The sequence below is a fragment of the Roseicella sp. DB1501 genome, from assembly GCF_013112485.1.
In the GTDB taxonomy this organism is placed as follows: Bacteria; Pseudomonadota; Alphaproteobacteria; order Acetobacterales; family Acetobacteraceae; genus Paracraurococcus.
Genome location: NZ_JABFHG010000002.1, coordinates 388,627 through 442,867, shown reverse-complemented (window position 1 = coordinate 442,867; position 54,241 = coordinate 388,627). Strand labels below are relative to the sequence as shown.

The 54,241-nt window shown below is 67.5% G+C and carries 57 protein-coding genes and 1 pseudogene (2 of these 58 running past the window's edge); 17 read left to right on the top strand and 41 right to left on the bottom strand.

The window, feature by feature from the left end:
- The 8 genes from HJG45_RS05455 to HJG45_RS05420 all read right to left on the bottom strand — a co-directional run.
- Nucleotides 1-432 carry the 5' portion of a phage head-tail connector protein gene (locus HJG45_RS05455; protein ID WP_171611064.1) on the bottom strand. The gene continues 216 nt to the left of window position 1, outside the view, so 432 of the gene's 648 nt are visible here — the first part of the coding sequence; its start codon is at nucleotides 430-432; the stop codon falls past the left edge of the window.
- A gap of 4 nt (nucleotides 433-436) precedes the next feature.
- Complete coding sequence (locus HJG45_RS05450; RefSeq protein WP_171611063.1) at nucleotides 437-607, bottom strand: hypothetical protein; 171 nt, start codon at nucleotides 605-607, stop codon at nucleotides 437-439.
- A 5-nt stretch (nucleotides 608-612) separates the two neighbouring features.
- Entirely contained in the window at nucleotides 613-1,959 is a 1,347-nt protein-coding gene (locus HJG45_RS05445) for a phage major capsid protein (protein WP_171611062.1), read from the bottom strand.
- 68 nt (nucleotides 1,960-2,027) lie between these two features.
- On the bottom strand, nucleotides 2,028-2,693 hold the full coding sequence (locus tag HJG45_RS05440; RefSeq protein ID WP_171611061.1) for an HK97 family phage prohead protease: 666 nt from the start codon (nucleotides 2,691-2,693) through the stop codon (nucleotides 2,028-2,030).
- Entirely contained in the window at nucleotides 2,690-3,976 is a 1,287-nt protein-coding gene (locus tag HJG45_RS05435; RefSeq protein WP_171611060.1) for a phage portal protein, read from the bottom strand. Before HJG45_RS05435 ends, HJG45_RS05440 begins: the two co-directional genes overlap by 4 nt.
- 20 nt (nucleotides 3,977-3,996) lie before the next feature.
- Nucleotides 3,997-5,691, bottom strand: a complete 1,695-nt coding sequence (locus tag HJG45_RS05430; RefSeq protein WP_171611059.1) for a terminase TerL endonuclease subunit — start codon at nucleotides 5,689-5,691, stop codon at nucleotides 3,997-3,999.
- 268 nt (nucleotides 5,692-5,959) lie between these two features.
- A complete protein-coding gene (locus HJG45_RS05425) occupies nucleotides 5,960-6,406 on the bottom strand; it encodes a phage terminase small subunit P27 family (protein ID WP_171611058.1) in 447 nt (148 codons plus the stop codon).
- 78 nt (nucleotides 6,407-6,484) lie between these two features.
- A complete protein-coding gene (locus tag HJG45_RS05420; protein WP_171611057.1) occupies nucleotides 6,485-6,826 on the bottom strand; it encodes an endodeoxyribonuclease in 342 nt (113 codons plus the stop codon).
- A gap of 45 nt (nucleotides 6,827-6,871) precedes the next feature.
- On the opposite strand from HJG45_RS05420, the gene HJG45_RS05415 reads away from it, so the two are divergent.
- Both HJG45_RS05415 and HJG45_RS05410 read left to right on the top strand, forming a co-directional pair.
- A complete protein-coding gene (locus HJG45_RS05415; RefSeq protein WP_171611056.1) occupies nucleotides 6,872-7,099 on the top strand; it encodes a hypothetical protein in 228 nt (75 codons plus the stop codon).
- Between the two features lie 183 nt (nucleotides 7,100-7,282).
- A complete protein-coding gene (locus HJG45_RS05410) occupies nucleotides 7,283-7,591 on the top strand; it encodes a hypothetical protein (protein ID WP_171611055.1) in 309 nt (102 codons plus the stop codon).
- 44 nt (nucleotides 7,592-7,635) lie between these two features.
- Here the strand turns inward: HJG45_RS05410 and HJG45_RS05405 are convergent, their stop codons facing one another.
- A complete protein-coding gene (locus HJG45_RS05405; protein WP_171611054.1) occupies nucleotides 7,636-8,631 on the bottom strand; it encodes a hypothetical protein in 996 nt (331 codons plus the stop codon).
- A 443-nt stretch (nucleotides 8,632-9,074) separates the two neighbouring features.
- Here HJG45_RS05405 and HJG45_RS05400 point away from each other — a divergent pair, with 443 nt between their 5' ends.
- Nucleotides 9,075-9,731 (top strand): hypothetical protein, encoded by a 657-nt coding sequence (locus HJG45_RS05400; protein ID WP_171611053.1) that lies wholly within the window; start codon nucleotides 9,075-9,077, stop codon nucleotides 9,729-9,731.
- Nucleotides 9,732-10,201: 470 nt separating this feature from the next.
- Here HJG45_RS05400 and HJG45_RS05395 read toward each other — a convergent pair whose 3' ends face one another.
- The 3 genes from HJG45_RS05395 to HJG45_RS05385 are packed head-to-tail and all read right to left on the bottom strand — an operon-like array spanning nucleotide 10,202 to nucleotide 10,984.
- The gene (locus HJG45_RS05395) at nucleotides 10,202-10,384 is read right to left on the bottom strand and encodes a hypothetical protein (protein ID WP_171611052.1); all 183 of its coding nucleotides are present in this window, start codon (nucleotides 10,382-10,384) and stop codon (nucleotides 10,202-10,204) included.
- On the bottom strand, nucleotides 10,381-10,701 hold the full coding sequence (locus HJG45_RS05390) for an HNH endonuclease (RefSeq protein WP_171611255.1): 321 nt from the start codon (nucleotides 10,699-10,701) through the stop codon (nucleotides 10,381-10,383). The genes HJG45_RS05395 and HJG45_RS05390 overlap by 4 nt, the downstream gene beginning before the upstream one ends.
- Nucleotides 10,702-10,744: 43 nt before the next feature.
- Nucleotides 10,745-10,984: a hypothetical protein gene (locus HJG45_RS05385; protein WP_171611051.1), complete on the bottom strand. Its 240-nt coding sequence runs from the start codon at nucleotides 10,982-10,984 to the stop codon at nucleotides 10,745-10,747.
- Nucleotides 10,985-11,231: 247 nt separating this feature from the next.
- On the opposite strand from HJG45_RS05385, the gene HJG45_RS05380 reads away from it, so the two are divergent.
- On the top strand, nucleotides 11,232-11,423 hold the full coding sequence (locus tag HJG45_RS05380) for a hypothetical protein (protein ID WP_171611050.1): 192 nt from the start codon (nucleotides 11,232-11,234) through the stop codon (nucleotides 11,421-11,423).
- On the opposite strand, the gene HJG45_RS05375 is transcribed toward HJG45_RS05380, so the two are convergent.
- The 6 genes from HJG45_RS05375 to HJG45_RS05350 all read right to left on the bottom strand — a co-directional run bounded on the left by HJG45_RS05375 (nucleotide 11,420) and on the right by HJG45_RS05350 (nucleotide 15,456).
- Nucleotides 11,420-11,698, bottom strand: coding sequence for a hypothetical protein (locus HJG45_RS05375; RefSeq protein ID WP_171611049.1), 279 nt, complete (start codon nucleotides 11,696-11,698; stop codon nucleotides 11,420-11,422). The genes HJG45_RS05380 and HJG45_RS05375 overlap by 4 nt on opposite strands.
- A gap of 127 nt (nucleotides 11,699-11,825) precedes the next feature.
- The gene (locus tag HJG45_RS05370; protein WP_171611048.1) at nucleotides 11,826-12,134 is read right to left on the bottom strand and encodes a hypothetical protein; all 309 of its coding nucleotides are present in this window, start codon (nucleotides 12,132-12,134) and stop codon (nucleotides 11,826-11,828) included.
- A gap of 1 nt (nucleotide 12,135) precedes the next feature.
- Entirely contained in the window at nucleotides 12,136-12,414 is a 279-nt protein-coding gene (locus HJG45_RS05365) for a hypothetical protein (protein WP_171611047.1), read from the bottom strand.
- Nucleotides 12,414-12,608, bottom strand: coding sequence for a hypothetical protein (locus tag HJG45_RS05360; RefSeq protein WP_171611046.1), 195 nt, complete (start codon nucleotides 12,606-12,608; stop codon nucleotides 12,414-12,416). The genes HJG45_RS05365 and HJG45_RS05360 overlap by 1 nt, the downstream gene beginning before the upstream one ends.
- A 160-nt stretch (nucleotides 12,609-12,768) precedes the next feature.
- Complete coding sequence (locus HJG45_RS05355) at nucleotides 12,769-13,029, bottom strand: hypothetical protein (protein ID WP_171611045.1); 261 nt, start codon at nucleotides 13,027-13,029, stop codon at nucleotides 12,769-12,771.
- A 258-nt stretch (nucleotides 13,030-13,287) separates the two neighbouring features.
- The gene (locus HJG45_RS05350) at nucleotides 13,288-15,456 is read right to left on the bottom strand and encodes an AAA family ATPase (protein ID WP_171611044.1); all 2,169 of its coding nucleotides are present in this window, start codon (nucleotides 15,454-15,456) and stop codon (nucleotides 13,288-13,290) included.
- Between the two features lie 203 nt (nucleotides 15,457-15,659).
- Between HJG45_RS05350 and HJG45_RS05345 the strand changes: the two genes are divergently transcribed.
- Genes HJG45_RS05345 through HJG45_RS05335 form a run of 3 tightly spaced genes read left to right on the top strand, consistent with a single transcriptional unit; the run spans nucleotide 15,660 to nucleotide 18,365 of the window.
- The gene (locus tag HJG45_RS05345) at nucleotides 15,660-16,280 is read left to right on the top strand and encodes an ssDNA-binding protein (RefSeq protein ID WP_171611043.1); all 621 of its coding nucleotides are present in this window, start codon (nucleotides 15,660-15,662) and stop codon (nucleotides 16,278-16,280) included.
- Nucleotides 16,281-16,314: 34 nt separating this feature from the next.
- Nucleotides 16,315-17,145: a hypothetical protein gene (locus HJG45_RS05340; protein WP_171611042.1), complete on the top strand. Its 831-nt coding sequence runs from the start codon at nucleotides 16,315-16,317 to the stop codon at nucleotides 17,143-17,145.
- Complete coding sequence (locus HJG45_RS05335) at nucleotides 17,142-18,365, top strand: DNA polymerase (protein WP_171611041.1); 1,224 nt, start codon at nucleotides 17,142-17,144, stop codon at nucleotides 18,363-18,365. The genes HJG45_RS05340 and HJG45_RS05335 overlap by 4 nt, the downstream gene beginning before the upstream one ends.
- Before the next feature lie 453 nt (nucleotides 18,366-18,818).
- Here the strand turns inward: HJG45_RS05335 and HJG45_RS05330 are convergent, their stop codons facing one another.
- The 3 genes from HJG45_RS05330 to HJG45_RS05320 all read right to left on the bottom strand — a co-directional run bounded on the left by HJG45_RS05330 (nucleotide 18,819) and on the right by HJG45_RS05320 (nucleotide 23,012).
- Nucleotides 18,819-20,390 carry a DUF3987 domain-containing protein gene (locus HJG45_RS05330; RefSeq protein WP_171611040.1) on the bottom strand — a complete coding sequence of 524 codons (1,572 nt, stop codon included), beginning with the start codon at nucleotides 20,388-20,390 and terminating at the stop codon, nucleotides 18,819-18,821.
- The gene (locus HJG45_RS05325) at nucleotides 20,390-20,872 is read right to left on the bottom strand and encodes a hypothetical protein (RefSeq protein ID WP_171611039.1); all 483 of its coding nucleotides are present in this window, start codon (nucleotides 20,870-20,872) and stop codon (nucleotides 20,390-20,392) included. Before HJG45_RS05325 ends, HJG45_RS05330 begins: the two co-directional genes overlap by 1 nt.
- 385 nt (nucleotides 20,873-21,257) lie before the next feature.
- A complete protein-coding gene (locus HJG45_RS05320; RefSeq protein ID WP_171611038.1) occupies nucleotides 21,258-23,012 on the bottom strand; it encodes a recombinase family protein in 1,755 nt (584 codons plus the stop codon).
- Between the two features lie 38 nt (nucleotides 23,013-23,050).
- Between HJG45_RS05320 and HJG45_RS05315 the strand changes: the two are divergent.
- Nucleotides 23,051-23,752 (top strand): annotated as a pseudogene (locus HJG45_RS05315) (Bug family tripartite tricarboxylate transporter substrate binding protein); the annotation flags it as partial.
- A gap of 217 nt (nucleotides 23,753-23,969) precedes the next feature.
- On the opposite strand, the gene HJG45_RS05310 reads toward HJG45_RS05315, so the two are convergent.
- Together HJG45_RS05310 and HJG45_RS05305 are read right to left on the bottom strand one after the other, a co-directional pair.
- The gene (locus HJG45_RS05310) at nucleotides 23,970-24,605 is read right to left on the bottom strand and encodes a glycine zipper family protein (protein WP_174890388.1); all 636 of its coding nucleotides are present in this window, start codon (nucleotides 24,603-24,605) and stop codon (nucleotides 23,970-23,972) included.
- Between the two features lie 110 nt (nucleotides 24,606-24,715).
- Nucleotides 24,716-25,867 carry a M20/M25/M40 family metallo-hydrolase gene (locus HJG45_RS05305; RefSeq protein ID WP_254452286.1) on the bottom strand — a complete coding sequence of 384 codons (1,152 nt, stop codon included), beginning with the start codon at nucleotides 25,865-25,867 and terminating at the stop codon, nucleotides 24,716-24,718.
- Here HJG45_RS05305 and HJG45_RS05300 point away from each other — a divergent pair.
- The 3 genes from HJG45_RS05300 (at nucleotide 25,866) to HJG45_RS05290 (ending at nucleotide 29,521) form a co-directional block, all read left to right on the top strand.
- Nucleotides 25,866-26,990 carry a pyridoxal-phosphate dependent enzyme gene (locus HJG45_RS05300; RefSeq protein WP_171611037.1) on the top strand — a complete coding sequence of 375 codons (1,125 nt, stop codon included), beginning with the start codon at nucleotides 25,866-25,868 and terminating at the stop codon, nucleotides 26,988-26,990. The two genes, HJG45_RS05305 and HJG45_RS05300, sit on opposite strands and share 2 nt — an antisense overlap.
- The gene (locus HJG45_RS05295) at nucleotides 26,987-28,093 is read left to right on the top strand and encodes an alanine racemase (protein ID WP_171611036.1); all 1,107 of its coding nucleotides are present in this window, start codon (nucleotides 26,987-26,989) and stop codon (nucleotides 28,091-28,093) included. The genes HJG45_RS05300 and HJG45_RS05295 overlap by 4 nt, the downstream gene beginning before the upstream one ends.
- A 120-nt stretch (nucleotides 28,094-28,213) precedes the next feature.
- Complete coding sequence (locus HJG45_RS05290; protein WP_171611035.1) at nucleotides 28,214-29,521, top strand: dicarboxylate/amino acid:cation symporter; 1,308 nt, start codon at nucleotides 28,214-28,216, stop codon at nucleotides 29,519-29,521.
- A gap of 6 nt (nucleotides 29,522-29,527) precedes the next feature.
- On the opposite strand, the gene phoB is transcribed toward HJG45_RS05290, so the two are convergent.
- The 7 genes from phoB to HJG45_RS05255 all read right to left on the bottom strand — a co-directional run bounded on the left by phoB (nucleotide 29,528) and on the right by HJG45_RS05255 (nucleotide 35,956).
- Nucleotides 29,528-30,244: a phosphate regulon transcriptional regulator PhoB gene (gene phoB / locus HJG45_RS05285; protein WP_171611034.1), complete on the bottom strand. Its 717-nt coding sequence runs from the start codon at nucleotides 30,242-30,244 to the stop codon at nucleotides 29,528-29,530.
- Nucleotides 30,245-30,266: 22 nt separating this feature from the next.
- Nucleotides 30,267-30,986 (bottom strand): phosphate signaling complex protein PhoU, encoded by a 720-nt coding sequence (gene phoU, locus HJG45_RS05280; protein ID WP_171611033.1) that lies wholly within the window; start codon nucleotides 30,984-30,986, stop codon nucleotides 30,267-30,269.
- Between the two features lie 14 nt (nucleotides 30,987-31,000).
- Nucleotides 31,001-31,849: a phosphate ABC transporter ATP-binding protein PstB gene (gene pstB, locus HJG45_RS05275; RefSeq protein WP_171611032.1), complete on the bottom strand. Its 849-nt coding sequence runs from the start codon at nucleotides 31,847-31,849 to the stop codon at nucleotides 31,001-31,003.
- 13 nt (nucleotides 31,850-31,862) lie between these two features.
- The gene (gene pstA, locus HJG45_RS05270; RefSeq protein WP_171611031.1) at nucleotides 31,863-32,768 is read right to left on the bottom strand and encodes a phosphate ABC transporter permease PstA; all 906 of its coding nucleotides are present in this window, start codon (nucleotides 32,766-32,768) and stop codon (nucleotides 31,863-31,865) included.
- A 6-nt stretch (nucleotides 32,769-32,774) separates the two neighbouring features.
- Complete coding sequence (pstC, locus tag HJG45_RS05265; protein WP_171611030.1) at nucleotides 32,775-33,740, bottom strand: phosphate ABC transporter permease subunit PstC; 966 nt, start codon at nucleotides 33,738-33,740, stop codon at nucleotides 32,775-32,777.
- A 77-nt stretch (nucleotides 33,741-33,817) separates the two neighbouring features.
- A complete protein-coding gene (pstS, locus tag HJG45_RS05260) occupies nucleotides 33,818-34,873 on the bottom strand; it encodes a phosphate ABC transporter substrate-binding protein PstS (protein ID WP_171611029.1) in 1,056 nt (351 codons plus the stop codon).
- A gap of 288 nt (nucleotides 34,874-35,161) precedes the next feature.
- A complete protein-coding gene (locus tag HJG45_RS05255) occupies nucleotides 35,162-35,956 on the bottom strand; it encodes an enoyl-CoA hydratase-related protein (protein ID WP_171611028.1) in 795 nt (264 codons plus the stop codon).
- A gap of 138 nt (nucleotides 35,957-36,094) precedes the next feature.
- On the opposite strand from HJG45_RS05255, the gene HJG45_RS05250 reads away from it, so the two are divergent.
- Complete coding sequence (locus HJG45_RS05250; RefSeq protein WP_171611027.1) at nucleotides 36,095-37,795, top strand: gamma-glutamyltransferase family protein; 1,701 nt, start codon at nucleotides 36,095-36,097, stop codon at nucleotides 37,793-37,795.
- A 12-nt stretch (nucleotides 37,796-37,807) separates the two neighbouring features.
- On the opposite strand, the gene HJG45_RS05245 is transcribed toward HJG45_RS05250, so the two are convergent.
- Nucleotides 37,808-38,215 carry a hypothetical protein gene (locus HJG45_RS05245; RefSeq protein WP_171611026.1) on the bottom strand — a complete coding sequence of 136 codons (408 nt, stop codon included), beginning with the start codon at nucleotides 38,213-38,215 and terminating at the stop codon, nucleotides 37,808-37,810.
- 126 nt (nucleotides 38,216-38,341) lie between these two features.
- Complete coding sequence (locus HJG45_RS05240; RefSeq protein ID WP_171611025.1) at nucleotides 38,342-39,004, bottom strand: DUF924 family protein; 663 nt, start codon at nucleotides 39,002-39,004, stop codon at nucleotides 38,342-38,344.
- 176 nt (nucleotides 39,005-39,180) lie between these two features.
- On the opposite strand from HJG45_RS05240, the gene HJG45_RS05235 reads away from it, so the two are divergent.
- Nucleotides 39,181-40,899 carry an amidohydrolase family protein gene (locus tag HJG45_RS05235; RefSeq protein WP_171611024.1) on the top strand — a complete coding sequence of 573 codons (1,719 nt, stop codon included), beginning with the start codon at nucleotides 39,181-39,183 and terminating at the stop codon, nucleotides 40,897-40,899.
- A 113-nt stretch (nucleotides 40,900-41,012) separates the two neighbouring features.
- Nucleotides 41,013-41,999, top strand: coding sequence for a tripartite tricarboxylate transporter substrate binding protein (locus HJG45_RS05230; protein WP_171611023.1), 987 nt, complete (start codon nucleotides 41,013-41,015; stop codon nucleotides 41,997-41,999).
- 12 nt (nucleotides 42,000-42,011) lie between these two features.
- On the opposite strand, the gene HJG45_RS05225 is transcribed toward HJG45_RS05230, so the two are convergent.
- The 4 genes from HJG45_RS05225 to HJG45_RS05210 all read right to left on the bottom strand — a co-directional run bounded on the left by HJG45_RS05225 (nucleotide 42,012) and on the right by HJG45_RS05210 (nucleotide 46,217).
- Entirely contained in the window at nucleotides 42,012-42,851 is an 840-nt protein-coding gene (locus tag HJG45_RS05225) for an SDR family NAD(P)-dependent oxidoreductase (protein ID WP_217362826.1), read from the bottom strand.
- Nucleotides 42,852-42,900: 49 nt separating this feature from the next.
- Entirely contained in the window at nucleotides 42,901-43,167 is a 267-nt protein-coding gene (locus HJG45_RS29160) for a YbdD/YjiX family protein (protein ID WP_171611021.1), read from the bottom strand.
- Nucleotides 43,164-45,227 (bottom strand): carbon starvation CstA family protein, encoded by a 2,064-nt coding sequence (locus HJG45_RS05215; protein WP_171611020.1) that lies wholly within the window; start codon nucleotides 45,225-45,227, stop codon nucleotides 43,164-43,166. The genes HJG45_RS29160 and HJG45_RS05215 overlap by 4 nt, the downstream gene beginning before the upstream one ends.
- Nucleotides 45,228-45,413: 186 nt before the next feature.
- Nucleotides 45,414-46,217 (bottom strand): alpha/beta fold hydrolase, encoded by an 804-nt coding sequence (locus HJG45_RS05210; protein ID WP_171611019.1) that lies wholly within the window; start codon nucleotides 46,215-46,217, stop codon nucleotides 45,414-45,416.
- A 121-nt stretch (nucleotides 46,218-46,338) separates the two neighbouring features.
- Here HJG45_RS05210 and HJG45_RS05205 point away from each other — a divergent pair, with 121 nt between their 5' ends.
- Both HJG45_RS05205 and HJG45_RS05200 read left to right on the top strand, forming a co-directional pair.
- Nucleotides 46,339-47,619 carry an ATP phosphoribosyltransferase regulatory subunit gene (locus HJG45_RS05205; protein ID WP_171611018.1) on the top strand — a complete coding sequence of 427 codons (1,281 nt, stop codon included), beginning with the start codon at nucleotides 46,339-46,341 and terminating at the stop codon, nucleotides 47,617-47,619.
- A gap of 4 nt (nucleotides 47,620-47,623) precedes the next feature.
- Complete coding sequence (locus tag HJG45_RS05200) at nucleotides 47,624-48,913, top strand: adenylosuccinate synthase (RefSeq protein WP_171611017.1); 1,290 nt, start codon at nucleotides 47,624-47,626, stop codon at nucleotides 48,911-48,913.
- Nucleotides 48,914-49,227: 314 nt separating this feature from the next.
- On the opposite strand, the gene HJG45_RS05195 is transcribed toward HJG45_RS05200, so the two are convergent.
- A complete protein-coding gene (locus HJG45_RS05195) occupies nucleotides 49,228-50,280 on the bottom strand; it encodes a hypothetical protein (RefSeq protein WP_171611016.1) in 1,053 nt (350 codons plus the stop codon).
- Nucleotides 50,281-50,495: 215 nt separating this feature from the next.
- Here HJG45_RS05195 and HJG45_RS05190 point away from each other — a divergent pair, with 215 nt between their 5' ends.
- Nucleotides 50,496-50,936: a DoxX family protein gene (locus tag HJG45_RS05190; protein ID WP_171611015.1), complete on the top strand. Its 441-nt coding sequence runs from the start codon at nucleotides 50,496-50,498 to the stop codon at nucleotides 50,934-50,936.
- A 51-nt stretch (nucleotides 50,937-50,987) separates the two neighbouring features.
- Here the strand turns inward: HJG45_RS05190 and HJG45_RS05185 are convergent, their stop codons facing one another.
- The 4 genes from HJG45_RS05185 to HJG45_RS05170 form a co-directional block, all read right to left on the bottom strand.
- Complete coding sequence (locus HJG45_RS05185) at nucleotides 50,988-52,598, bottom strand: peptide chain release factor 3 (RefSeq protein WP_171611014.1); 1,611 nt, start codon at nucleotides 52,596-52,598, stop codon at nucleotides 50,988-50,990.
- An 87-nt stretch (nucleotides 52,599-52,685) separates the two neighbouring features.
- On the bottom strand, nucleotides 52,686-53,195 hold the full coding sequence (locus tag HJG45_RS05180; RefSeq protein ID WP_171611013.1) for a VOC family protein: 510 nt from the start codon (nucleotides 53,193-53,195) through the stop codon (nucleotides 52,686-52,688).
- Nucleotides 53,196-53,322: 127 nt separating this feature from the next.
- Nucleotides 53,323-53,919, bottom strand: a complete 597-nt coding sequence (locus HJG45_RS05175) for a glutathione S-transferase C-terminal domain-containing protein (protein WP_171611012.1) — start codon at nucleotides 53,917-53,919, stop codon at nucleotides 53,323-53,325.
- 205 nt (nucleotides 53,920-54,124) lie between these two features.
- Nucleotides 54,125-54,241, bottom strand: partial view of an ATP-binding cassette domain-containing protein gene (locus tag HJG45_RS05170; RefSeq protein ID WP_171611011.1) — the 3' end only. The gene runs 672 nt beyond the window's last position; 117 of the gene's 789 nt are visible here — the last part of the coding sequence; its start codon lies off the right edge, out of view; its stop codon occupies nucleotides 54,125-54,127.

Below are 54,241 nucleotides of genomic sequence, written 5' to 3'. Positions count from 1 at the left end.
CAGGCTGGTGGCCAGCATGACGCGACCAGGTTCCGCCGCTGTGCTGACCAGGTAGTCGGTCCCGGACGTCAAGGTGACCTCGGTACCGTCACGCGGCACATACCTGACGTCAGAGACGCTCTGAAGCGGTGCACGCGGGAGTTCCAGGTAGCGCGATGGCAGCAAGGGCAGGGACCAAAGCGGCAGGATGGGACCCGGTCCCCAAACCATCGGTGTGACGGTCTGGGGATTGTCCGGCGCCAACGTGGCGCAGATGGTTTGCGAGATGAGCGCCCGTCCGCAGATGCTCTCCACCCACTCGGTCGCAGCTTGGCCGTAGATGGCGATGACGTCGTCATCCACTAGGCTGTCGACCCGAAGGTGCGCCCGCAGGGTGTCGATCGAAACCGGCAGGGCCGCGGCAGGAGTAACGGTGCGGAGGGATAGGCTCATCGGCTCACTTCTCGATCGTGCCCTTTGCAGGCTTGGTCTTTTTGACGGCCGGATCGTTCGGGTACTTCAGCACCGCGACGCCGGTCTGCACGAGCAGTTCGCTGACTTCCGCCGGGAAGGAGGCATCCTCCCCGGCGTTGTAGGACTGCCACCCTTTGGTGAAGGTGACGATCACGGCGATCAGTACAGCTTGTAGCTGTCGCAGAGGCCGAGGCAGACGCTCTCCGGATGACGGAGGGCGATGTCGACCTCCTTGATCGCGCGGATAGCCATCTGATCCGTCTGGAACAGGCTGGTGCCATCAACCACAGCCTCAGACGAAGCTTCAATCGAAAGCTGCATCGCGTCGGCTACGATCACGTCGGCGAAGTCGGCGAGGTAGACTTCGCTGCCGGCGGTGCCGCCAGCGCTCGTCAGGTTGTTCGGGATCGCGGTCGTGGTACGAACCGGGAAGCCGAGCAGCGTCCCGGCGTCGAGTTCCTGCTTGAACACGAACGAACCGACGCCATCGCGCTGGCTGGCGATAAACGCCTTGACGTGCGGATTCATGATCCAGCCCGGACGCAACATGCGGGAGTTCGCATTCTGCAACTTCAGCACCATGCCGTTGAGGAACGCGATGACGTTTGCCAGCGTCACGCCAGCAGCCGTCAGCGTGCTGATCCCGCTCTGCACGGACAGGCCGGTCGGCGCATTGCCAGTACCAGGGCCACGCAGGAACGCCAGATCCTCTGTGCGCGCAACCACCTCGATGAGGTCGTCACGCACCACGGTGTCGGCACTCACCGGGCTGCGGCGGATCAGGTCATTCGAAATCGCCACCATTGCGGTTAGCTTCTTAGCCGACAGAACCACGCTGTTGAAGGTCGGGTTCGAGGTGCTGATCGACGCGACTTCAGTACCCCAGCCAGCCGTCGCCGCACCAGCGAGACGCGGCAGCGTCAGGTTGCCCTCGGGCATGTCGATCGACATCGGGTTCGAGGCACGAACGGCGACACGAGCGCGCAGCAGTTCGATAAGGTCCGGCTGAAACTTCACCGGGATGAGGACGCCACCGACCGAAGAACCGCCCGTCTGGGACAGTGCCTTGGCAACGGTCTCATCACGCCAGGTCTGCGACACGAACTGAGCGGCGGCACGGGGACCGGACTTCCGCGCAATAGCGGCACCAATGACGAAGCGAGCCGCCTGCAAGCCCTTCTCGATCTTCTCGGCCGGGTCGGAGGCATAGATGGTGGAGGTCATGGCCTTCATGGCCGTCCGGGGAGCGAAGTCTTCCTCGTCGGCGTCGAACGCATCGACCGTCGCGGCCTTCTCCGCCGCAGCGACGATGTCGGCGCGGGCAGCGGCCTCGGCACGCTTAATGCGGGCCTCTAGGGCGTCGATCTTCTTCGCGGTGACCTCGAACTCGGCCGCATCGGCCTCGTCCAGCACCTCACCATCGGGGAGGGCGTTCTCCTTGGCGACCAGCGCCGCCATCTCCGCAGCGTACGCCTTGCGCTTAATCTTCAGGTCTTCAATGTTCATCGGGTTACCTGTTTCTTATTGTTATTGCGCGCGGCATCGCTGACGCGCGTTGCGGTGGTGTGCCGGGGCTAATTCCCCAGCATGATCAGCCGCAGCGCGCGGGCGCGGCGGGCTTTGGCCGCAGCGGCTTTCGCCACTTGGCCTTCCGCGGCCTCCGGAGAGGTCACGGCATTCGAATCTGATTTATCTTCGATCGCTTCGACCGACTTGCGCGCCGGTTCAGCAATGCAATCGGCATTCGAAGGGACGGATACGATCGAGAGTTCAAGCAATTCCTGGCGCTTGAAATCGACGCTGCCGCCCTTGCGATCCGACAGATCCCACTCGCGCGGCTTGAAGCCCACGCTTGTCGCGTGCAGGAAGCCGCTCTGCACCATGCGGAAGACCGCTTCGGCCATCTGGCCTGCAATCGGCACGTCTGCGGGGACGAACTCCACCGTGGCCTTCAGCGATCGGCCTTCAACGCCGATCTGCGTGACCCGGCCAATCGGCAGGCTGCCCTGGTCATGGCCCCAAAGGACGACCGGGTTGCGCTCGAAGTCCTGTGTCTGCCACCCCTTGACCGAGATGGTATCGCCATCACGGTCTTCCCGTTCGGTCGAGATGGTGAAGCGCGCGGTGCGATCACCCAGCACTTCGGCAGGGGAGGGGAGAGGACCGCTACGGACCACGATGTCAGTCATGGAGCGGCCGTCTGCCGCCAGAGCCTTGAAGTGGGTGATGTCGATGTTCATGCTGCGTCGTCCTCCGCGGCGTCGGCGGCGGGATTGCTGGACGACGGATTCGGCTGTTGAAGCTGGCCATTTGCGTCGAGCGGGAGGCTCTGCACGCTCACCCGGTACTCGTCACCGCCCGGCACGGGCGTCATGCCCTCGGCCGCACGAACTTCGTTGCGGTTCAAGATGCCGTTGTTCAGGCCGACCTGGTACGCATTGTACCGATCGACCTGGTTGGCCCGCACGAGCGCGTCGTAGTCGAAGCGGATGCGGACCTGGCCCTGCTCGGCCGGGGATAGGAGCTTCGCAGCCCATTCCTGCTCGAATCTGGTCGTGATCGGCATCAGGGCGTCGTTGATGTACGCGCGCTCCTGGCTCTCGACATTGTCGTAGTGCCCCTCAGAGAAGTCGAAAAGCTTGCTCGGCGGCACGCGGAACCAGCGCGCGATCTCGGGAATCTGGAACTGCCTGGTCTCTAGGAACTGCGCGTCGTCGTTGCTCATGGAGACGGGCTGATATTTCATCCCGGCTTCAAGGACGGCGGTGCGATGCGCACCATTCAACCCGCCCTGCGCCTCTTTCCACGACTTGCTGATATTCGTGATAGCGATGTCGGATAGCTTCTGGTCAGTCGACAGAATGCCACCCGGCCGTGCGCCCTGCGAGAACAGACGGGCACCGTGCTGCTGCGTCGCCAGGGTGACGCCGATGCTCTCGGCAGCGACGCTGATGGGCGAGACGCCCGTGTAGCCATTGAGCGAGACGCCGAAGGTGTGCATGACGTCTGAGGCTTCGACCCAGATGCTTTCACCCTTCATGATCAACGGATGGGTGATCTGATAGACGATCACCCCGCGCTGGCTTACCTGCACCTGCACTTGGTCAGGGGAGACCGGCACCAGGGCACGGACCCGGCCGCGGCCGTCTCTGAGGACGACGGTGAAGCTGTTGCCCCGCATGGCGTAGCTGGTGACCGCGTAGGCTTTGAAACTGAACTCGGTGTGCCAACGATTAGGCCGCGCCAGGACGGCATTCAGCGGATGATCGGCATCCGTGACCCAGCCGCCCTTGGCTTGGCGCCGCTCAACCAGGAGCGGCATTTTCCCGATATCGTCGGATAGCGCCCGCACGGCGAGCATCACAGGCGCAGCCGTCAGCGCGGAACGCGGCGTGACCGGGATGCCTGTGTTGCTATAGCCTCCATCGATGCCGAGGCCGCCGAGAAACCGCAGGGTTCCGGCATCGCTGGCAAAGCCGACGTCAGCAGGGGAGGCGGATTTCGACCGCTTCTTCTTCGACATTTCGACGTTATTTAGCTACGTCAGAGAAGCACGAGACCGCGGTGCTCGTACGGCGACTCTTCCTCCGGTTCGGCCAGCATCGCGCGTCCTACCGACATGATGGTCGCTAGCGCGGTGTCGATCTTCTGCTCATTCCGTGGCTTCTTTGGGTAGACATTGGCGCGGGCGTCGTATTGCCCGACCACGTTACTGATGCACCAGCCGAGGATGGGATCTCCATCGTGGTGCAGGCGGCCACTCCGCATCGCGGCATCGAACTCTTTGGTGGGTTCCGACAGTGTACCGGTGTTCTGCCGATATTCGACCACCGGCACACCCTCCGCGGCAAGGCGCTGTGCTAGCTGCGTCGCGTTCCAGGGATCGTAGGCGACCGAAAGGACTTTGAACCTGCGGCAGAGATCCAGGATGTCGGCCTCAATGGTGCCGAAATCCGTTGTATTCCCGTCAGTGACGATCAGACGCTTCTCAGCCTCCCAGTTCGGGTAGGCGGCATTCCGAGCCTCGTCTACCGACGCTCGATTGTTGTATGAGCGGCAAAACACAGTGTAGTGCAGAGATCCGTCCGGCTGCCGCTCCGGGATGCAGAGGGAGATGGCCGTCAAATCGATCTTGCTCGATAGATCGCAGCCGATATGCGCCTCTCTGCCCTCAAAGTCGGAGATTGTTATCTTGCGCGCGCATGCGTTGAAGGCGGAGGTGCTGAAGAGGGCATCGTCGGCGCCTACCCAGATGTTCAAATGCCTCGTTTTGAAGGCGGATTCTTGGCTGGGGTTGTTCCTGGCTTGCTTTGCGATGCCCTCGATGGCGTCCGGCTGCACCGCCAAACCCCAGGATGGATTCACCTTCCGCCATGTCGCCGGGTTCCAGATGTCATCTTCGGCGTCAGCGGCCCAGATAACCGCGAATAGGCGCTCATCGGCCTGCTTTCCTTCAAGGACACGAGCCGCATAGTCGTGCAGGGACTTCCCAATACCCGCGAGGTTCCCTGTGGCGGTGCTGATCGACAGCAGAAGGGGATGGCGCCGCTTGCCTGTGGCCGTCAGCATGACGTCGTAGACCTCTGGGGTCTTATGGCTGCCGATCTCGTCCAGGATGGCGACCTGCACGTTCAAGCCATCGAGCGCCTTCGCATCAGAGGAGACCGCCAGGAGCTTGCTGGCGCTTCGGGTCTGGTAAATGGCATGCGCGCCGACCTCAACGCCGTAAGCGGCGCGGAATTTGGTCGACCTGCTGACCATGTTTTTCGCGGTATCGAACAGGATTTTCGCCTGGTCGCGGGTGACCGCCGCTGCATAGCCTTCAGCGCCGCCTTCACCTTCCACGAATGTGAGATAGAGCGCGATAGGTGCGGCGACGGTCGTCTTACCGTTGCCCCTAGGTACCCAGACGGTCGCTGATCGAAAGCGGCGCGTCTCCGTGCCGCGCTCGACCCATCCAAAGATGTTGGCGAAGACGAACTTCTGCCAGGGGAGGAGGGAGAGCGGCTTCCCCGCCTGCGGGCCTTTAATATTTTCGAGCAGGCTGGCGAAGCGCATCGGCTTCTCGGCCAGATCGGGTCGGAACTGCCACGGTGAGGCGGGATCTTCCGCGGCCGTCAGGTCATCGAGGAAACGCTGGCACGCGAGCTTGACGTATTTGGGGGCGGGGATCGCATCAGCGACCACGTCTCGGGCATAGCCGACGCCCTCTGCGACATGCGGGAAATCAGTGAACACCCATAATTTAGTCGCCGGGCGGCGATGCCTTGGCCCCCCACCTCGCGCTATACCGGACCCGGTCCTCCGCTAGCTCGAACATGACCTTCGTCACCGCGCGGCCGGGCGCATCGTAGATGATAGACCAGGCCCCGGTGGCATTCTGGCCTAGCCAGTGCCGCACCAGCAGAAGGGCAGGGGGACGGGATGCGTGGCGGGCTGCACATGGTAGGCGAAGCGGTGGCAAGGCCATGACGGCCGCGTCGAACATGGATGATTTCATCCCCGATTATAGCTCCTCGAAGGGGTTTTTGTCGTCCTTCTCCGTCGATGCAGAGACTTTCGTCCGCGCCGCGGGCGTGCAGCCGAACTCCGTCAGCCACGCTTTCAAACGCCTGTCAGCGTCGGCCACGATTTGAACTTCTGGGTAGCTCTTCCACAAGCCGTTCGCTTCATAGGTGGTCGATCCGCGCTTCCGCAGCGCCGCACGGGCATCAGCGAGTTCCGCGTAGCACTCCACCACCGCTTCGAGCGCATAGGCGTCAGCGACCGTCAGCACACCCATCCCGTTCAGCAGGGTGACGAAGTCGGGCCAGACCCGCTTGGCGCGCTTGCTGAGGTGGCGCGGAGCGTCAGCGACCAGGCGGTCGGGCATCGGCTCGTTCGGAAGGACCCTGTCCTTGCGCGCGGTGCCTTCCAGCTTCTTCAGTGCAGTGGGTTTGCGGGGGTAGGGCATAGGTCTCGGCCAGATGATGGAAGGCCGGGCGCCGCATGATTGCGGCCTGTGTCGGCAGTATTGCCCGGCCACGATAATTTAGCCGAGCAGTATGGCGACCTCTCCGAGCGTCATGACCTCGATGCCGATCTTCCTGGCGTACTCCTCGTATGTCGTCTTGCTGCGCTTGCTGATCCGCGTCCTAGGGTTCTGAAAAATCATGATGATGCGGAGGTGCGGGAACTGCTGACGGATGAGCCGCATTTTCCGACGATCCTCCTCGCTGAAGCGCCCTTTCGACTCAATTATTGTCCGGCCATCTGGCGATATCCAATCCGGCGTATAGGTCGAAGCGGGGATCTGATACGTCAGCCGTGCGGCTTCGTACCTGTAGTCGGCGGGCAGGGCCTTGGCGACCAGCTTTTCGAATTTGTTGCGCACCTCTGATTTAGCCGGGTGCGAGTTATATCCAGCGTAAATAGGGATATGAACCCGAAAATCGTCATTCCAGTCCGTCGCCCCGATGGGGTCCGCGGCTTCCTTCCAGTTGATGCCGCTTCTATCATGGCCGTTATGGATACGCCGGATGAGGCGGGATGCTGCACCGTCACCCTGCTGGACGCGAAGACGGGCAATGAGTTCGAAGTTCAGGCCACATGCGCATCACGCATCATCGCAACGGACATTTACGAGGCTTCGCGGTATGGCCGCTGAAGCTATCGCGGTCTTCGATTCCGTTCGCCTAGTCAACCCTGCCGCAACTCTCGAAGGACCTATCCCGCCCGGCCGTGAGGGCAGCGTGATGGGCATATACGGCGACGGTCTCGTTTTCGACGTGGCTTTCGGCGGGCCAGTACCAGGTCTCGCTCTAGTGCGGCGCGAGGATATCGAACCGGCATGATCTTCTTCCCCTCCGTAACGGACCCTGTGTTGAGGGTGCCGATCGCCTTCCAGCTATGCCTCTGTTCCGACACGCCGGAGATGGTCGCCAAGCGTGAAGCGTTTGAGAAGCGGTACCCCCATGTGGTCGAGTGCGGGCACCTGCTGACCTTCCCTGGTCGCTTTGGAAAGATCGAGGTCGACAGCCAAGCCCGTAAGTGGCTTCGAGAGACGATCGGCGGCGCTTGGGCGCGGAATGGGCTAAAAGGCGTCCGCTTCACCCGCGAAGCCGATGCAGCGCTGTTCCGCCTGACTTGGTGCCGATAGTAGGTGTTGCCGCACTGGCTGCCCCTCAACGTCAGTGGATCGTTCTAAAGCGCATACCATGCCAGGTGGCTATTCAGCCAAATAAACGCTAACGAATGCGCCATTTTGATGAGTAGTATAATAAGGCTTAAGCCTCCACCTACGACATACAGAAAGAGGGTAGCAGCGCTTAGATAAGGCTTCCGCCACGAGAACGGTAAGTATTGGAGGAGGGGTCGGCGTACCTCATTGCTCCATTGCTCCTCAGTAAACTGTTTAATTCTATCAGGGCAAAACAAGTTGTAGCTGAGCGAAGCGGCACCGAGCATAATGGTCGAAATGCCCAACCATAGTGTTAGGCTCGGTATCGGAAGCGGATGAAGGCGCGCGATAATTTCTTGCAGTGCTTCGGCGGCATCAGGCTGATTGCTTAACGCATGGCTCTTCGACCATTCGGTGAACCGGTGAACTTGCGAATTATATAATGCTATCATCGACATCACTGCTGGAATGGCCACCAAGGCACTAAATGATATACCGAAAAGTGGCAGTGCACCTATCGATCTCACGCGAGCCCAGGAGCCAAATCGGAGTATAAGCGGCAAAGGATTAGTGCGCTTAACTAGCGTAGAGTCGAAATTCCTGATGTATATGATGTTGTCGTGAAATTCTAACCGCTCTAAACCCTTAATTTCATGAAAGTTTTTGCTAAACATAAAAAAGCTTCGATCTAAAACGACGCTTTGCCCGATCGTGAGATCATCAAAACTGCAATCATGAAAATTACAATTTTGGATGGATGTAACCGCGAAAAATGATGTTTTGAATTTGCAGGAATGAAACTTGACGTTCGAGATTATCGAACTTTCGTTCAAAGTCGGCCCGAACATGACTATTTGAAAAGTGCAATCGCCGAATATTACGTCATCTATTATCGGTAACGAGGTATTCTTGAAAGTGCAATTATCGAACCTTGTACCGTAAAGCTTTGGCAGATTTTCGTTGTTAAACTCCTGGTCACGAAAGAACTTTCCGTCATCAAGTGAGTCTTGCGCTTCCAAAAATCGCCTCCTCGCCCTCTTCGATTTGGTTCGCCTACTCAACCCCGCAGTCAGCCACAAGGCGTAGGGAATGCTCGGCTTCCATAGTGCCGGGAACTCCTCTGTCTGCTGTCACTCGGTCTCATACCGCCGCTTCCAGGCGTAGGTGATCCAGGCCCGAGATGCGGCCACTTGGCAGCGCGGGCAGAGTAGGGCCGGGTGCAGTCCGATCATGTCGAGCTTGGCGTCTCCTACCTTCACCAGAAGTTCCTCCCTGGTCCATGTACGCTCGTGGCCGCAAGGATCGCAGCGGAAACAGATCCCCTCATTCGGCGCGAGACCGGCCACGCTCGTCATCATATCCGCCTCCACCTAGGCAGATAATCCCAAAACTAGATGGGGGTTCCTAACAGGCGCACAATCACCCGATACCGATTCGATTTCAGCACGCGGGAGGGCAAGCGATGGATTTCGGCTGGTTGCCTGGGACTTTATCCCAAATCGCAACAGTGACACTCTCGCAAGCCGCAACGCTGATAGGTACGGCGGTGGCTTGGCAGATCAGCCAAAAGTGGAAGGCGCAGGAGATAGGGAAGCGAAAACAGGCCGTCGCAGAACAAGCTGTACTTTCTATCAATCAATTCTATGCCGCGATGGTGCTGGTACGAGAGCCTATATTTATGTCGGATATCGTCGCTATTGCAGCCGCGGACGGTCGAGATACGCTACAAGGACAAGATTTCTACAAACTATTTGACTATCGTATAGCGAAACATGAAGTGCTTATGGCGAAATTTGAGGAGGCGCGCTTTTTAGTGCGGCTATACTATGGTAAAAAATTCGAAGCCTTAATGGTAAGGATTTCATTATACCGCAGCATTACAAAGAATGAAATGTTCGAAGCGATGATCATTTGTGCAGACAAATACGGGGAGAAGCGCAAGGAATTTCACCAAGGTGTTTATTACGCAATGGTGCTAGAGCGTTGGAGGGATGGAGTAGGTCCAGATCCGATGCTAGACGAGATCCGTGCCCATATTACCGAACTTGAAAACCTACTCATTTCCGATTTGCGGATAGGGACCGAGCGACGGCCGAGGCGCTCGACTAGCCGATCATAACGCTGGCTGGCGCGAGACTTTAGGGGACGGGAAGTGACGGGGTGAAAAATCAACTCCGTGTCGGTCCTTTTGCCGGAATCTTTCCAGCCTAGACCCTACCCCCGGTGGTATGACAGGGGAGTGATGCACGCAATGGTTGCGTCCATGCCTCCCGCCTCGCTGATGCGTGAGATGTGAGATCAGACCGTTACAGGCAGCCGACCTCACATGCCCAGTATCGCTAGGAAGGTCGCGGCGTAGTGCTGTCCGCAAACCTATTTAGTCAGCGGCGCCGCGGCGGGCGGGCAAATCCGCTAAATCCTTGATGTATTGCTCGAAACCCCGCGTCGTTACGCTCTCGCTGGACCACTGGATATCGGACGACGAAATCGTTCTGCACGGCGCCGTCGAGTGCCTTGCCCGCCTTCGGCTCTGGATCATTGACCAGGAGCGCCAGTACAGCATGGTCGCGGCCGAGTGCTGCGAGCGCGTCACCAGCGATGGTGTGCTGTATCGCCTAGTCCTGTATCACCCGAGCCTGTTCCGTTAGGGGAGGGTAGGGGAGTGATCGCTTGCTCCTCGGCCTCGATCATCTCGCAGACATCGCGCCACGCTTGGTCCAGCATGGCATCGATCGCTGCTTCCTCCTCCGCGGCTTCGTCCTCTGGCGTCATCGGTTGCCTTTCCGGCGGCCATGCTCGGCCATATGACAGGCGTGACAGGTTGAGACTAGATTGCTTGCGTCCAGGCGTCGCTCTGGGGCGTCCCGGATCTCCACCCGGTGGTGCACCTCGGTCGCCACCGTCACCCGCCCAGAAGCCTCGCAAACCTGGCAAAGCGGCTGCGCTGCCAGGTAGGCGTTGCGAACTCTGGTCCACCGCGCGTCGTAGCCGCGGGACCTCGCTGACCCTCGCCAGCGATCGTAGCTCTCCCGCACCTGCTGCCGGGTCTGCGCGCCTGCTGGCCGGTGGACCGGCGGCCTGGTGGGCATCAGTTCACCGTCCGCGAGTGTTCGATCTGCTGGTCCTGCGGTCTCACTCGCCAGCTTCGTCAACGTCGTCGTGCGCCTCCTCGTCGGTATCGGCCTCTTTGATTTCTTCTTCCTGTAGCGCCACCCAAAACAGCAGGCCGGAGACCACGGCAAGAATGCAGTAAAGCACGGTGAAAACTTTCGAGGGTTCATGCAACGCGAGACCCACGTCATGCATGATAAAATACAGCCAAATCCACGCGGGCGTTGGCTCGGTAAAGCTTCCGATAAGACGTTTGAACATGATGATATTTAGGCCGCGGTGTGGTAAATAGAGGTAAGCCCACACTCACCGACGCGCCGCATTTCCGTGAGGTAGTTTCGCGTATCTCTGACGTAGGCTGCATGCCCCGGCCGTGGTGGTAACATCCGGTCTGCCGCGCGTGGTGCCAGCGGGGCAAAACGCTGGGAAAAAGGGCAGGGTAGAATGCAGCCGCCTGCGAGGTGAGGGTTCCGGCGGTAATCGCTGGGACCCTCTTCGTAAATAGCCGATGCACGCCAACATCCTCGCCGCCGTCACGGCCTTCGCCAAATCCAGAGCACAACAACCAAGCACCTGGATCGGCATTATCAGCCTGATCGTGGCGGCTACAGGGCTATCGATCGACAGTCAGACGGTCCAGACCGTCGCGCTCGCCATTGCTGCTATCGCGGGTGGTGCCGGGATCGCCGTCGATCGCTAATCGCCCAGGTCGAGTTCGCCATCTACGAAGCGGACGACGGTGAAGGCGGTGGTGTTGAACCGCTTGTTCAGTCGCCTCGCCATGCGGTGCGCGTGACCTGGTGACATGAAAGTCACTCTCGGATATTTCGGACCAGGGTAATCGCGGTACGCTGTAGCGATGCGGATGTTGCAGGGCTGGCCGTCATAGAAAACTGCATAGACCGCGGCGGCTTCCAACACCTGGAAAACCCGCGCGTTGACGCTGCGTCGCTCTTCATGCGATTCGAGCAGCACAGTCGGCTTCGGTCGAGACATCCCAACCCCCTAAAAAGAAAAGCCCGCCGAAGCGGGCTTAGTGTGGTGTAGGCGCCGGAGTTCGTCTCCGACCTGTTGTGGTGAGCGGCCTGCTCGATTCTATTTATCAGTCTGTCGCCTCTGCCGCCGGGGTCGGCGCCGGATCGTCATAGACACGCTTAATGAATCCCGCTTCCGCCTGGGCGTAGAGCATCATTGCGAACACTGTGCCCCAGAGTGCCTTGGCGTCGTTACCGCGTGTGACGAACCACGCGGCGTCGTCACGAAGTTTGTCGTCGTCCATCACCTCATAATCGGCAATCACCCTATCAGCGACACGCTCGAACCGATGAATGAAGGGGCAGGTGTCGGGCAGCATGATAATAGCGCGAATTAAGTGGTCGGTGATGAGGTTTATGTATCCGTCTCTTGTCATCTCAGTTTCCTGCCGTCGTATTCTCTAGCGCTCGCTGCATCACCGCCTTTACGCGGATGCGCGGCTTCACCGTCACCAGGCCATCCACACCGCAGACGCCGTGCGCCAGGCCGACAGGCGGGCGCGGGTTGCGGTTGCTGTAGGTGAGACTCTCGTGCCCGTACCGATGCACTCGCTGGCCATGCATCTGGCAGAACGGCCCGCGGCCTTTCGTCATGCCGTGCGCCTGCCGCTCGCATCCCGCGGCGGCACAGCACTTCCCTTCGAACATGCGCGCCATCAGTGCGCGCCCTTCGGCAGGAGGACATCGTTATGGATGGACAGAAGATTGTGGTCGACGGCGCGCTTCAGCGCGGGATCGATGGCGATAAGCGCCTCACCACGCTCCCGAATTTCCCGCACGACCTCTAGGTAAGATTGGATCGAGCGTAGGTAGGCGCTGCACAACAGGGCGCGCTTAGTTGTCTCGTCCATCACTCGCCCTCCTTTGGGAGAGTGTTGGACCGATACGGCGAGATGTCGCCGCAGCCGCAAGCAGGGCAGGTGTCGTCGCATACGGCCGACCACACATCCGACCACTGATTGCCGCACTCCCCGCAGTAGTAGTGGTTTTCGATCATCGGGGTATCGTCCATCACGGCTGCACCGCCTTCAGCGCGCGGATGCGGTCGACACAACGGCGGACCTCGTCATCGCTAAGCCGGCGATCTGCGTCACGGCGAGCGTCGAAATCCGCTAACCACTCTTCATCCGAGAGTTCGAGGAGGATGCGCGCGTCATCAACCTGCTGCTCGACCTCGTTTAGTACCTTGCGAAGTATAGCGGCGTCGTGCATCGCGTATAGGAAGTTTTCGCGCCGGGCGTGGCGGTGCCCGGCTGTGCTCTTGTCTGACATCTCAAATGTTCATCTATAATATAGAGAGAATACGGGAGCATATCCGAAACGGTCAACACTTGTGCGCGGCGCAAACTTTCCGCCGGTCGGGCCGGGTGTGTGATTGGTTTCGAACTTCAGTTTCGACTTCTGTGTGAAGGCATCGGCGTGCGACCAAAGGGGCTATCGTGACGTCAGGAACGATAGTCCCCTTTGGTCAGCACGCCTGTGTTTTGATGCTGTGTGATTAGTGTGATTACTTAGTGCGGGGGAATCACATCACACACGCCGTAGGGCCTCAACGGGGTGGCGGTTGGCGCTCCCGGCGATAGTTTGCTCATCGCGGACCACGCGGCCTTGCTTGATCAGAGCTTTCACCATTTCCCGCATGGCGGCTTCGTCCTTCAGCCCCACGGCGGCGGCAAGGTCGCTCATGCGCCGCCCATCCGCGGCCTTCTTCCCCGGCGGCGCATAGCCCTGCTGGATCGCCCAGGCCCGGCCGATTTCAGCGGCGACTTGGTCCATGAGCGCAGGGTCGACCTGGTCGGTGGTTGGCGGCGCGAAGCGCATAGGAATGCCGGTCCGGTCGCCGTAGCGCCGTCCCTGACCGTTGCCGAGCTTGGCTTCCACCCGCTCCCACCAAACTGTCTTCGCCGAAGGCGGCGCATGGTTGGCCTTGGCGTTGCTGATACGGAAGAGTCGCGCCCGCAACTCCGGCTCGGTGACGAGGCCGAGTTCCTTCCTTCCGAGCGGCGTGATGACCCGCGCCAGCCGCGCGCCGTTGACGAGGGCAACGGCGCCTAGCACGGCGGTCGCGGAGGAGGCGTCGCCGTTCATGCCGGCCTTGTTCTGGTGATGTACAAGCTGGATGGCGCAGTTTGTCTCCTCGGCCACCCGGCGGAGGCGCTCGATCACCATGTAGGCGATATCGTTGTCCACCAGCCCGGCGAGCAAAGGCCCCAGGGGGTCAAGGTTGACGACGTCGGCGCGATGCCGCCGGATCATTGCGGCCAGATTGGCGAAGCCGGCTTCGTTGAGGGCGTAGCCGCGGCCTTCCGCCCGAGAGAGCACGAACAGGCTCGCGGGCGGCGAAGCGATGACGATCCTGTCGCCGATCGCCTCCGGCGCGATGCCGTAGCAGCCCGCCGCCATGGCAAGGCGCTTGGTCATCTCGGTGAGGTTTTCGTCGAAGTTGAGGAACAGCACCCGCAGCCCTGGCTCCCAGACCCGCGCGCCCAGCATGTCGCTATCGTCGGTCGCCATGGCGATGCCTTCGACGAGCGACACATTCGTCTTGGCGCTCGCGCCCGCGCCTGCCAGCACCGAGATGGCGCCGCGCTCATAGGCGTAGCCGAGCAGCATCGGGGTCGGCGGCAGCGCCGAAGCGGTATGAAGAACTTCGGCGGTGACGTAGGGCAGGGCGGCCAGCGGATCGACCGGCTCAGGGGTATCATAGGCGCCGAAGTTCATGCTGGTCGGCGGCATCGTCCAGCCGAACTGCCCGGCGCGGATCGCCAGCATCTCCTCGCCGACATAGGTCTCCGCGGCTTGCTGCCACTTGCGCTCGAACTGCTGATCGTCGCACCAGCCGAACCGCGTCGCCCAGGCTCGGGCTGCCTCCATGTGCTGGTCGGCATCCCGCCCCAGCACCCGCCTGAAGCCACCCAGGACGCTCAGGAGGTCGCCCCAAGACGGCAGAGCATCCACCCTATTAGGAATCGCGTGAAGGGCGTCCAGCGCCACCGGGGCTGGCCACAGCGGATCATCCAGGCGGGTGTCGTGCTTGGCGACCGTATAGTCGCGGTGCCGCCCGGCGGTCGAACGGCCGATCAGCCGTTCGGCGGCATCGAGGAACGCCGCGACACGCTCCTCCGAGACCGCCGGGAGGGCAGCGGCCGTGAGGCCGCGCATGGGGTGGTCGGCTTCCCATTCGATTTCGACGCCGCTCTCGTGCCAGCCGTCGACCACAAGCTGACTGCCGCAGCCAAGCACGTCGATGCGCTGGCCGACCCCGGCATCTGGGTTGTGCTCCACCCCTTCGAGGAAGCGGGTCGGCGGCTCGCCCTCGGCGGCGCGGTAGAGCATCGCCAGCTTGTTCGAGTTCGCCCGGCGGCGAACACCTGGCGTCTTGCCCAGCATGGTCTCCGCAAGTGCCCGCACCGAAGCCGCGTCCGCGGCCCGGCTGCAATCGATGTCGATGATCTGAAGGCCATCGGCTAGGACGCCCGTGTTCGGCGCATCCGCATAGGCATCGCGCCCGGCGGCCTCTGGCGGGTCTAGCCTTGCGCGCTCTTGCCAGCACGCGCCCGCGGGCCGTTTGCCTGGGCCTTGCGCGTCTTGTGCGGCGACGATGGCGAGCGGGCGGAAACCATTCTTCCACGCCTGCTGGCGCCCGGCGGCAATCTCGGCCAGATGTTCTCTGGTCGGCTCCGGAATAATACTCTTCATTGAAATTCCTCTAGGGCTTAAAGATCGGTAGATTACAGAAGGTGATTCAATCAATGGAAGCTATTTACGTCTCTGGATAGCAATTTTCGCCGGGTGAAAACTTTCAGGTTGACAGACTGGCCATATTGAGTCACATTCGCGTCAGTCACGATTTGTGGCCCGTCGCTTTACGACGGCTAGCACAAGAGAGTTTTTAGATCACAATGACTATTATTCCGGATATGGCAGCGCAGGCTGCCTCTACTGCTGCTGCACGCAGCACTGATACGAACGTCGTTATCATTGGCCGCGCCCGCTGGGTCAGCCCTTCCCAGACCAGCGGTGGCATCTTCGAGCCGGACGCGAACGGCAAGCGCGGTTGTGCGCTCCTGATCCCAGAAGCGTTTGATCTCTCCAATCTGAAGGCCGCCGTGAAGTCCGCGGCGGTGAAGACCTTCGGTTCCGACCCGGCGAAGCACGTCGGCGCCCGCAATCCCATCGGTCTTGCCGCCGAGAAGGGCACGTTCGCAGGCTACGAGCCGGGCGTGACGCTCATCCGCGCGTCGACCAAGCGGGTTCCGACCATCGTTGACGCCGCGGGCAAGGCGGTGAACCCGGCGGTTCTCGACACCGAACTCTATGACGGGCGGTGGGTCGAGATGCACGTCAACCCCTACGGCTACAACATGAGCGGCAACAAAGGCGTGGCCTTCGGCCTCAACGGCATCCAGTTGCTCGATCATGCCGACCCGCTGGGTCGCTCCAACACCTCGGCCTTCGGGGTCTACAAGGCTGCGGTCCCGGCGATGAGCGCCGCGCCTGCCGAGCAGTCGGCCTGGGACTGAGTAGGGGCGGCCTTCGGGCCGCCTCTTCCGCATCATGGAAGAGTTTATCCTCGCTGCACCCGGCGGTGCAGCCGATGACGCACTGTGTCTGGATTTCGAAATCCGCACAGCGCTCGACCTCCGCACGTCCAGCGCCCATCGCTGGTGCCACCACGCGAGCGCGGAGCTTCTCTGCGCCGCCTACCGGCTACCAGGCGACCCGGCCATCCGCGCATGGCGCCGCGGCGAGCCTGTCCCCACCGCCGTTGTGCAGCACATGTCTGCGGGGCGGCCCGTTCGCGCATGGAATGCCATGTTCGAGTTCGAGGTGACCCAGACCGCCGCCGCTCAGGCGTTAGGCTGGCCACGGCTAACCTTAAACCAGCTTGACTGCTCGATGGCGCGTGCGGCGGCTTGCGGCTTGCCGCAAGGTCTTGACGCCTGCGGCCAAGTCCTTGGCCTCACGGTCACGAAGGACGTTCGCGGATCGGTCCTTATGCGCTCTATCGTCAATCCGAAGCGCTCCGGCCAGCCGATTGCTGACGAAGCGATGGACGGCCTTGTCCGCTACTGCTTGCAGGACGTCGCGGCCGAGATGGCGATCACCGCCATCCTGCCGCCGCTGACCGTGCCGGAAGCCGAGTTGTGGCGCTTGAACGCGCGCATCAACCAGCGTGGCCTGCCGATAGATGTCCCGATGGTCGAGCGCGCCGAGGCCGCCGCGCGGGCGACGCTTGCAGCGCTCGATGCCGAGATGGCGCAGGTAACAGGCGGCGCTGTGCCGGCAGCCAGCGCGGTGGCGCGGCTGAAGGACTTCCTTGGCGCGCAAGGCGTGGCGGGTTTCGCCGACCTCGATCTCCGGGATGAGTTGGAGGACGCGGCATGATCGCCAAGCCCGCCACCTCGCTCGATGAAGCCGATCCCGCTTCGCTTCAGAAGCACGACATCGACCGCCTCCTCGCCGACGCCAGCTTGCCGCCCGCGGCCCGCCGGGCCTTGGAGATCCGCAAACTTGCTGGCAAAGCGGCGACGAAGAAATTCGTCGCCATGCTCAACCGCGCATCCTCGGACGGCAGGCTGCGCGGCGAGTATGTCTACTACGGCGCCCGAACGGGCCGGTTCGCCAGCCGCGGCATCCAGATGCACAACCTGAAGCGGCAGCCCAAGGGGTATCGCTTCGACGCAACAGAGGCAGCGCTCGCCAGCAACCAGCCAGTAAGCCTGGACGACCTTGCGCTTTCGGTACGGAGCATGATCGCCGCGCCATCCGGCAAGGTGATTCTGAAGGCCGACTTCTCCCAGGTCGAATACCGTGGCGTCTGCTGGCTCGCGGGCGAGACGGAGCGGCTGGATGCACTGGGCCGCGGCGAACTTCCTTATGAGCTTGTCGCGGCGCGCATCCGCGGCATCCCCGTCGAGGCGGTCACGCCTGACCTGCGAAACACCCTTGGCAAGCCGGTGGTGCTAGGCTCCGGCTATCAGTTGGGCTGGACGGGCCTGCAAGCGCTGATGGGCCGGATGGGCCGCCACCTGGATGAAACGGAGGCCCGGCGGGCCATCCAGGTTTTCCGCGAGGCGCACCCGGCGGTCTGCCAGTTGTGGCGCGATGCAGAGCAGGCGGCCAAGACGGCGCTAGAGCCCCGCTTCGCCAACTGCTGGGTGCCGTTCGGCGCGCATCGCCTTCTAGCCTTCTCCCGCCGCGCGCCATGGCTCCTGCTGCGGCTGCCTTCCGGCCGGCATGTCCGCTACTTCCAGCCCGAGATTCAAATGAGGGAGAAGTTCGGCAGCCTCCGCCCGTGCGTCACGGTGGTGCAGAAGGGGAAGTTCACGCCCGCTTATCGCCGAGAGCAAATCTATGGCGGCCTCATCGTCGAGAACGCCACGCAGGCGATGTGCCGCGACATCCTCGCCACTGCCCTGATGCGGCTCGATCGAGAGAAGTTCGAGATCATCGGCCACACCCACGATGAAGCCATCCTGCTGGTCGACGCGGCGGATGCGGACACGATAGCGGGCAAGGTCGAGAGCCTGATGGCGCGGCCGATATCCAGCCTCCCTGATTTCCCCCTTGCTGCCGACGTCCAGTTTGGCAGCCGTTACGCCTAGGAGAGTGGCCCGGAATTGGAAAGGGGGACCGAGCCTGCCGCCCGATCCCCCTATTGGTCCTCGTCCTCAACTCTTCCGCACATGCGGCGGATCTTGTCCGAACCAAGTAAACAGCAAATCCTCTCAGCCGCGCATTCGGCGGCTCCGGCCACCGGAGAGACCAGCGACCGAGCGAATGATGCGCCGCAGGGTGCGCCAGGTCGATACACTTGCGAGTGAATCACCAGGCATACACCCAGCCACAACTACAGATTATCAGTGGTCATAGCGGCGAAAAACGGTGAAAGGGAAGGTAGGCGTCGCCGCGAAAATCAAATTAATCCCGATATCCGGGGATGGGGTTGAAAGCCGCGGACGTATATCAACCGAACCCCGGATTGTAGGGGTTAATTCGGTTTTCCAGGGGGGCAGCTTATCCCATCCTGCATTTTTTCTCTCCCGCCGCGTCGAATTTCAGTGCTTAGTCGTAAACAACCCAGGGTTCACGAACCAGCGTTCCTCCGGCCGACCGACGCTTCCATCGTGTTCGGGGCTGCCGAGCCAGCCGTCTTGGGCGAGGATGCGGATTGCCGTCCGGATAAGCTGCGTTTCCCGCAGGCCGCCGATCCGGCGGTTGCGGATATCGCTGACGGTGAATGACGCTGGCCGCCGCTCCATGATCCAGCCCGCTAGCGTAGCGGCTGCATGCGCTTCCGCGGGGGCATCGGCGTCCCCGAAGACCCTGCGGGCCATCGGCAGGTAATAGGTCTCCATGAGCCCTGCCGCTGCCTCGATGGCCCGCAAGCTGATCTCCCGGGGCGGCTCAGGGTCGTCGGTGCATGACCACTCTAGGAGTTCGAGCACCAGGGCGATCCGAAGGGCCTGCCCGCGCGCCTTGTTCAATGCACTGGCGTACAGGCCGCGGTGGCCACGGGACTGCTGGCGCCAGCGCTGCGCCGCTTCGATGAGAGTGCGCCGGGCTTCCCTGGCTACAGGTACGAACACCGGCTTCGGGCGCCCATCCTCATCTTCGTCTGGCGGCAAGCTGGCGAGCCGCGACAAGCGCGCCACCGCGACGGCAGCGTCGGGCCGTTCGACAATTTCGATGGTGTCAATGGAATCGTCCGGGCAAGCCCAGAGGAAGCGCGGAATCAATCCGTCGTTCGCGCGCGCACTCAGAAGCGGCGCGAGGTTCTCAGGTGGGATGCCGCCGAGCATGCTGCACGTCAGATACTCGACAGAGGCAGAATCGCGGCTCATGCGATCGGCCTTGCTGGTCCGCCCGCCGTAGGTCTGAAGCCAGAACTTCGCACTGTTGCTGTTGTACCTGGTGAAGCTCTGGAACTTATCGTCAAGTTCGTCATGAAGGGAGAAGCCGCCGCGGAACATGCCAGCCAGGAGCGTCTGCGCCTTTTCGGGCGTGACGTCATCGAGCAGCAGGCGCGGCGGGACGGGGCGAGGGGTAGGCTCGGCATCGTCGGGATATGCGGGCATCGGTCCGCCCGTCTTCAGAGCCTTCTTCACCGACGCTTCGTACAGCTTCATCTTGATAGCAGCGATGTGCTGCTTCTCTTTCCAAGCGCGCATCTGCTGCGGCATGTCGGCATCGGCCTGCATCTGCCGCTCGATAGCGTGTATGACATCGGAGACGGTGTCTTGCGCAGGAGACTTGCCGCTGCCGGACCCGCCGACGTTGGCGCCGAATAGAGCGGTCGGTTCAAACCAGCCTCCGAGCCGAGCCCATCGGGCATTGCCGATGAGAGCCGCTGCGCTCACCAATAGCGAATGCGCGACGTAGTCCACTGGCGCGTTAGCTGACCGCGCGGCATCAGCAGTCCAATACGGCCACTCGCTGCCCAGCGCCTCGATGGGGTAGCGCGGCGCATCGGCTAGATGTTTCCGCAGCACAGCCATATTTGGTTCCTCTCCCGCATAGAGTACCTCCGGTGCGGCAGGGTCGCCAACATGCTTGTCCTCGGTCGCGGTAAGCTTCCGCTTCTCGCCGCGGCGCTTTTGGAAGAGATGGTCGTCATCCCCCTCGGGCATCAGACTGCCCCCCGCGCCGGGAAGTAGCGTTCGAGCCAGTTGACTGCTGCGGGCTGGGTAATCCCTTCCCGCAGGGCGACAAGGCCCGTCAGCGCCAGACCGCTGCGGCAGACTGTGCGCACCCCCTTCTTGCGCCAGTCATCGCGGACCAGAAGGCGAAGCCGCCAATAGCCGGTTACGCGGTCGATCAGAGCGAGGGGGTAGGTCTCTTCGTCTCCGGCATAAAGAGCGATCCGCCCGCTTTCGGTCTCGGGCCAGGAGAGCCAGGTACCGGGTTCGAGGTCGCCGCAATGGTAAGGGAGACCGATGGCGGCGCAGAGGCGGTGGAGGTTCGAGAGGGCAGGCCGCTCCCAGTGGCCAGGTCCCCGGCGCTGCTCTTCCAGGGCGAGGCTCGCCCTGATCCAGTCCTCTGCCGACAGGAAGGGATCGCGGGGGATGAAGTCCTCCGCGGCTAGCTTCAGTTCATATTCGGGATCATGCATTCTCGGTCTCCTTTGGATTCGGAGCCGGAAAGCGGGGCGCACAGATCGACCCGACCGCGCTTTTAGGGCTTGCGCGGGCTGCTGGGGTCTGTAGGCTCAGGAAATCCGATTTGTTGCTGAGCCTGTCTTGTGAGCCCTCTGCCTACCCGGCGGGGGGCTTTTTCTTTACCGATCAAGCATTTGACGCCTCCCGGCCCGCCGGAAGGCGGGCACTAGCCGTTTGCAAGGCATCGAGCGAGCCAGAAACGGCCCACGGCGTCAACTGGCTTCAGAGCATAGATGCGCGCCCGATAATGAACGGATCAGCAACAGAATTGCGCTATATTTCGAAATTTCTGCGATACGATTGTCTGCAATTGCAAAGTCTGCTGTGTAGAGCAGGGAATTAAATCGCGGTTTTTCCCAGCACACCTTCATTGCGAGAAAGTTTCGCTTCCACATCGCGCAAATCGCCGATGCAGTCTATGATCTTGCCGATTCGAGCAGGCGGGACGTTATGTGCTTTTCCGCCACGGATTTCGGCAACGAACCGGCGTGGTATACCGCGTATGACGATGATCTGCCGCTCCGGCTCGTCACCGCGCGGCGGATGGAATTCGATAGTCTCGAACAACTCCCGCAGAGATGCATTGATACGGGCACGGGCATTGTAGCGCTCATTCGACGGCTCGGCAGACGTCGCCAGTGCAGCCAGCGACCTGACCGTTTCCGCGTGCATCGAAGGGTCGTCGGAACCACGCTCGATAGAGAGTTGTTCTGCCAAAATCTTATGTCGGGTTAGTAGCTCGGCTTTCTCTTTCTCTAATTCGACCGAGATGCGGCGGATCGAGGTATACTCTAGCTCGCGGTCGCGGATGATCTCGCCAATGCGCCGGTTCAGGAACTCGACTTGCTCATGCAGGCGTGCGAGTTCGATTTCGGTTTCTGCCGTCCGACCAGCGGCAGGCGCGAGGTCTCCGGGCTGGAAGAGGAGATCGGCGAAGCCGCGTAGGACCGCGTTTTCTAGCAGGTCGAGGCGATAGTGCGTGCGAACCGTGCATCCCGTCCCGCGGCGACGATTATCGCATACGAGAAATGGTTTGTTAGCCCAGCGGTAGACCATGGACCCGCCGCACACGGCGCAGCAGGTCAGCCCTATGAAAATATTGGGGAACTGTCGGCCGCGCCTTCCTCCTCGCCCGGCGCCAAGCAAGGTTCTGTTTTTCGCCTTCACGGCATGGGCGCGCTGGTACGTCGCTAAATCGACAATAGCGGGGTAGTAGTCTCGGATTGGCTCCCCGACCGTCTCTGCCTGGTTCCTGGTGGTGATATTCCGAACCTGCGGCTGCCATTCGCCCAGGACCGAGCGGCCATTGACGATCTGGCCGACAGTCCCACCATGCCAGCCCGTGGAGGACTGGCGGCCACGACCGAGGCGCCAGGGTGCTTTCGTCTCGTCCCCCGCTTTCCATTCCTCATTAAAACGGCGCGCGATAGTGTTCACACCGACGCCGGAAATGATTTCGGCGAACATCCGCCGCACGAGCGCGGCCCGCTCTGGGATGGGTCGGAAGGTCCGCCGCCCGTCGATCTCGGCGGGTTCCAGCCAGCCGGGGCAGACCCGCGAGACCCGCTCACCACGGGCGATGGCTGATTCGCGGCGTTTCGCCTTCGTGTATCGAACCCGCTCGCCCTTCAGCGCCGAATCCTCATTGGCCCGGACCATTTCGAGGATGCTGCTAAAGAGGAGCTTGGTGCCGTCTCGGGACCGTAGTGTCGCGGTCGTGTAGAGGGTCCTGTCCCGCTTGGTGTAGATGCCCAACCCTTTGTTGATGACCGTCAGGAATTGCAGCAACGCATCGTTGACGTCTTCGCGGGAGATGCGGTCGAGGGCTTCGCAAATCAAAACCGAACCTGGGGCGATCTCCCCACGGTCAAGCCGTGCCAGGAGGGACCCGAAAGCCCCCCTGAGCCGGTTCATGCCGGTGAAGGCGCTAAGCGCTCGATCGACAAGGCGGGTGTTCAGCGGGAGGCCAAGGCTCGCCGCAATAGCCTCATTTTCCTCGCTCTGCCGCGCGATGCTCTCACTACTGCCTTGCTTAAGAGACGAATAGCGCGCGTACGAAATCGCCTCTGAGACGGGCATCATGAGCACAGCCATGCACCTCCGGACCATTCCGAAAGTTTGTTGTATTAGGCGTCTCGACGAACATCGTCGTCAACCCGCATCTGCAGAAGGGCGACAGGCTGGACCTGGCGACGGCGCTGGCGCCGGTCGCGCAGGTCTCGAGCTACCAGTACGTGCTGGTGGTGCATCCGGACGTGCCGGCGCGGACGCTGCCGGAGTTGATCGCCTTCATCAAGGCGCAGCCGCCGGGCACGGTGACTTATTCCTCGGGCGGCGTCGGCAATGCCAACCACCTGGCCGGCGTGCTCTTCGCCGAGGCGGCGGACGTCGAGATGGAGCACGTGCCCTATCGCGGCACCGCGCCGGCGCTCGTCGATGTCGTCGCCGGGCGGGTGACGATGAACTTCTCCTCGCCGCCGCCGGCGCTCGCCCTGGTGCGGGAGGGCAAGCTGCGCGCCATCGCGGTGACGGGCGAGCACCGCATCGCCGCCATCCCGGACGTGCCGACCCTGACCGAGGCCGGCCTGCCCGGCACCGTCATCACCGGCTGGCATGGCGTCTTCGCGCCGGCCGCCACCGCCGCAGCGCAGATGGATGCGCTGGAGGCGGCGGCCCGCCGCGCGGCCGCGGCGCCGCACTATCTGGAGCGCCTGGCGCATGACGGGCTGGAGCCGGCGCCGGCGCGGCCGCGCGCCGCCTTCGCCGCCGCCGTCGCGCCCGAAAGCGCCTATTGGGGCCGGAAGGTCAAGGAACTCGACCTGAAGTTGGAATAGAGCGGATCGCGGGAGGGCGAATGCCCGGACGCGTGAATCCGCTCGACTATGCATGGTGGCGGATCGCGGAGGGCGAATGCCCGGACGCGTGAATCCGCTCGACCATGCATGGTGGCGGATCGCGGGAGGGCGAATGCCCGGACGCGTGAAGCCGCCTGGACAGAGCTGGCAGCGGATCGCGGTCAGGCCCGGCCGCAATCCGCCACGCCGCGCGCCGCTACCAGCGGCGCCCGTGCCAGCCGTGGCCATACCAGCCGGGGCCCCGCCAGCCAGGCCCGCGCCAGCCGCCCCAGCCGCTATAGACGCCGAGGGAGACGCTCGGCCCCCAATAGCCCGGGCCGTAATAGGGGTAGCCCCAGGCCGGATAGGGATAGGCATAGGTGCTGGAGGGCAGGATGGTGGTCGGCAGCGGCGCCGCCTGCACGCTGTTGCCCTTGCTCGCCATGCACTGGGTGTAGGCCATGTCGAAGCGCTGCTGCAGGTTGCCGCTGGAGGCCTGCGCATTGCTCGTGCCGACCGCCGAGCCGGCGAGCAGGCCGGCACCGGCGCCGATCGCCGCCCCGGCGCCCATCGCCCCTCCCGCCGAGCCGATCAGCGCGCCCGCCGCGGCGCCGAGACCGGTGCCGATCGCCGCGCTGCCAACGGCCGACTGGTTCGCCGCCTGCTGCGGCGTGTTGCCACCGATCTGGGCGGAGGCGAAGTTGCGGCAGGTCATGTCCTCGGCCTGGAAGACCGGCAGGTCCTTGCCGCGGGGGGGCAGGGCGAGAACGCTCGGGCCGGCTGGCGGCGCCACGGTACAGGCGCCGAGGCCGAGGGGAACGAGCAGCGCAAGGGTGATGGGAAGGGGTCGCATGGTCCTGTCTTCCTGCCCGGCGCGGTGCCGGGCGCGAGTCCGACTCCAATATGGGGAGCGGCTGGTTCTGTACGATATCCTGGCGCCGCCGAGATTGCCGCGGCCAGGCGTCAGGGTGAGGCCGTGGTCAGGATCCTGGCGAAAAGCGGCACCGCCGCGGCAAGGTCGCGCAGGGCCACGCATTCGTGTGGCGTATGCGCGCTGGCGATGGTCCCCGGGCCGAGGACGAGGCAGGGCGCCAGGGCCTGCAGCTCCGAGGCATCCGTGCCATAGGGCGCGGTGCGCGGCGCCTGGCCGGTGAGGCGGCTGGCGAGCGCCACCAGCGGATGCTCCGCCGGCAGCTCGGGCGGCGGCCCCTCGGCGGCGATCTCGACCGCCACCCCCGCCCGTTGGCCGGCGGCGCGGACCGAATCGAGGATCGGCGCCGGATCGAGCCGCCGGCTGGCGCGGAACTTGATCCGCGCCGTCGCCCGCGCCGGGGTCACGTTCACCGCCGTGCCATGGTTGTCGATGACCAGGTTGAAATCGGCGAAGGGCGGGTCGTAGGCGGGGTCCTGCAGGGCAGGGTCCCGGCGCAGCCGCTCCGCGATCTCGCGCATCTCGGCGAGGAAGGGGATGAGCGCCCAATTGGCGTTGCGCCCCTGGCCGGTCGAGGAATGCGCCTGCACGCCCTCGGCGATGGCGGTGATGTTGGCCGAGGAGCGGTGGCCGCGCACCGGGACCAGGCCGGTCGGCTCCGCCACCACGATCCCCCGGAGGCCGAGGGAGCGGGCGAGGGCGCTCGCCGCCACCGCCCGGGCGCCGGCCTTGGTCGTTTCCTCGTCGGTGGTGATCAGCAGGGTCGCGGGCGTATCGGCGGGGACGGAGCGGGCGGCCAGGATGCAGGCGGCGACGGCGCCCTTCATGTCGACGCTGCCGAGCCCGTGCAGCACGCCCTCGGCATCGATCCGCGGCGTCCAGGGATCCGCCTGCCAGCCGGTCTCCGGCACCGTGTCCATATGGCCGGACAGGGCGTAGCCGCCCGGCGGGCCGCGATGCGCGACCAGCGCCCGCTTCGGCACCCCCGCGGCATCCGCATAGTCCAGGCGCTCGACCTCGAAGCCGCCGAGCTCGGCCTCGATCCGCTCGGCGATGGCGAGGTTCGACCGGCTCGATCGGCTGTCGATCGCGACCAGCTCGGCGGCGAGGCGCGCCACGGCATCGGTGCTGTCCATGCGGCAAAGCTTGTCGCGGCGGCGCGAAAGGGCAAGTCTCGGCGGCATGGACCCGCTCGCCTATCTCGACCCGCGCACCGGCCGGACCTGGCCGCTCGAGACCCCCCGCTGGTGCGGCGATGGCGGCGAGCCGCTGCTGCTGACCGACCTGCCGGGCCTCGCCCCCGACGATATCGACCACGGCACGCGCAGCCTGTGGCGCTACCGCGCCGCCCTGCCGCCGCTGGCCGGCGAGCCGATCACCCTCGGCGAGGGCGGCACCCCGCTGGTGCCGCGCGGCATCGCCGGCGCGACGGCGCTGCTGAAATGCGAATGGCTGATGCCGACCGGCAGCTTCAAGGACCGTGGCGCCTCGGTGATGCTGTCGCTGCTGCGGGCACAGGGGGTGGATACGGTGCTCGAGGACAGCTCGGGCAATGGCGGCGCCGCCATCGCCGCCTATGCCGCGGCGGGCGGCCTGCGGGCGAAGATCATGGTCCCGGAGAGCACCAGCCCGGCGAAGACCGTGCAGAGCCGGGCGAGCGGCGCCGAGATCGCACTGGTCCCCGGCAGCCGGCAGGATTGCGCCGACGCCGCGATCCGCGAGGCGGCGAATATCTTCTACGCCTCGCACAACTGGCATCCCTTCTTCCTGCAGGGCACCAAGACCCTGGCCTATGAGCTGTGGGAGGATTTGGGCTTCCAGGCGCCGGACAACGTCATCGTCCCCTGCGGCGCGGGCGCGAATGTGCTCGGCTGCGGCATCGGCTTCTCCGAGCTGCTGCGGGCTGGGCAGATCGAGGCGATGCCGCGCCTCTTCGCGGCGCAGCCGGCGCATTGCGCGCCGATCGCCCGGGAGTTCCTCGGCCTCGACGCCGCCGAGCCGCAGCCGACCATCGCCGAGGGCACCGCCATCGCCCAGCCGATCCGCGCCCGCGAGTGCCTCGGCATCCTCCGCCTGAGCCGCGGCGGAGCGGTGATGCTCTCCGAGGCCGAGATCGGCGAAGCAACGCTCTCCCTGGCGCGGACCGGCATCTATGTCGAGCCGACCAGCGCCCAGGCGGCGGCGGCCTTCGCCAAGCTGCTGGCGGCCGGCACCATCCGGCCGGAGGAGCGGACGGTGGTGGTGCTGACCGGCAGCGGGCTGAAGGCGACGCCGCGGATCGCCGGGCTCCTGGGCATCGCGCCATGACCCTCGACGACCTCCCGACCCCGTGCCTGCTCCTCGATCTCCCGGCGCTGCGGCGGAACCTGGCGATGCTGCGGGCGGCGATGGCGCGGCATCCCGGCCTGCAATTGCGGCCGCACCTGAAGACCGCGAAGAGCCGCGCGGTGGCCGAGCTCGCCGCACCCGGCTTCGCGCCGATCACCGTCAGCACCCTGGCCGAGGCGCGCTATTTCGCCGAGGGCGGCTGGCATGACCAGATCTACGCCGTCGGCATCACGCCGCAGAAGCTCGACGCCGTCGCGGCGCTGAACGCCGCGGGCGGCGCGGTGAAGGTCATCACCGACGATGCCGGGGCGGCCCGCGCCATCGCCGCGCATCCGGGCGATCTCCGCGCCCTGATCGAGGTGGATGTCGGCGAGGGACGCGGCGGCGTCGCGCCGAACGGGCCGGCGCTGATCGAGATCGCCGCGGCGCTCGGCCCCCGCCTCGCCGGTGTCATCAGCCATTCCGGCCACAGCTACGAAGGCCGCAGCCCCGCGGCGATGGCGGCGATCGCCGAGGCGGAGCGGCGCGGCATCCTTGCCGCCGCGGCGCGGCTGCGCGCGGCGGGGCATGCGGTGCCGATCGTCTCCCTCGGCTCCTCGCCGGTGGCGATGCATGCCGAAAGCATGGATGGCGTCACCGAGATGCGGGCCGGGGTCTATATGTTCGGCGACCTGTTCCAGGCGCAGCTCGGCACCCATCCGCCGGAGGACATCGCCGTCACCGTCCTCGCCTCGGTGATCGGCCGACGGCCGGAGCGCAACAGGCTGCTGCTGGATGCCGGCGCGCTGGCGCTGTCGAAGGATCGCAGCACGGCGACGGCGCCGCGCGACTACGGCTTCGGCCTGGTGCTCGATCGCGCCGGGCGGCCGCTGCCGGGCGAACCGGTGGTCGCCCGTACCTATCAGGAGCATGGCGAGGTGCAGGGCACGGCGCCGCTGCCCTTCGAGCGGCTGCCCGTCGGGGCGCGGCTGCGGGTCGCCCCGAACCATGCCTGCCTGACCGCCGCGGCCTATGACCGCTACCACGTGCTCGATGGCGGCGAGGAGGTGGTCGCCGTCTGGGACAGGGTGAATGGCTGGTAAGCCGGCCGCGGGACGGGAAGATCCTTGCCGGCGGCACGGCGCCGCCGCAACGTCGGCCTGAGACCGGACGTTGCAGGGGAGCGGCGGCCTGAACCCCTGGCCGCCGCAGGGGGGTGACCCATGGTCAGGCGCTGGCTGTCGCTGCTCTATGTCCAGGTGCTGATCGCCATCGTGCTCGGCGTCGCGCTCGGCTTCCTCTGGCCGCAGACCGGCGCGGCGCTGAAGCCGTTGGGCGATGCCTTCATCAAGCTGATCAAGATGGTGATCGCGCCGGTGGTGTTCTGCACGGTCGTGCACGGCATCGCCTCGGTGCGGGAGGCGAGCAAGGTCGGCCGGGTTGGCCTGAAGGCGATCCTCTACTTCGAGGTGGTCTCGACCTTCGCCCTCGCCATCGGCCTGTTCGTCGCCAAGCTCTTCCAGACCGGCAGCGGCTTCAACATCGACCCGAGCCAGCTCGACGCCAAGGCGATCGCCGCCTATGCCTCCCGCGCCAAGGCCGACAACGTGGTCGAGCACCTGATGGCGATCATCCCCGATACCTTCGTCAGCGCCTTCGCCGGCGGCGACCTGCTGCAGGTGCTGCTGCTCGCCGTGCTGACCGGCTTCGCCATCAACGCCCTGCCGGAGAAGGCGCGCATCGCCACCAGCCAGGCCGTCGACCGGCTGGCGGCGATCTTCTTCGGGGTGGTGAAGATCGTCGTGAAGGCGGCGCCGGTCGGCGCCTTCGGCGCCATGGCCTTCACCATCGGCGCCTACGGCCTCGGCTCGCTGATCCAGCTCGGCGAGCTGGTGGCGACCTTCTATCTCACCTCCATCGCCTTCGTGCTGATCGTGCTCGGCGCCATCGCGCGCTTCTGCGGATTCTCGATCCTCCGCTTCATCTCCTATATCCGCGAGGAGCTGCTGATCGTCCTCGGCACCTCGAGCTCGGAGAGCGTGCTGCCGCAGATCATGCGCAAGATGCAGCGCATCGGCTGCGCGCCGCAGGTGGTCGGGCTGACCGTGCCGCTCGGCTACAGCTTCAACCTCGATGGCACCAACATCTACATGACCCTGGCGACGATGTTCCTGGCCTATGCCACGAACACCGAGCTGACGCTGGGCCAGGAGCTGACCATCCTGCTGGTCGCCATGCTGACCTCGAAAGGCGCCTCCGGTGTCACCGGGGCCGGTTTCGTCACCCTGGCGGCGACCCTCTCGGTGATCCCGGACATCCCGATCCAGGCGCTGGCCGTGCTCGTCGGCATCGACAAGTTCATGAGCGAGTGCCGGGCGCTGACCAACCTGATCGGCAACGGCGTCGCCTGCGTCGCGGTCAGCCGCTGGGAGGGCGAGCTGGACCAGGAGCGGCTGCGGAGGGAACTCTCGCGCGGGCCTTCGACGCACGACCTCGACGATGTGGTGCCGATCGGGCGGCCAGCGGAATAGGCTGCCTCAGCCCGCCTCCACATCGAGGGCATAGCCGGCGGAGCGGACGGTGCGGATCACGTCCTCGTCGCCCGGGCCGTTGATCGCCTTGCGGAGCCGCCGGATATGCACGTCCACCGTGCGCGGCTCGACATGGATGTCGCGGCCCCAGACGGCGTCGAGCAGCTGCTCGCGCGAGAAGACCCGGCCGGGATGCTGCATCAGGAATTCCAGCAGCCGGTACTCGGTCGGACCGAGATGCAGCGGCCTGCCGTTGCGGGTGACGCGATGCGCGTCCTGGTCCATGCTGAGGTCGCGGAAGGCCAGCGTGCCGCGCGTGGAGAGGCTGCCGGAACGGCGCAGCAGGGCCCGGATGCGGGCGAGCAGCCCGTCCATGGCGAAGGGCTTGCTGATGTAGTCGTCGGCCCCGGTATCGAGCGCCCGTACCGTGTCCTGCTGCTCGGTGCGCGCCGTCACCATGATGATCGGCAGGTCCCGGGTGGCGGGGCGGCGGCGGATCTGGCGGCAGACCTCGAGGCCAGAGAGCTGCGGCAGCATCCAGTCGAGCAGGACCAGGTCCGGCCTCGCCTCGGCGATGCGCAGCAGCGCCTCCTGGCCGTCCGCCGCCTCCTCGACCCGGAAGCCCTGCTTTTCGAGGTTGTAGCGGAGCAGGGTCAGCAGCGGCACCTCGTCCTCGACGACGAGGATGGTGGGCCGGGCGCCGCCAGGGATGATGTCGGGCATCGGACGGGTGCCTCTCCCTTCCTCAGGCCGGCGGCCGGACCACGGCAAAGGGCGAGCTGTCGCCCTTCGGCCGCTCCTCGGTCAGCGGTTGGCCGCGGACGGCGTAGTGCACGGTCTCGGCGATGTTGGTCGCGTGGTCGCCGATGCGCTCGAGATTTTTGGCAACGAAGAGCAGGTGCGTCGCCGCGGTGATGTTGCGCGGGTCCTCCATCATGAAGGTCAGCATCTCGCGGAAGATGCCGTTGTAGACCTCGTCCACCGGCTGGTCGTTGGCCCAGACCTCGTCGGCGCGGGCGGCGTCGTCGTTGACCAGAGCGTCCATCGCGCCCTTCAGGTTCTCCTGCACCAGCCGTGCCATGCGCTGGAAGCCGTTGAGGCTGCCGAGCGGCGGCTGCTGCGCCAGCACGACGCTGCGCTTGGCGGCGTTGCGCGCATAGTCGCCGATCCGCTCGATGGCGTGGATGATCTTCAGCGAGGCGATGACCAGCCGGAGATCCGGGCCGACCGGCTGGCGAAGCGCCAGCAGGCGGATGCAGAACTCCTCGATCTCGCGCTCCAGCGTGTCGATCTCCGCATCCCGGCCGATGACCTCGGAGGCCAGCTCGGCATCCCGGCGCACCAGGGCGGTGACCGCATCGGCCACCTGCCGCTCCGCCAGGCCGCCCATGCGGGCCACCATCTCGCGCAGCCGGCGCAGCTCCTCGCCATAGGAGCGGACGGTGTGTTCCTGCATCTTCTCCATGCTCCGTCCCCGCCTCAGCCGAAACGCCCGGTGATGTATTCCTGGGTCCGCGCATGCTGCGGCGCGGTGAAGAGCTGCGCCGCCGGCGCCACCTCGATGAGCTCGCCAAGGTAGAAGAAGGCCACCTGGTCGGCGCAGCGGGCAGCCTGCTGCATATTGTGGGTGACAATGGCGATGGTGAAGTCGCGCTTCAGCTCGTCGATCAGCTCCTCGATCTTCAGGGTGCTGACCGGGTCGAGCGCCGAGGTCGGCTCGTCGAACAGGATCACCTCCGGGCGGACGGCGATGGTGCGGGCGATGCAGAGCCGCTGTTGCTGGCCGCCGGAGAGGCCCATGGCGCTGGTGTTCAGCCGGTCCTTCACCTCGCCCCAGAGCGCGGCGCGGGTCAGCGCCCATTCGATCCGCTCCTCCGTCTGCGCCTTGGACAGACGCTCGTGCAGGCGGATGCCGAAGGCGATGTTCTCGGCGATGGTCATCGGGAAGGGGGTCGGCTTCTGGAACACCATGCCCACCTTGGCGCGCAGCGCGTTGATGTCGACATCGGCATCGAGGATGTTCTTGCCGTCGAGGAGCACCTCGCCGGTCGCGCGCTGCCCGGGATAGAGGCTGTACATGCGGTTCAGCACGCGCAGCAGCGTCGACTTGCCGCAGCCGGAGGGGCCGATCATGCCGGTCACCTGCCGCTCCGGCAGGTCGAGGGTGATGCCCTTCAGCGCCCGGTTGTCGCCGTAGAAGAACTCCAGGTTGCGGACGGCGACGCGGGCATTCGGGTTCAGCGCCGCGCCGGAGCGAGCCTGGAGCCCGGCGAGGCCGGGTCGGCCCTCGCGCTTGCCCTGCGCCGCGAGGTCGGTGGTGGAGCTCATCGAGCGTCTCCTGCTAGCCGCGGGGCCGCACGGCGAAGCGCGCGACGATGTTGAGGACGAGGACGCCGGCCGTGACGATCAGCGCACCGGCCCAGGCGATGGCGATCAGGTCGGGGAAGCCGGAATTGGCCTGCTGGTAGATGGCGATCGGCAGGCTCGACATCGAGCGGGCGAGGTCGGTCGAGAGGACCGAGTTGCCGAAGCTCGTCAGCAGCAGCGGCGCCGTCTCGCCGGCGATGCGCGCGACGGCGAGGAGGATGCCGGTGACGATGCCCGGCAGGGCGGCGCGATAGGCGACCAGGGTGATCATCTTCCACTTCGGCGCGCCGAGCCCGACCACCGCCTCGCGCAGCGTGTTGGGCAGGAGCTGCAGCATGTCCTCGGTCGTGCGCACCACCACGGGGATGACGATGATGGCCAGCGCCAGCGCCCCGGCGATGCCGGAGAAGCCGCCCATGGGCAGCACCACGAGCTGGTAGATGAAGAGGCCGATCAGGATCGAGGGCGCCGAGAGCAGCACGTCGGAGACGAAGCGCACGGCATTGCCGAGCAGTGAGCCGCGGGCATATTCCGCGAGATAGGTGCCGACCAGCAGCCCGATCGGCGTGCCGACCGCGGTCGCGATCGCGGTCTGGATCAGCGAGCCGATGATGGCGTGCAGCAGGCCGCCGGTGGGCGCCTCGGGATCGCCATAGGTGGTGGGCTGGAACTCGCGGGTGAAGGTCGTCCAGTGCAGCCCCTCCAGGCCGCGCAGGATCAGCGTCAGCAGGATGGAGGCGAGGAAGAGCAGGGCCAGCGCCGTCGCGCCGATGCAGAACCAGCGCAGCAGCGCGTCGAGCCGCTTCCGCCGGCGCCCGAGGGACGCCGCGACGGCGGGGTCCTTCACCGGGGAGAGGGCGGGCAGGGTGGTGGTGCTCATCCGGGGTCAGCCCTTCAGCCGGCTGCGCAGCAGCAGGCGCGAGATCGCCAGCACGATGAAGGAGATGACGAAGAGCAGGAAGCCGAGCGCCAGCAGGGAGGACTGCTTTAGGCTGCCCATCAGGCTCTCCGGGAACTCCATGGCGACGATGGAGGCAATGGTGGTCGAGGGATCGAAGAGGCTGGTCGGCAAGCGGTTGGCGTTGCCGATGACGAAGGTGACGGCCATGGTCTCGCCGAGCGCCCGGCCGAGGCCGAGCATGATGCCGCCGACCACCGAGACCCGGGTATAGGGCAGCACGACGTTGCGCATCACCTCCCACCGCGTGCAGCCGAGGCCGTAGGCGCTCTCCTTGTAGACGGCGGGCACCTGGCCGAAGACGTCGCGCATGGTGGCCGCGATGAAGGGCAGGATCATGATCGCCAGCACCAGGGCGGCGGAGAAGAGCGAGGTGCCGGCGAAGCTGTTGCTGGCGAAGAGGAAGCCGACCAGAGGAATGGCGCCGAGCGTGTCGCCGATCGTGAGCTGGATGTATTGCTGCACCAGGGGCACCAGCACGAAGAGGCCCCACATGCCGTAGATGATCGACGGGATGGCGGCCAGCAGTTCGATCGCCGTGCCGACCGGCCGGCGCAGCCAGGGCGGCGCCAGCTCGGTGAGGAAGAAGGCGACGCCGAAGGCGAGCGGCACGGCGACCAGGATGGCGAGCACGGCCGAGACCACCGTGCCGAAGATCGGCACCAGCGCGCCGTATTGCTCCCGGCCCTCGACCGGCGACCAGGCGGTGCTCCAGAGGAAGCCGGCCCCGAAGGCGCGGAAGGCCGGCAGCCCGCCGATGAAGAGCGTCAGGATGATGGCGCCGAGCAGCAGCAGGACCAGGATGCCGGCGCCGAGGCAGAGCCCGGCGAAGAGGCGGTCGCCGCCATCGCCGGCGCGGCGGCGGGAGGGGGCGGCGAGGGCGGCGTGCGACAAGCGGCGGTCTCCGTGGTGGCCGGGCGGGGCGGCCGGCGCGCGGTTGGCCCCGATCCTGCCGGACCGGGGCGCGGGCGTCAGGCGGTCCAGACCGGCTTGCCGTCCGGCGTCTTCACCGCCGACCAGGCGCTGCGGATGGCGGCATGCACGCTGTCCGGCAGCGGGATGTATTCGAGGCGGCGCGCCGCCTCGGCGCCATGGCCATAGGCCCAGTCGAAGAATTTCATCGTGGCGAGGCTGCCGGCCAGCCGGTCCGCCGTCGGGTTCACCGGCAGCAGGATGAAGGTGGGGGCGACGATCGGCCAGGTGTCCTCGCCGTCGAGGTTGATGAGGTCGGCGGCGAAATTCGGCGCGCTCCAGTCGGCGGCCTTGGCGGCGGCGAGGAAGCTCGGCATCTCCGGCTTGATGAATTTGCCGGCCTTGTTGCGGAGCTGCGTGGTCACCAGCCGGTTCACCGTCGCATAGGCGTTCTCGGTATAGCCGAGGCCGCCCGGGGTCTGCCGCACCGTGTTCGCCACGCCCTCATTGCCGCGCGCGCCCTGGCCGCCCGGCCATTGCACGCTGGTCGCGGCGCCGGGGCCGGCCTTCCAGGCCTCCGAGACGCGCGACAGGTAGGAGGTGAAGACGAAGGTCGTGCCTGAGGCATCGGCGCGATAGACCGGCGCGACCGGCAGGTTGGGCAGCTTGAGGTCCTTGTTCTGCTCGGCGATGCGGGCGTCGTTCCACCGCGTCACCTTGCCGAGGAAGAGGTCGGCGACGAGATCGGGCGTCAGGCGCAGCGCGTTGTCGGCGACCCCGGGCAGGTTCACGATCAGCACGACCGAGCCCATCACCGTCGGGAACTGCAGCAGCTTGCGCTCGGCGAGCTGGGCGGCGGCCAGCGGCGCGTCGGAGGCGCCGAAATCCACCGTGCGGTTGGTGATCTGGTTGATGCCGCCGCCCGAGCCAATGGATTGGTAGTTGAGCTGGACGCCGACCGCCTCCCGCGCCGCCTGGCCCCAGCGCTCATAAACCGGGCGAGGGAAGCTGGCGCCGGCGCCGGTGATCGGCGTCTGTTGGGCAAGGGCCGGGCGGCCGAGCAGCGGGGTCGCGGCGGCCAGGCCGGAAGCGATGAGCAGGTGGCGTCGTTGCACGCGTCTCTCTCCGACAGGAGGTGGCCCGGGGCGTGGCCGTCCCGGGCAAGGCGGCGCCCTGTTAGCCCCCGCGGAAGTCGGGAGGATTGCAGTTTTGTGAAGCTTCGATGACGGCGACCGGATGACCTGGCCGATGATCCATAGGGCCGAGACCTCCCGCGCAACCCTCCCCGCAGGGTTGCGCGACCGGCTGGTCCCGGCCCCGCCGTGGCAGGCGGTGACGGATTCTGGGCAGGAGCGACTCCACGGGGCCTCCGCGAAGCCGCGCAGCGGTTTCGCGGGGAGTCATCAGCCCGGATACCAGGCCGGGCGCCGCTTCGCCCGGAAGGCGGCCAGGCCCTCCCGCCCCTCGGCCGAGGCGCGCTGCATCCAGCCCTCATGCGCCAGCAGCGCCATCTGCCGGGCATCGAGGGTGAGGTTGTTGGCGCCGAGGAAGCTCTCCTTGGTGACCGCGATCGCCCCGGGCGCCGAGAGCAGCGTCTCGTCGAGGATCGCCTCCAGCCGCGCCTCGATCTCCTCGGCCGGCAGCACCTCGTGCACGAGGCCGATCCGCAGCGCCTCCGCCGCGCCGAAGCGCTCACCGGTCAGCGCGTAGCGGCGGGTGTGCCGCAGCCCCATGGCCTGCACCATATGGGTGGAGATCGGGGTCGGGGAGACGCCGACCCGCACCTCCGTCAGGCCGAACAGCGCCGCCGGCGTCGCCAGCGCCACGTCGACGCAGCAGGCGATCCCGGCGCCGCCGCCGAAGCAGGCGCCCTGGATGACGGCGAAGGTCGGCCGGGGGAACTCGTTCAGCAACTGCATCGCCTGCGTCGTCGCGTAGGAGGCCCGGTAGGCCCGCTCGGGCGGGTATTCGCTGACCTCGGCCAGCCAGTCGATATCGGCGCCGGCGGCGAAATGCCGGCCCGCGCCGCGCACCACCAGGACCCGGAGGTCGGGATCCTCCCGCAGCGCCTCGAGCGCGGTGATGAGCGTGCGCAGCAACGCCTCGTTATAGGCATTGCCGCGATGCGGCCGGTTGAGGGTGGCGGTGACGATGCCGCGGGGATCGCGGCTCAACAGGACGGGGGTTTCGTTGGACATGCGCATTCGCTCCCGGATGGATGGGCGCCAGCCTATCGCGGGACGCGGCGGCGCGGGATGCCGCCGGGCGGATTTGACTCGGTGCCGGCCGGGCCCGAGGCTCGGTGGGACCGAGGGATCGTCCCGGAGGAAGCGCCCATGTTCGCCACCCGCCCGACGCTCTACGGCACCCGGCACGCCGTCTCGGCCGGCCACTACCTCGCCGCCGCGGCCGGCTTCTCGGTGCTCGAGGCGGGCGGCAACGCCATCGATGCCGGTTGCGCCGCGGGCATCGCCCTCGGCGTGCTGCTGCCCGACCTGGTGAACGTCGCCGGCGTCGCGCCGATCCTGATCCGCAAGGGTGACGGCACGGTCGAGACCATCGCCGGTCTCGGCCATTGGCCGCACGCCCTGCCGGCCGACCTTTTCCAGCGCGAGCATGGCGGGCGGATCCCGGACGGCGTGCTCCGCACCGTGGTGCCGGCGGCGCCGGATGCTTGGATCACCGCCCTCGAGCGCCATGGCACCATGGGCTTCGGCGAGGTCGCGGCGCCCGCGATCCGTTTCGCCCGCGACGGCTTCGCGGTCCAGCCGCTGCTCGCCGGGAACATCCGCGACCATGCCGAGGCCTATGCGCGCTGGCCGGGCAATGCGGCGATCTTCCTGCCCGGCGGGCGGCAGCCGCAAGTCGGGGAGAGGTTCGTTCAGGCGGACCTCGCCCGGACGTTGCAATACATGGCGGACGAGGAGAAGGCCATCGCCCGCCATGGCCGCGCCGCCGGCCTCGCCGCCGCGCATGCCGCCTTCTATCGCGGCGACATCGCCCGCGAGATCTGCGACTTCATGGCGCGCGAGGGCGGCTATCTCCGCCGCGAGGACCTGGCCGGGTACCGCTCCCGCATCGAGCCGGCGGTGCGCCGCCGCTGGCGCGGGCATGAGGTCGTCACCTGCGGCCCCTGGTGCCAGGGGCCGGCGCTGCTCGAGGCGCTGCTGCTGATGGAGCGGGGCGGCATCGGGGCGCTCGCGCACAACAGCCCGGACTACCTCCACCTCTTCACCGAATGCATCAAGCTGGCGATGGCGGACCGGGAATACCATTTCGGCGACCCGGCCTTCGTCGAGGTGCCGCTCGACCGCCTGCTCTCGGAGGCGCATGTGGCGGCGCGGCTGGTCGAGATCGATCCCCGGCAGGCGATGATCGGCATGCCCGGCCGGCAGCCGGGATCGGGCCTGACGCCGGCCGCCATGGCCAGCCGGACGGCGCCGCCGGTCGAGGCCGATACCTCCTACTGCGCGGTGGTCGATCGCTGGGGCAATGCCTTCAGCGCCACGCCCTCGGACGGGTCCTGGAACGCGCCGGTGGTGCCGGGGCTCGGCCTCATCCCCTCCAGCCGCGGCAGCCAGAGCCGGCCCGACCCGGCGCATCCCTGCGGCGTCGCCCCAGGCAAGCGGCCGCGGCTGACGCCCAACCCGGCCCTGGTGGTGACGGAAGGGGGCGGCGTCATGCCCTTCGGCACGCCGGGCGGCGACGTGCAGATCCAGGCCATGCTGCAGGTGCTGCTGAACCTCTTCCAATTCGGGATGGAGGTGCAGGAGGCGATCGAGGCGCCGCGCATCGCCAGCTACTCCTTCCCCTCGAGCTTTGCGCCCTTCGAGGCCTTCCCCGGCCGGCTGGCGGTGGAGGGGGCGATCCCGCCCACGGTGCGCGAGGCGCTCGCCGCGCGCGGCCATCGCATCCATGACTGGCCGGAGCGGAACTGGCTGGCCGGCGCGGTCGAGGTGGTGAAGACCGACCCGGCCTCGGGCCTGCTCGCCGCCGGCGCCGATCCCCGGCGCCCGGCCTATGCGGTGATCGCCTGAGGGCGGCCACCCTCAGGCCGGCCGGCCCGGCCTGGCGGCAGGAGTGTCGAGCCAGCGGGCGGCCGCCGCGTCGCTATCCTCTGGCCGGGTGTTGAAGGCGATCGCGGCGCCGGGGGCGGCGCGATGGATGGCGTTCAGCACCGCCTCGAAGTCCAGAAGGCTGCGCGGCGGCAGCCGCAGGCCGGCGCCGATGACCACGCAATCATAGCGAGCCGCGGCAAGCTGCCGCTCGACCATCGCCACGGCGCTGCCGTCGGGCCGGATGAGGCAGTGGTCGGCCTCCCAGCCGCGGTCGCGGATCCGCGCCAGGGCGATGTCGATGCCGGCGCGGATCGTCCCGGCATCCAGCCCCGGCGGCAGCGCGGGATCGCTGAAATCGACGGTGTCGGGATCGTATCCGATAAGCAGAACGCGGACCATGCCATGCCTTTCGCGGCTGCCGGATGGCAGGTGGGATGGTCGCCGGGGCGCGCAAGCCGCTGCGCCGCCCTGGCGTCGCGGCCTCAACCGCGGGCCTGCGGCCGGTCCAGGGTCCGGCCGCAGGCATCACATGGCGTCCGCGAGCCCGAGGCGCGCCGCGATCGGCGGCCGCCGGCGCGGCGCCAGCGCGCCGGTGGCCAGGTAATCCGCCTCCTCGGCGGTGGAGACGCGGCCGAGGGCGGCATTGCGATGCGGATAGCGGCCGAACCTGGCGATGACCGCGCGATGCCCGCGCGCCTCGTCGGCGGCGAAGCGGTAGAGCGGCCGAAGATGGTCGGGCGCCGACCAAGCCACCGCCTCGGCCATGGCGCAGACGCGGATCAGCCGCTCGCGGTGGTCCGGCCCCTCGGCATGGGCGAGCGGCAGCAGGAAGAAGGTGCGCTCCCAGGCGTGGTCGAGCGCGTCGTAATGGTCGTTGCGCAGCCCGTCCTCGGCGAGGCGCAGCGCGTCCGGGTCGCCGGCATAGGCCTGCGGCGTCCCGGCATGCAGGCAGCGGGGCAGCTGGTCGAGCAGCAGGATCAGCGACAGCCGGCCACGCGCCGTCGCCGCCCAGCCATCGAGATGGCCGGCCAGCGCCGCCCGCGTCAGCCGCGCCAGGGCGAGCGTGGGCGTGACGCCGCCATCGAACCAGGCCTCGAAGGCCTGGTGATGCGTTCTGGCATCGGCATTCTCGAGTCCTGGCGTGAACCAGGCGTCCAGCACCTGCTGGATCGTCTCAGCATCCGGCATCGCTGATTCCCCCCAAGGGTCGCAGTCTGCGGCTCCATTGCCATACGGTTGCGGAAGGGTCTGTGCGATCGCGCACACGCCGTGCTGCGATGCGGGGTGCGACAACCGGTGGACGAAACTCTGCGCCGCCGGCACACTCGGTCGCCCGACCAAGAGAAATGGAGAGAGCCGGTCCCATGCATGACGTCGTGATCCGAGGTGGCACCATCGTCGACGGCACGGGGGCGCCGCGCTTCACCGGCGACCTCGCCATCGATGGCGACCGCATCGCCCAGGTCGGCGGCAAGGCCGGTCCCGCCCGGCGCGACATCGCCGCCGAGGGGCGGTTGGTGACGCCGGGCTGGGTGGACATCCATACGCATTACGACGGGCAGGCGACCTGGGACCCGGTGCTCGCGCCCTCCTCCTGGCACGGCGCCACCACCATCCTCCTCGGCAATTGCGGCGTCGGCTTCGCGCCCGTCCGCCCGGCGCATCACCAGGCGCTGATCGACCTGATGGAGGGGGTGGAGGACATCCCCGGCATCGCGCTGGCCGAGGGGCTGCGCTGGGACTGGGAGAGCTTCCCGAGCTATCTCGATGCCCTGGCCCGGCTGCCGCGGACCATCGACGTCGCGGCGCAGATCGCGCATCACCCGCTGCGCGTCTATGCCATGGGCGAGCGCGCCATCAACCGCGAGATGGCGACCGCCGAGGATATCGCGCTGATGGCGCGGCTGACCGAGGAGGCGCTGCGGGCCGGCGCCTTCGGCTTCACCACCTCGCGCACCGACCAGCACAAGACCCCGGCCGGCGAGCTGGTGCCGGGCCGCTATGCCGAGCATGAGGAGCTGATCGCGATCGGCCAGGCCATGGGCCGGGCCGGCCGCGGCGCCTTCGGCATGCTCTCCGACTTCGAGGACGAGGCGACCGAGTTCGGCTGGCTGCGGCAGGTGGCGAAGGATAGCGGCCGGCCGGTCTGGTTCCTGCTGACCGACCGCAGCTACGACCCGGAGCGCTGGCGGCGGCTGATGCAGGGCATCCGCGCCGCGCGGCAGGAGGGGCTCGCCCTCTCGGCGCAGGTGGCCGGGCGGCCGGTCGGGCTGATCCTCGGCCTCACCACCTCGCTCAACCCCTTCGCGCTCCGCGAGAGCTTCGCCGAGCTGGCGCGCCTCAGCCCGGCCGAGCAGCTGGCGCGGCTGCGCGAGCCGGCGATGCGCGCCGCCATCCTGGCCGAGGAGGCAAGCCCGCGGCTGATGGAGATCCTGCCGCCGCTCTCGCGCCAGATCGCCACGCGCTGGGACCGCATGTACATCCTCGGCGAGACGCCCGATTACGAGCCGCCGCCGGAGCGCAGCATCGCCGCCCTGGCGGCGAAGGAGGGCGTCGCCCCGGCCGCCTATTGCTACGACTACCTGACCGGCGGCGATGGCGGGCGGATGCTGTACTTCCCCGTCACCAACTACGTCCATGGCGATCTCGAAGTGGTGCGGGAGATGATCACCGACCCGCATACCGTGCTCGGCCTCTCCGATGGCGGCGCGCATTGCGGCGTGATCTGCGACGCCTCGCTCAACACCACCATGCTGACGCACTGGGTGCGCGACCGGCAGCGCGGCGAGCGCCTGCCGCTCGAGTTCGTCATCAAGCGCCAGACCAGCGAGACGGCGGATTTCTTCGGCTTCCACGACCGCGGCCGGCTGGCGGTCGGCAAGAAGGCCGATGTCAACGTCATCGATTTCGAGGCGCTGCGGCCGCACCATCCGGAGATGACCTACGACCTGCCGGCCGGCGGGCGGCGGCTGGTGCAGCGGGTCGATGGCTACGACCTGACCATGGTGAGCGGCGTGCCGATCTTCGAGCGCGGCGAGGAGACGGGCGCGCGGCCCGGGCGGCTGGTGCGGGCGACTGCCTGACCGTCGCCCCGCGGGGTCGCCCGATCGGCGTTCCGATCTCGGCGCGATTCCTGTAGGATCGCGGCACCACCAGCCGGCCCGGCAGAGGTCGGCGGTGGCGGGAGCAACGTCGCATGATCCCATCGCTGTCGCGGCGGCGCCTGATGGCGGGTACTGGTCTGCTCGCCGCCGCCTCCGCACCCGGTCGGTCGCCTCGGGCGCAACCACCCTGGCCCAGCCGGCCGGTGCGGCTGGTTGTCGGCTTCACCGCCGGCAGCGCCACTGACGTCACCGCCCGCATCTTCGCCCAGGCCTTCGGCCAGGCCTGGGAGCAGCCGGTGGTGGTCGACAATGTCAGCGGCAATTCGGGGGCCATCGGCACCGACCGCGTCGCCAAGGCGGCGCCCGACGGCTACACGCTGCTCTGGGCCGGTAATGCCGCCATCACCGTGCTGCCGGCCATGCAGGCGCTGCCCTTCGACCCGCTGAGGGACCTGGCCTCGATCTGCGCCACCCTCGCCATGGCCTCGGTGATCTTCGCCAACCGGGAGAGTGGCCCGCCGACGCTCGGCGCCCTGATCGAGGCGGCCCGGGCCCGGCCGGGCGGCCTCGCCTATGGCACGCCCGGCGTCGGTACGCCGCAGCACATCGCCGGCGAGATGCTCTGCCACCAGGCCGGCATCCGCATGGAGCACGTGCCCTATCGCGGCGCCAACCTGGCCGATGTGATGAGCGGCGTGCTGCCGATCGGCATCCAGAATGCCGGCGCCGCCATGCCGCTGGTGCGCGAGGGCAGGCTGCGGGGCCTCGCCGTCACCTCCTCCGGCCGCACCGTGGCCGCGCCCGAGCTGCCGACCGTCGCCGAGCAGGGCTTCCCCGGCTTCGAGGCGCTCTCCTGGTTCGGCCTGATGGCGCCGGCCGGCACGCCGCGGCCGATCATCGACAAGGTCCGCGCCGCGGCGCTGCGGGTGCTGGCCGATCCGGAGCAGCGGGCGCGGCTCGCCCAGCTCGGCCTCGACCCGATCGGCAGCACGCCGGAGGAGATGCAGGCCCGCATCGCCGCCGACATCCCGAAATGGGGCAGGGTGATCGCCGAGGCGGGCATCCCGACCACGCGCTGAGGCGGGGCTGCCTCAACCCGGCTCCTCGGCCAGCGCCGCGACGGCGCTGCGCAGCGGCGCCCAGAGCCGTTCGCGCTGGCCGGGCGACATGCCCGCCGCGAGCCCGCCATCGACGGTGAGCGCCACGCCGGTGACGAAGCCGGCGCGGTCATCGGCGAGGTAGAGGACCGCCTCGGCGATGTCGTCCGGCCGCCCCTCGCGCCGGATCGGCTGGAATTCAGTGAGCGCCGCCTGCGCCGCCTCGGCGACGCGCCGGTCGAGCTGCGTCGGAAGCTGGATGGAGCGGCCGAAGATCGGCGTCGCGATGGCGCCCGGGCAGACGCAATTCACCCGGATGCCATGCTCGGCCAGCTCGAGCGCGGCGCATTTGGTGAGCTGGATCACCGCCGACTTCGCCACTGAATAGGCGGTCGCGGTCGAGCCGGGGATCAGCCCGGCGATGCTGGCGGTGGAGACGATGGTGCCCGATCCCTGGGCCTTCATCACCGGCGCGGCGTGCTTGATGCCGAGCATGACCGAGCGCAGCAGCACCGCCATGGTCGCGTCCCAGCCCTCCGCGGGCATGGCCTCGATCGGGCTCGGGTCGCCGGGGCGGCCGGCATTGTTGAACATCAGGTCGAGCCGGCCCCAGCGCCGCACGGCGAGGGCGATCGCGGCGGCGATGTCGGCCTCCTGCGTCACGTCGCAGCGGATGGCGCAGGCGGCGGCGCCCAGGGCGTGGCAGAGGTGCTCCGCCGCCGCCTCCTGGATATCGGCGATGACGAGGCGGCCGCCCTCCTCGACGAAGCGCTCCGCCGTGCGGCGACCGATGCCCGAGGCGCCGCCGGTGACGACGGCGACCTTGTCCCGCATGCGCATGGCATCCTCCCCCTTGTTTATGGGGAGGGAGTGTGCCCCCGGCTCAGCAGCAGCGGAAGCCGCGGGTCGTGCCGCCGAAGCGCGCCGCCTCGCGGTTGCGGAAGAACTCGGCCCGCGTCATCGGTGGCTGGTCGGGATGCTGGCGCTGCGCATGCTCCAGATAGACCTCGTAATTCGGCTGGCCGACCATCAGCCGCGCCGTGTCGCAGAGGCAGCGCAGCCAGGCGCGCGGCGAGGGCCCAGGGGCAGGCCCAGGGGTGGGCCCGGGGGAGGCTCCAGGGGAGGATCCGGAGGAAGGGGCTGCGCTCATTCCGCCGCCACCTGCCGTGGCCCGCCGATCTCATGCGCGGTCCAGCCGCGGGCCCGATAGGCCTCGAAGCAGGAACGGATGCCGAAGACCAGGATGGCGAGGACGACGGCGACGAAGAGCGCGGCCAGCGCCGCGTCGATGCGGTCGTTGAAGATGATCTGCCGCATCTGCTCCGGCGTCTTCGCCGGCGCCAGAAGCTGCCCCTGGTCCAGCGCCGCCTGGAAGCGCGCGGCATGCTCGAGGAAGCCGACGCGCGGATCGGAGGAGACGATCTTCTGCATCCCGGCGGTGAGGGTGCAGGCAACCAGCCAGATGGTCGGCAGGATCGTCACCCAGGCATGGCGCTCGCGCTTCATGCGGAAGATGACGACGGTGCAGAGGGTGAGCGCGACGGCGGCGAGCATCTGGTTGGAAATGCCGAAGAGCGGCCAGAGCGTGTTCACCCCGCCCAGCGGGTCGGTCACGCCCTGATAGAGGAAGAAGCCCCAGGCGCCGACGCAGAGCGCGGTGGCGATGACGCCGGAGGTCCAGCTCGTCGTGTCCTTCATCGAGGGGACGAAGACGCCGAGCAGGTCCTGCAGCATGAAGCGCCCGGCCCGGGTGCCGGCATCGACGGCGGTGAGGATGAACAGCGCCTCGAACAGGATGGCGAAATGGTACCAGAAGGCCATCATCGTCTTGCCGCCGATGACCTGGTGGAAGATATGCGCCATGCCGACGGCGAGGGTCGGCGCGCCGCCGGCCCGCGAGATGATGCTGGTCTCGCCGACATCCTGCGCGGTCTGCGCGATCTCGGCCGGGGTGATCGGGAAGCCCATGGCGGTGACGGCGGCCGAGGCGCTCTCGGCCGTGGTGCCGATCACCGCGCCGGGGCTGTTCATGGTGAAGTAGACGCCGGGCTCGATGACGCTCGCCGCGATCAGCGCCATGATGGCGACGAAGCTCTCCATCAGCATGCCGCCATAGCCGATGGGCCGGGCATTCACCTCGCTGTCGATCAGCTTCGGCGTGGTGCCGGAGGAGATCAGCGCGTGGAAGCCGGAGACGGCGCCGCAGGCGATGGTGATGAACAGGAAGGGAAAGAGGCTGCCGGACCAGACCGGGCCGCTGCCATCGACGAAGCGCGTCACCGCTGGCATGCGCAGCTCGGGCAGCACCACCAGGATGCCGAGGGCCAGGCCGAGGATGGTGCCGATCTTGAGGAAGGTGGAAAGGTAGTCCCGCGGCGCCAGCAGCAGCCAGACGGGCAGGATGGAGGCGACGAAGCCGTAGCCGATCAGCAGCCAGCAGAGCTGCGTGCCGGTGAAGGTGAAGGCCGCCGCCCAGGCCGGATCCTCGGCCACCCATTGCCCGCCGAGGATCGCCAGCATCAGCAGCACAAAGCCGAGGATCGAGACCTCACCGATGGTGCCGGGCCGCAGGAAGCGGAGATAGACGCCCATCAGCAGCGCGATGGGGATGGTGGCGGCGACGGTGAAGCTGCCCCAAGGGCTCTCGGCCAGCGCCTTCACCACGATGAGCGAGAGCACGGCGAGGATGATCACCATGATCATGAAGGTGCCGAAGAGGGCGATCACCCCTGGCACCGGCCCGAGCTCGGCGCGGATCAGCTCGCCGAGGGAGCGCCCATCGCGCCGCATGGAGACGAAGAGCACCATGAAGTCCTGCACCGCGCCGGCCAACACCACGCCGACGAGGATCCAGAGCATGCCGGGCAGATAGCCCATCTGCGCCGCCAGCACCGGCCCGACCAACGGCCCGGCGCCGGCGATGGCGGCGAAATGGTGGCCGAAGAGCACGGTCCGGTTGGTGGGCACGTAGTCGAGCCCGTCATTGTGCCGCACCGCCGGCGTCGGCCGGTTCGGGTCGAGCTGCATTACCCGGTCGGCGATGAAGCGGCTGTAGTAGCGATAGGCGATGACATAGGTCGCCACGGCGGCGGCAAGGACCCAGATGGCGCCGACCGGCTCGCCCCGGGCGGTGGCGATCATCGCCAAGGCGCCGGCGCCTATCAGCCCGACCAGGGCCCAGGGCAGATGCCGTCCGAGGGTTCCCTGCATGTCACGCGCCTCCCGTCGCAGACCCGGCGCTGGCGCAAGCGCTCCGGCGCCGCAGGGGTTGCAGCCGCTCCCGCTGCGGTTCGCATGTCAGCGCGCTCGCCGGAGCCGCCGCCCGTTGCCCTACCGGGGCTTGGCCTCGGCAGGCTGCAGCGCATCAAGGCTCAGAAGCGGCTTCCCGCGGCTTCCTCAGTGCCTTTCCAGGAAGGCAAGCACCGCGGCGTCGAAGTCGGCGGGGTTGTCCTGGCTCATGGAATGCGCCGCATTCGGGATGGAGACCCGCTCGCAACCCCGGATGTGCCGCTCCAGCGCATCGGCATTGGCGACGAAATTCGGCAGGGTCTGCGCCCCGACCACCAGCAGCGTCGGGGCGCGGATCGCCTCGGCCGCGGCGCGGGAATAGGGGCGTCGCCGCTCGTCGCGCTGGCCGAGCAGGGTGTGGGCATTGTCGCGGTTGATCGCCTTGCGCGCCTCGCTCCGCCGCTCCCAGGCGCCGGGGCCGCCGGTATGCTCGGCGATGCGGCGCAGCCCGGCCTCGACATCGCCCGCCTCGACCAGCGCCGCGCCCTCGGCGAAGGCGCCGCGCTGGGCGCCGCTCGCCGGCTTGCCGCCGAGGCTCTCATCCAGCTCGCCGCCCGGCTCGGCCAGGACCAGGGCGCGGACCAGGCCGGGATGCCGCTCGGCGAGGCGGAAGGCGATGTGGCCGCCGCGGGAATGGCCGACCAGCCGCACCGGCCCGGCGCCGAGGCTCTCGATGAAGCCGGCCAGGTCGGCGACATGCCGGTCGATGGTGAAGTCGCCGCCCGCCTCCCAGCGGCCGGGCCAGCAATGCCGCATGGAGAGCGCCATGACATGGTAGTGCCGGCCGAGGGTCGGCATCTGCGGCGCCCAGTAGCGCTGGTCGCCGAGCGTGCCGTGCACCAGGACCAGCGGATCGCCGGCGCCGCTCTCGGCATAGCTCAGCGGATAACCATCCACCGTCATCTCAGGCATGTTCGCCCTCCCTTGCCCTCGGTCCGGACCATGCGCCGGGCCGGCGGGCCCGCCAAGCCGGGCGCCGAGCGGCCGGGCAGGTCTTGCGTCCTCCGCCACCCCCTGCCACACCGCGGCGGTCATGACCGACGACGCCTCCCAGGACCTGCCGCCGACCGGCCTGCTGCCGGCCGGGCTGATCGACCTGCTGCCGCCCGAGGCGGAGCGGGAGGCCCTGCTCGTCGAGACGCTGATGGCCGCCTTCGGCGCGCATGGCTATGAGCGGGTGAAGCCGCCGCTGCTGGAATTCGAGGACAGCCTGCTGGCCGGCTCCGGCGCCGCGGTGGCCGAGCAGACCTTCCGGCTGATGGACCCGGTCAGCCAGCGCATGATGGGGCTCAGGGCCGACACCACCCCGCAGGTGGCCCGCATCGCCGCCACCCGGCTCGGCCTGCAGGCCCGGCCGCTCCGCCTCTGCTATGCCGGGCAGGTGCTGCGGGTGCGCGGCACCCAGATCGCCCCCGAGCGGCAATTGCCGCAGGTCGGCGTCGAGCTGATCGGCAGCGAGGCCGCCGAGGCGGATGCCGAGGTCGCGGTGGTGGCCGCCGAGGCGCTCGCCCGCGCCGGGGTCGCCGGCATCACCCTCGACATCAGCCTGCCGACCATGGCCGGGGTGCTGCTCGAGGCGGCCGGCCTCACCGTCGAGGCGCTGGAGGCGCGCGGGGTGCGGCCGAAGCCGGCGCGCGCCATGATCCTGGCGCTGCGCCAGGGGATCGACCGCAAGGACCCGGTGGCGGTGCTGACCATCGCCGAGCGGGCGACGCCGCTCGCCGTCGACCTGGCCGCGCTGCTGCCGGAGCTGCTGCGTGCGGCGGGGCCGGCGGATGCGGCGCTCGCCACCCTCGTCGCCGTGGCGCTGCCGCCGGCGGCGCGGGCCATCGCCGACAATGCTGCGGCGGTGATCGCCGCCATCCGGGCCCGTGACTCGGCGCTACGCATCACCCTCGACCCGATGGAGTTCCGCGGCTTCCACTACCATACCGGCGTCGCCTTCACCGTCTTCGGTCCGGGCGCGACCGGGGAGCTCGGCCGCGGCGGCCGCTACCGCTCGCTGAACGACGAGCCGGCGACCGGCATGAGCCTCTACCCGGATGCGGTGCAGCGGGCCGCCCCGGCGCCGGCGCCGCGGCCGCGGGTCTTCGCGCCGCCCGGCACGCCCGAGCCGGCTCTCGTCGCGCTGCGCGCCGAGGGCTTCGCCACGGTGCGCGCCCTGTCGCCAGCCGATGCGCCGCGGGCGCTCCGCTGCACCCATATCCTGCGGAACGGCGAGGCCGTGCCTCTGCATGCCGCCATGGTCGAGGCATCGGGCGAGGCGGGCGCGACGAGGAGCGGGCCCGCACCATCATTGCAGCGAAAGGACTAGGCCGATGGCCAATGTCGCCGTGATCGGCGCCCAATGGGGCGACGAGGGCAAGGGTAAGGTGGTGGACTGGCTGGCCAGCCGCGCCGATCTCGTCGTGCGCTTCCAGGGCGGCCACAATGCCGGCCATACGCTGGTGGTCGGCGGGCAGACCTATAAGCTCTCCCTGCTGCCCTCGGGCGTGGTGCGCGGCAAGATCGGCATCATCGGCAACGGCGTGGTGCTGGACCCGCAGGCGCTGCTGGACGAGATCGCCAAGGTCAGGGCGCAGGGCCTCACGGTCACGCCCGACAACCTGCGCATCGCCGAGAACACGCCGTTGATCCTGCCGCTGCACCCGGCGCTCGACAAGGCGCGCGAGGCGGCGCGCGGCGGCGACAAGATCGGCACCACCGGGCGCGGCATCGGCCCGGCCTATGAGGACAAGGTGGGGCGCCGCTCCATCCGGCTCTGCGACCTGGCCGAGCCGGAGACGCTGTCGCGGAAGCTCGACGAGCTGCTGCTGCACCACAACTCGCTGCTGCGCGGCCTCGGCGCGCCGGAATTCGAGAAGCAGGAGCTGCTCGACCAGCTCCTCGCCTGGGCGCCGCAGCTCCTGCCCTTCGCCGAGGCGGTGTGGGAGCGGCTGGACGAGGCGCGGCACGCCAACAAGCGCGTGCTGTTCGAGGGCGCGCAGGCGGTGATGCTGGATGTCGACCACGGCACCTACCCCTATGTCACCAGCAGCAACACGGTGGCCGGGAATGCGGCAGCCGGCGCCGGCATCGGGCCGGATGCGGTCGGCATGGTGCTCGGCATCGCCAAGGCCTATTCGACGCGCGTCGGCAGCGGTCCATTCCCGACCGAGCTGCATGACGAGATCGGCAAGGGGCTCGGCGATCGCGGCCATGAATTCGGCACGGTGACCGGCCGCCGCCGGCGCTGCGGCTGGTTCGATGCCTGCATGGTGCGCCAGGCGGTGAAGATCGGCGGCGTCCAGGGTCTCGCCCTCACCAAGCTCGACGTGCTGGACGGCATGCCGGAGCTGAAGATCTGCACCGGCTACCGCGTGCAGGGCCAGGAGATGCGGCGCCTGCCCTTCGCCATGGCGGCCCAGGCGGCGGCGGAGCCGATCTACGAGGTGCTGGAGGGCTGGAGCGGCAGCACGCGCGGCGCCCGCAGCTATGCCGACCTGCCGGCAGCGGCGGTGAAATACGTCCGCCGGATCGAGGAGCTGGTGGAGGCGCCGGTGGTGCTGCTCTCGACCAGCCCGGACCGCGACGACACCATCACGCTGCGCGACCCCTTCGCCGGCTAGACCATGATCCGCTCACACAGGGCGGCGGATCATGGTCCAGGCCGTTGTTTGATCGCGTGATCCACGCTGTTCGGCAAGTCCACCTCAAGCGATCACGCTCTAACACCAGCGGCGTGAAGGCTTCGTACGTGCCGAACGCCCGACTGGGCGCCAGCGGTCGCGCCGCAAGGCACGCCTCACGGCGCGATGCTGCGTGGTGAAGGGTTGCGGAGCAACCCGCCCGGCGATCGAGGGGGCCGTTGATGTGTCAACATCAACGGCCGCTGGCATGAGCCCGGCGCGGGCGGCATTACGGCCGCCCGCGCGCAGGGCGCTCAAACGAGCTGCAGGTCCTGGCCGATATCGTCGAGGCCGGATTGCAGCCTGTCGATCGCATCCGTCACCTCGGAAGGCAAGGTCCCGAGCCGATCCTCCGCCCAGCTGCGCAGCAGGTCGTGCGCGACCTCTCGCGAGGCATCCGGATCCCAGCCGGACCCGTCATAGATCGCCTGCAGCGCATGCAGCGTCGGGTCGGTGGCCGGTGCCTCGGGCAGGATGACCGAGCCGCCGGGCTCCGTCGCGCCGGGCAGCCCGGTGAGGTAGAGGCCCATGTCGTGCCGGTCGGCATCGAGCTTCGCCAGGCCGGCCAGGGCGGATTCCGGATCGAGCCCGCCATCAGCCGTCGGCAGCAGGACGATCTGGCCGTGATTGTCGTAATTGACGGTGAGGCTGGGCAGGGAGGCGAGGGCCTGCTCCTTGGTGATGCCGGGCAGCTCCTGCGCGATCTGCGTGGCGGCGAGATCGGCCAGTTCCGGGCTCGCCCGCAGCACCTCGCCGATCTCCGCACGATGCGCGCCGAGCACAACGGCCGGGTCGTCGGCGATGACGTAATTGGTGATCCGCACATCCGTGCCGTCCGGCAGCACGGCGCCGGGCGAGCCGAAGGTCACGGCGGCATGGCCGGGCTCGCCTGCCACATTCGGATGGTCTTCCATGTAGAGCTGCGCCATGGCACCGCCGAGGCTGTGACCGGTGACGATGACCGGGGCGCCCCAGGCCGCGGAGGCGTTGTCGACCGCCGCGATGAGCGAGGAGAAGGCCGGATAGGCGTCGTTGATGCCGTTCAGGTCCTGCAGGCTGTCCGCCGTGTCGTCGCTGCCGCGGAAGGCGACGACGATCGCCGGCAGCTCCTCCACCCAGCCGACGCTGAGCGTCGCCGCGGCATTGCCGCTATGGAAGATGCCTTCGGAGAAGGTCTCGCCAGGGGCGAGCGTCATGTTGAAATTGGAGGGGTCGAGGGCGGTGAAGCCCGGTGGCAATTCCATCGGCGCATCGGAATAGGCATCAAGCGACAGCTGCGCGAGCAGCGCGTCGGTGGTGGGCGTCATCCTCGGTGTCTCCTGGGCGTCCTGCCCCCTGCGGAAGCCTTGCCCAGCCGGCAGGGCGAGGGCAGGCGAGGCGGGGACGGTCCCTGTGGTGATAGAGCCTTGAGCGGGGAGAACACCGGTCGGCAGCGCGGGGTTCCGGGCCGCAGACCGTCGGGCCCTGCCGCTGCCGATCCCGTGATCCCTGCGACGGGGGCAGGGCTGATAGACTTGCCTGCATGTGGGACATGGCCGTGATGGCGCCGCGCATGCGCGCGGTGCTGCGAATCGTCGCTGCGCTGCTCTTCATCGAGCATGGGACGCAGAAGCTCTTCGGATTTCCGGGGCCGCCCATGGGTGGCGCCCTTCCGGGCACCTTCAGCCTGCTCTGGTTCGCCGCGGTGCTCGAACTGGTCGGCGGGGCGCTGCTGGTCATCGGGCTCTTCACCCGGCAGGTGGCCTTCGTGCTGGCCGGCCAGATGGCCTTCGCCTACTGGATGGCGCATGCGCCGCGCAGCTTCTACCCCGTGCTGAACGGCGGCGATGCGGCGATCCTGTACTGCTTCATCTTCCTCTACTTCGTCGCCGCCGGCCCCGGGGCCTGGGCGATCGACATCGCTCGCGGCGCCGAGCCGGAGCCGGGCCCGCTGCCGAAGGACGTCGCCTCGCTGCGCCGCTGAACCCGGCCTGCTTGCCGCAGCAGGCGGGTCTGCGCCCCTGGTGGCCGGCCGCTACCGCTTCGCGGCCACCAGCCCGTGCTGCTCGCGCACTGCGTGGAAGCGCAGCGCGGGCCATTCCTCCTCCGCCCGCTTGCGCCGCCAGTCGGAGCCGAAGAAGGCGACCAGCTCGCCGTCATGGTCCTCGCCGGCATCGCGGCGGCTGGCCTCGGCGAAGCGCTCCAGCGCGGCCTTCTCCCCCGTCACCCAGCGCATCATCGACCACATCGTGTCCTGGAAGCGCGCCGGGACGCCGTATTCCACCTTCAGCCGGGATTGCAGCACGTCGAGCTGCAGCTGCCCGACCACCCCGACCACCGGCAGCGAGCCGTCGAGCGGGCGGAAGAGCTGCACCACCCCCTCCTCGGCGAGCTGGTCGAGGGCGGTCTTCAGCTTCTTCGCCAGCATCGGGTCCTCGAGCTGGACATGCCGCAGGATCTCCGGCGCGAAGCTCGGCACGCCGCGGAAATTCAGCTCCTCGCCCTCGGTCAGCGTGTCGCCGATGCGCAGCGTGCCGTGGTTGGCGACGCCGACCACATCGCCCGGCCAGGCCTCCTCGGCCACCTGCCGGTCCTTGGCGAAGAAGAAGAGCGGCGCGTTCACCGGCACCTGCTTGCCGGTGCGCACCTGCTTCAGCCGCATCCCCTTGGTCAGCTTGCCGGAGCAGAGCCGGACGAAGGCGACCCGGTCCCGGTGGTTCGGATCCATGTTCGCCTGCACCTTGAAGACGAAGCCGGTCAGCTTGTCCTCGCCCGGCTGCACCTCGCGCGGGTCGCCAGCGCGCGGGCCGGGCGGCGGGGCGTAGCGCGCCAGCCCGTCGAGCAGGTGGCCGACGCCGAAGTCCCGCAGGGCCGAGCCGAAGAAGACCGGGGTCAGGTGACCCTCGCGGAAGGCGTCGAGGTCGAAGGCGTTGAGGCCCGCCTCGGCCAGCTCCGCCTCCTCGCGCAGCGCCGCGGCGCGTTCGGCGCCGACCAGCGCCTCCAGTTGCGGGTCATCGAGGCCGCCGAGCCGGATGGCGGCGCCGTCATCGGCATCGACCGGCAGGAAGCGCCGCTCCAGCAGGTCCCAGGTGCCGGCGAACTGCGCCGCGCGGCCGACCGGCCAGGCGACAGGGGCGGCGTCCAGCGCCAGGGTCTTCTCGATCTCGTCGATCAGCTCGAAGGGGTCGCGCGCCTCCCGGTCCATCTTGTTGACGAAGGTGATGATCGGGATGTCGCGCAGCCGGCAGACCTCGAAGAGCTTGCGGGTCTGGCTCTCGATGCCCTTGGCGGCGTCGAGCACCATGACGGCCGCGTCCACCGCCGTCAGGGTGCGGTAGGTGTCCTCGGAGAAGTCCTCATGGCCCGGCGTGTCCAGCAGGTTGAAGACCAGGCCGCCGCGCTCGAAGGTCATGACCGAGGTGGCGACCGAGATGCCGCGGTCCTGCTCGATCTTCATCCAGTCCGACCGGGTCCGGCGGGCATTGCCCTTGGCGCGGACGGCGCCGGCGAGCTGGATGGCGCCCCCCTTCAGCAGCAGCTTCTCGGTCAGGGTGGTCTTGCCGGCATCCGGATGGGCGATGATGGCGAAGGTCCGGCGCCGGGCCGCTTCGGCGGCGACCGGCGTCTGGGCGACGAGGGCGTCCACGGGCGATGTCTCTGGAACTGTGGGATCGGTCGCCGCTGATGTAGGCGCCCCCAGTGGGAAAGGCCAGCGGAAGGGGGACGAGGCCGCCTATCGCAGCTCCGCCAGCAGCGCCTGCAAGTCGAAGCGGCGATTGGTCATGTGTAACCTGCCCTCGCCGTCGCGGGGCCATTCGATGCGCGGCCGGTCGCGATAGAGTTCGACCCCGTTGCCATCCGGATCGCGCAGGTAGATCGCCTCCGAAACGCCGTGGTCGGAGGCGCCCTCGAGCGGGATGCTGGCCTGCAGCACCCGCAGCAGCGCCTCGGCCAGCGCCCGCCGATCGGGGTAGAGCAGGGCGACGTGGTAGAGGCCGGTGCTGCCCCGCGGCGCCGGCGGGCCGCCGGCGCTCTCCCAGGTGTTGAGGGCGATGTGGTGGTGATAGCCGCCGGCGGAGAGGAAGGCGACCTGGCCGGCCCGGATCTCTTGCACCTCGAGGCCGATCACGTCCCGCCAGAAGCCGAGGGCGCGGTCGAGATCGGCGACCTTCAGATGGACATGGCCGATCCGCGCCTCCGGATGGATGGCGGCGGGGGCCGGCGGGGACGGGGTGTCGGGCATGGGGCAGCTCCGCGGCATGACCGGAGGATGGGCCCCGCCTCGCCGGAGCGCCAATCCGAGCGGCGAATGACCGCCATGGGCGCCGGCCATGGCACCGGCCCGGCTGAGTCTCGGTGCGCCCCGCGGCTCAGCCGGGCGGCACGGTCCGGGCCATGGCGGGCAGCGCCGCGACCTTCGCATACCAGGCCTCCAGCGCCGGATGGCCCGGCCGCCAGGGCTCGTTCGGGTAGCGGAAGTCGAGATAGCCGAGGGCGCAGGCGATGCTGACCTCGCCGATCGTCGTCAGCGCGCCGAGGCTGCCGGCCTCCGCCTCGAGCGCGTCGAGGGCGCGGGCCACCTTGCCCTGCTGCTGCCTGATGTAGTCGCGCCGGCCGTCATCCTGCGGCAGCGTCAGCTCACGGCGCCGCGGCTGGGTGGCGTCCAGGATGCCGTCGGCCAGCGCCTCCTGCCGCAGCGCGGTCCAGCGCGCCGGACCGGGCGCCGGGATGAGCGGCGCCGCATCGCCGACGCTGTCGAAATACTCGCAGATCACCGGGCTGTCGTAGAGGGCCATGCCGTCACCGGTGAGCAGGGACGGGACCTTGGAGAGCGGGTTCACCGCGGCAAGGGCCGGGTCGGTGGTCGGCACCGTCCAGAGTTCGATGCGGCTATCGATGCCCCGCAGGATGGCGCAGGCGAGCGCCTTGCGGACATAGGGGCTGTTGGGCGAGTAGGCGAGCTTCATCGGGGCAGGTCCTCCGCCGCGACCTTCGCCCGGCCGGACGGCAGCGGCAAGCCGCGCCGCCCTACCCACGGCATGAATGATCCATTCATGCCGAGCGCCCGACCGGGCGCCGCGCGTCACGCCGTAAGGCGCGCCTCACGGCGCGACGCCGCGTAGCCCAGGTCTGCGGAGCAAGCCGCCCAGCGCTTGAGGGGACTGTTGGACATCACGCGTCGTGCTGCATGCCCCAGATGAGCGAGAGCACGCGTTCGCGCGCCGCGATGAAGTCGGCGCCGCTCTTGACCTGACGGATGTCCTGCTCGGCCGCCTCGCGCGCGAAGGG

Coding starts and splice junctions, on each gene's coding strand:
- HJG45_RS05360 (WP_171611046.1), bottom strand. CDS start 12,608: ATGGACGAGACAACTAAGCGCGCCCTGTTGTGCAGCGCCTACCTACGC.
- HJG45_RS05290 (WP_171611035.1), top strand. CDS start 28,214: ATGGTCAGGCGCTGGCTGTCGCTGCTCTATGTCCAGGTGCTGATCGCC.
- phoU (WP_171611033.1), bottom strand. CDS start 30,986: ATGGAGAAGATGCAGGAACACACCGTCCGCTCCTATGGCGAGGAGCTG.
- HJG45_RS05395 (WP_171611052.1), bottom strand. CDS start 10,384: ATGACGCCAGAGGACGAAGCCGCGGAGGAGGAAGCAGCGATCGATGCC.
- HJG45_RS05250 (WP_171611027.1), top strand. CDS start 36,095: ATGTTCGCCACCCGCCCGACGCTCTACGGCACCCGGCACGCCGTCTCG.
- HJG45_RS05300 (WP_171611037.1), top strand. CDS start 25,866: ATGGACCCGCTCGCCTATCTCGACCCGCGCACCGGCCGGACCTGGCCG.
- HJG45_RS05205 (WP_171611018.1), top strand. CDS start 46,339: ATGACCGACGACGCCTCCCAGGACCTGCCGCCGACCGGCCTGCTGCCG.
- pstB (WP_171611032.1), bottom strand. CDS start 31,849: ATGAGCTCCACCACCGACCTCGCGGCGCAGGGCAAGCGCGAGGGCCGA.
- HJG45_RS05230 (WP_171611023.1), top strand. CDS start 41,013: ATGATCCCATCGCTGTCGCGGCGGCGCCTGATGGCGGGTACTGGTCTG.
- HJG45_RS05425 (WP_171611058.1), bottom strand. CDS start 6,406: ATGCCCTACCCCCGCAAACCCACTGCACTGAAGAAGCTGGAAGGCACC.
- HJG45_RS05235 (WP_171611024.1), top strand. CDS start 39,181: ATGCATGACGTCGTGATCCGAGGTGGCACCATCGTCGACGGCACGGGG.
- HJG45_RS05305 (WP_254452286.1), bottom strand. CDS start 25,867: ATGCCGCCGAGACTTGCCCTTTCGCGCCGCCGCGACAAGCTTTGCCGC.
- HJG45_RS05350 (WP_171611044.1), bottom strand. CDS start 15,456: ATGAAGAGTATTATTCCGGAGCCGACCAGAGAACATCTGGCCGAGATT.
- HJG45_RS05355 (WP_171611045.1), bottom strand. CDS start 13,029: ATGTCAGACAAGAGCACAGCCGGGCACCGCCACGCCCGGCGCGAAAAC.
- HJG45_RS05255 (WP_171611028.1), bottom strand. CDS start 35,956: ATGTCCAACGAAACCCCCGTCCTGTTGAGCCGCGATCCCCGCGGCATC.
- HJG45_RS05390 (WP_171611255.1), bottom strand. CDS start 10,701: ATGCCCACCAGGCCGCCGGTCCACCGGCCAGCAGGCGCGCAGACCCGG.
- HJG45_RS05195 (WP_171611016.1), bottom strand. CDS start 50,280: ATGACGCCCACCACCGACGCGCTGCTCGCGCAGCTGTCGCTTGATGCC.
- HJG45_RS05415 (WP_171611056.1), top strand. CDS start 6,872: ATGAACCCGAAAATCGTCATTCCAGTCCGTCGCCCCGATGGGGTCCGC.
- HJG45_RS05440 (WP_171611061.1), bottom strand. CDS start 2,693: ATGAACATCGACATCACCCACTTCAAGGCTCTGGCGGCAGACGGCCGC.
- HJG45_RS05345 (WP_171611043.1), top strand. CDS start 15,660: ATGACTATTATTCCGGATATGGCAGCGCAGGCTGCCTCTACTGCTGCT.
- HJG45_RS05245 (WP_171611026.1), bottom strand. CDS start 38,215: ATGGTCCGCGTTCTGCTTATCGGATACGATCCCGACACCGTCGATTTC.
- HJG45_RS05370 (WP_171611048.1), bottom strand. CDS start 12,134: ATGACAAGAGACGGATACATAAACCTCATCACCGACCACTTAATTCGC.
- pstA (WP_171611031.1), bottom strand. CDS start 32,768: ATGAGCACCACCACCCTGCCCGCCCTCTCCCCGGTGAAGGACCCCGCC.
- HJG45_RS05225 (WP_217362826.1), bottom strand. CDS start 42,851: ATGCGGGACAAGGTCGCCGTCGTCACCGGCGGCGCCTCGGGCATCGGT.
- HJG45_RS05180 (WP_171611013.1), bottom strand. CDS start 53,195: ATGCCCGACACCCCGTCCCCGCCGGCCCCCGCCGCCATCCATCCGGAG.
- HJG45_RS05365 (WP_171611047.1), bottom strand. CDS start 12,414: ATGGCGCGCATGTTCGAAGGGAAGTGCTGTGCCGCCGCGGGATGCGAG.
- HJG45_RS05295 (WP_171611036.1), top strand. CDS start 26,987: ATGACCCTCGACGACCTCCCGACCCCGTGCCTGCTCCTCGATCTCCCG.
- HJG45_RS05240 (WP_171611025.1), bottom strand. CDS start 39,004: ATGCCGGATGCTGAGACGATCCAGCAGGTGCTGGACGCCTGGTTCACG.
- HJG45_RS05410 (WP_171611055.1), top strand. CDS start 7,283: ATGATCTTCTTCCCCTCCGTAACGGACCCTGTGTTGAGGGTGCCGATC.
- HJG45_RS05320 (WP_171611038.1), bottom strand. CDS start 23,012: ATGGCTGTGCTCATGATGCCCGTCTCAGAGGCGATTTCGTACGCGCGC.
- HJG45_RS05380 (WP_171611050.1), top strand. CDS start 11,232: ATGCACGCCAACATCCTCGCCGCCGTCACGGCCTTCGCCAAATCCAGA.
- HJG45_RS05200 (WP_171611017.1), top strand. CDS start 47,624: ATGGCCAATGTCGCCGTGATCGGCGCCCAATGGGGCGACGAGGGCAAG.
- HJG45_RS29160 (WP_171611021.1), bottom strand. CDS start 43,167: ATGAGCGCAGCCCCTTCCTCCGGATCCTCCCCTGGAGCCTCCCCCGGG.
- HJG45_RS05310 (WP_174890388.1), bottom strand. CDS start 24,605: ATGCGACCCCTTCCCATCACCCTTGCGCTGCTCGTTCCCCTCGGCCTC.
- HJG45_RS05435 (WP_171611060.1), bottom strand. CDS start 3,976: ATGTCGAAGAAGAAGCGGTCGAAATCCGCCTCCCCTGCTGACGTCGGC.
- HJG45_RS05175 (WP_171611012.1), bottom strand. CDS start 53,919: ATGAAGCTCGCCTACTCGCCCAACAGCCCCTATGTCCGCAAGGCGCTC.
- HJG45_RS05340 (WP_171611042.1), top strand. CDS start 16,315: ATGGAAGAGTTTATCCTCGCTGCACCCGGCGGTGCAGCCGATGACGCA.
- HJG45_RS05335 (WP_171611041.1), top strand. CDS start 17,142: ATGATCGCCAAGCCCGCCACCTCGCTCGATGAAGCCGATCCCGCTTCG.
- HJG45_RS05210 (WP_171611019.1), bottom strand. CDS start 46,217: ATGCCTGAGATGACGGTGGATGGTTATCCGCTGAGCTATGCCGAGAGC.
- HJG45_RS05400 (WP_171611053.1), top strand. CDS start 9,075: ATGGATTTCGGCTGGTTGCCTGGGACTTTATCCCAAATCGCAACAGTG.
- HJG45_RS05330 (WP_171611040.1), bottom strand. CDS start 20,390: ATGCCCGAGGGGGATGACGACCATCTCTTCCAAAAGCGCCGCGGCGAG.
- HJG45_RS05215 (WP_171611020.1), bottom strand. CDS start 45,227: ATGCAGGGAACCCTCGGACGGCATCTGCCCTGGGCCCTGGTCGGGCTG.
- HJG45_RS05190 (WP_171611015.1), top strand. CDS start 50,496: ATGTGGGACATGGCCGTGATGGCGCCGCGCATGCGCGCGGTGCTGCGA.
- HJG45_RS05325 (WP_171611039.1), bottom strand. CDS start 20,872: ATGCATGATCCCGAATATGAACTGAAGCTAGCCGCGGAGGACTTCATC.
- phoB (WP_171611034.1), bottom strand. CDS start 30,244: ATGCCCGACATCATCCCTGGCGGCGCCCGGCCCACCATCCTCGTCGTC.
- HJG45_RS05385 (WP_171611051.1), bottom strand. CDS start 10,984: ATGTTCAAACGTCTTATCGGAAGCTTTACCGAGCCAACGCCCGCGTGG.
- HJG45_RS05445 (WP_171611062.1), bottom strand. CDS start 1,959: ATGAACATTGAAGACCTGAAGATTAAGCGCAAGGCGTACGCTGCGGAG.